This is a genomic window from Yunchengibacter salinarum (genome assembly GCF_037658235.1).
GTDB lineage: Bacteria > Pseudomonadota > Alphaproteobacteria > Sphingomonadales > Kordiimonadaceae > Yunchengibacter > Yunchengibacter salinarum.
Window position 1 is genome coordinate 172,809 of the sequence record NZ_JBBJLN010000006.1, and the last position, 45,941, is coordinate 218,749.

The 45,941-nt window shown below is 62.6% G+C and carries 32 protein-coding genes and 2 pseudogenes (1 of these 34 only partly in view); 16 read left to right on the top strand and 18 right to left on the bottom strand.

Annotated elements, in window-relative coordinates; all coding sequences use genetic code 11:
• From WGH93_RS08525 to WGH93_RS08565, 9 genes are all read right to left on the bottom strand, one after another.
• A protein-coding gene (locus tag WGH93_RS08525) for a glycoside hydrolase family 32 protein (RefSeq protein ID WP_374764456.1) crosses the window boundary here: on the bottom strand, positions 1-1,118 show its 5' portion. 460 nt of this gene lie to the left of the window's left edge; only the first 1,118 of its 1,578 coding nucleotides appear in the window; the start codon lies at positions 1,116-1,118; its stop codon lies beyond the left edge, outside the window.
• Between the two features lie 26 nt (positions 1,119-1,144).
• On the bottom strand, positions 1,145-3,079 hold the full coding sequence (mutL, locus tag WGH93_RS08530) for a DNA mismatch repair endonuclease MutL (RefSeq protein ID WP_374764457.1): 1,935 nt from the start codon (positions 3,077-3,079) through the stop codon (positions 1,145-1,147).
• A complete protein-coding gene (locus WGH93_RS08535; RefSeq protein WP_374764458.1) occupies positions 3,079-3,528 on the bottom strand; it encodes a DUF3035 domain-containing protein in 450 nt (149 codons plus the stop codon). Before WGH93_RS08535 ends, mutL begins: the two co-directional genes overlap by 1 nt.
• Positions 3,518-4,111, bottom strand: coding sequence for a signal peptidase II (lspA, locus tag WGH93_RS08540; protein WP_374764459.1), 594 nt, complete (start codon positions 4,109-4,111; stop codon positions 3,518-3,520). The genes WGH93_RS08535 and lspA overlap by 11 nt, the downstream gene beginning before the upstream one ends.
• Positions 4,098-6,935: an isoleucine--tRNA ligase gene (gene ileS, locus WGH93_RS08545; RefSeq protein WP_374764460.1), complete on the bottom strand. Its 2,838-nt coding sequence runs from the start codon at positions 6,933-6,935 to the stop codon at positions 4,098-4,100. The genes lspA and ileS overlap by 14 nt, the downstream gene beginning before the upstream one ends.
• Positions 6,936-7,143: 208 nt before the next feature.
• Positions 7,144-8,226 (bottom strand): substrate-binding periplasmic protein, encoded by a 1,083-nt coding sequence (locus tag WGH93_RS08550; RefSeq protein ID WP_374764461.1) that lies wholly within the window; start codon positions 8,224-8,226, stop codon positions 7,144-7,146.
• Positions 8,227-8,400: 174 nt separating this feature from the next.
• Positions 8,401-8,943 (bottom strand): response regulator, encoded by a 543-nt coding sequence (locus tag WGH93_RS08555; RefSeq protein WP_374764462.1) that lies wholly within the window; start codon positions 8,941-8,943, stop codon positions 8,401-8,403.
• Positions 8,944-9,052: 109 nt separating this feature from the next.
• On the bottom strand, positions 9,053-9,601 hold the full coding sequence (locus WGH93_RS08560) for a response regulator (RefSeq protein ID WP_374764463.1): 549 nt from the start codon (positions 9,599-9,601) through the stop codon (positions 9,053-9,055).
• Between the two features lie 150 nt (positions 9,602-9,751).
• Positions 9,752-10,786: a bifunctional riboflavin kinase/FAD synthetase gene (locus tag WGH93_RS08565; protein ID WP_374764464.1), complete on the bottom strand. Its 1,035-nt coding sequence runs from the start codon at positions 10,784-10,786 to the stop codon at positions 9,752-9,754.
• Positions 10,787-11,191: 405 nt separating this feature from the next.
• On the opposite strand from WGH93_RS08565, the gene WGH93_RS08570 reads away from it, so the two are divergent.
• Both WGH93_RS08570 and WGH93_RS08575 read left to right on the top strand, forming a co-directional pair.
• On the top strand, positions 11,192-11,578 hold the full coding sequence (locus WGH93_RS08570; RefSeq protein ID WP_374764465.1) for a response regulator: 387 nt from the start codon (positions 11,192-11,194) through the stop codon (positions 11,576-11,578).
• On the top strand, positions 11,578-12,675 hold the full coding sequence (locus WGH93_RS08575) for a protein phosphatase CheZ (protein ID WP_374764466.1): 1,098 nt from the start codon (positions 11,578-11,580) through the stop codon (positions 12,673-12,675). The genes WGH93_RS08570 and WGH93_RS08575 overlap by 1 nt, the downstream gene beginning before the upstream one ends.
• 108 nt (positions 12,676-12,783) lie before the next feature.
• On the opposite strand, the gene WGH93_RS08580 is transcribed toward WGH93_RS08575, so the two are convergent.
• Together WGH93_RS08580 and WGH93_RS08585 are read right to left on the bottom strand one after the other, a co-directional pair.
• Complete coding sequence (locus WGH93_RS08580; RefSeq protein WP_374764467.1) at positions 12,784-13,692, bottom strand: TIGR01459 family HAD-type hydrolase; 909 nt, start codon at positions 13,690-13,692, stop codon at positions 12,784-12,786.
• Positions 13,693-13,800: 108 nt separating this feature from the next.
• Positions 13,801-15,201 carry an EAL domain-containing protein gene (locus tag WGH93_RS08585; RefSeq protein ID WP_374764468.1) on the bottom strand — a complete coding sequence of 467 codons (1,401 nt, stop codon included), beginning with the start codon at positions 15,199-15,201 and terminating at the stop codon, positions 13,801-13,803.
• Positions 15,202-15,411: 210 nt separating this feature from the next.
• Between WGH93_RS08585 and WGH93_RS08590 the strand changes: the two genes are divergently transcribed.
• The 3 genes from WGH93_RS08590 (at position 15,412) to WGH93_RS08600 (ending at position 17,193) form a co-directional block, all read left to right on the top strand.
• Entirely contained in the window at positions 15,412-16,188 is a 777-nt protein-coding gene (locus WGH93_RS08590; RefSeq protein ID WP_374764469.1) for a DUF748 domain-containing protein, read from the top strand.
• Between the two features lie 129 nt (positions 16,189-16,317).
• The gene (locus WGH93_RS08595) at positions 16,318-16,614 is read left to right on the top strand and encodes an SCP2 sterol-binding domain-containing protein (protein WP_374764470.1); all 297 of its coding nucleotides are present in this window, start codon (positions 16,318-16,320) and stop codon (positions 16,612-16,614) included.
• 9 nt (positions 16,615-16,623) lie between these two features.
• The gene (locus WGH93_RS08600; protein ID WP_374764471.1) at positions 16,624-17,193 is read left to right on the top strand and encodes a hypothetical protein; all 570 of its coding nucleotides are present in this window, start codon (positions 16,624-16,626) and stop codon (positions 17,191-17,193) included.
• A 131-nt stretch (positions 17,194-17,324) separates the two neighbouring features.
• On the opposite strand, the gene WGH93_RS08605 is transcribed toward WGH93_RS08600, so the two are convergent.
• Positions 17,325-17,987 (bottom strand): hypothetical protein, encoded by a 663-nt coding sequence (locus WGH93_RS08605; RefSeq protein ID WP_374764472.1) that lies wholly within the window; start codon positions 17,985-17,987, stop codon positions 17,325-17,327.
• A gap of 205 nt (positions 17,988-18,192) precedes the next feature.
• Here WGH93_RS08605 and WGH93_RS08610 point away from each other — a divergent pair, with 205 nt between their 5' ends.
• The 6 genes from WGH93_RS08610 (at position 18,193) to WGH93_RS08635 (ending at position 25,830) form a co-directional block, all read left to right on the top strand.
• Complete coding sequence (locus WGH93_RS08610) at positions 18,193-19,155, top strand: hypothetical protein (protein WP_374764473.1); 963 nt, start codon at positions 18,193-18,195, stop codon at positions 19,153-19,155.
• Positions 19,156-19,285: 130 nt separating this feature from the next.
• Positions 19,286-19,654: a hypothetical protein gene (locus WGH93_RS08615; protein ID WP_374764474.1), complete on the top strand. Its 369-nt coding sequence runs from the start codon at positions 19,286-19,288 to the stop codon at positions 19,652-19,654.
• Positions 19,655-19,912: 258 nt separating this feature from the next.
• Positions 19,913-21,052, top strand: coding sequence for an acyl-CoA dehydrogenase family protein (locus WGH93_RS08620; RefSeq protein ID WP_374764475.1), 1,140 nt, complete (start codon positions 19,913-19,915; stop codon positions 21,050-21,052).
• Between the two features lie 103 nt (positions 21,053-21,155).
• Positions 21,156-21,335 (top strand): hypothetical protein, encoded by a 180-nt coding sequence (locus WGH93_RS08625; RefSeq protein WP_374764476.1) that lies wholly within the window; start codon positions 21,156-21,158, stop codon positions 21,333-21,335.
• A gap of 211 nt (positions 21,336-21,546) precedes the next feature.
• Complete coding sequence (locus tag WGH93_RS08630; RefSeq protein WP_374764477.1) at positions 21,547-24,132, top strand: TonB-dependent receptor plug domain-containing protein; 2,586 nt, start codon at positions 21,547-21,549, stop codon at positions 24,130-24,132.
• Between the two features lie 87 nt (positions 24,133-24,219).
• On the top strand, positions 24,220-25,830 hold the full coding sequence (locus tag WGH93_RS08635; RefSeq protein ID WP_374764478.1) for a SulP family inorganic anion transporter: 1,611 nt from the start codon (positions 24,220-24,222) through the stop codon (positions 25,828-25,830).
• A gap of 246 nt (positions 25,831-26,076) precedes the next feature.
• On the opposite strand, the gene WGH93_RS08640 is transcribed toward WGH93_RS08635, so the two are convergent.
• The 3 genes from WGH93_RS08640 to WGH93_RS08650 all read right to left on the bottom strand — a co-directional run bounded on the left by WGH93_RS08640 (position 26,077) and on the right by WGH93_RS08650 (position 38,260).
• Positions 26,077-26,469: a hypothetical protein gene (locus tag WGH93_RS08640; RefSeq protein WP_374764479.1), complete on the bottom strand. Its 393-nt coding sequence runs from the start codon at positions 26,467-26,469 to the stop codon at positions 26,077-26,079.
• 225 nt (positions 26,470-26,694) lie between these two features.
• The gene (locus WGH93_RS08645) at positions 26,695-34,365 is read right to left on the bottom strand and encodes a beta strand repeat-containing protein (protein ID WP_374764480.1); all 7,671 of its coding nucleotides are present in this window, start codon (positions 34,363-34,365) and stop codon (positions 26,695-26,697) included.
• Between the two features lie 400 nt (positions 34,366-34,765).
• Entirely contained in the window at positions 34,766-38,260 is a 3,495-nt protein-coding gene (locus WGH93_RS08650) for an indolepyruvate ferredoxin oxidoreductase family protein (protein ID WP_374764481.1), read from the bottom strand.
• 145 nt (positions 38,261-38,405) lie between these two features.
• On the opposite strand from WGH93_RS08650, the gene WGH93_RS08655 reads away from it, so the two are divergent.
• Positions 38,406-38,879: an Lrp/AsnC family transcriptional regulator gene (locus tag WGH93_RS08655; RefSeq protein ID WP_374764482.1), complete on the top strand. Its 474-nt coding sequence runs from the start codon at positions 38,406-38,408 to the stop codon at positions 38,877-38,879.
• Positions 38,880-39,129: 250 nt separating this feature from the next.
• On the opposite strand, the pseudogene WGH93_RS08660 reads toward WGH93_RS08655, so the two are convergent.
• A pseudogene (locus tag WGH93_RS08660) lies at positions 39,130-40,438 on the bottom strand (IS3 family transposase).
• Positions 40,439-41,468: 1,030 nt separating this feature from the next.
• On the opposite strand from WGH93_RS08660, the gene WGH93_RS08665 reads away from it, so the two are divergent.
• A protein-coding gene (locus WGH93_RS08665; protein ID WP_374764483.1) for an IS630 family transposase occupies positions 41,469-42,403 on the top strand; the annotation gives its coding sequence in 2 pieces (ribosomal slippage) (positions 41,469-41,808 and positions 41,808-42,403; 936 coding nt in all).
• 40 nt (positions 42,404-42,443) lie between these two features.
• Here WGH93_RS08665 and WGH93_RS08670 read toward each other — a convergent pair.
• On the bottom strand, positions 42,444-42,812 hold the full coding sequence (locus WGH93_RS08670; protein WP_374764489.1) for a type II toxin-antitoxin system death-on-curing family toxin: 369 nt from the start codon (positions 42,810-42,812) through the stop codon (positions 42,444-42,446).
• 17 nt (positions 42,813-42,829) lie between these two features.
• Positions 42,830-43,060 carry a hypothetical protein gene (locus WGH93_RS08675; RefSeq protein WP_374764484.1) on the bottom strand — a complete coding sequence of 77 codons (231 nt, stop codon included), beginning with the start codon at positions 43,058-43,060 and terminating at the stop codon, positions 42,830-42,832.
• 435 nt (positions 43,061-43,495) lie between these two features.
• On the opposite strand from WGH93_RS08675, the gene WGH93_RS08680 reads away from it, so the two are divergent.
• The 3 genes and pseudogenes from WGH93_RS08680 to WGH93_RS08690 all read left to right on the top strand — a co-directional run.
• Positions 43,496-44,611 (top strand): Fic family protein, encoded by a 1,116-nt coding sequence (locus WGH93_RS08680; protein WP_374764485.1) that lies wholly within the window; start codon positions 43,496-43,498, stop codon positions 44,609-44,611.
• A 178-nt stretch (positions 44,612-44,789) separates the two neighbouring features.
• Positions 44,790-45,194 carry a helix-turn-helix domain-containing protein gene (locus WGH93_RS08685; protein WP_374764486.1) on the top strand — a complete coding sequence of 135 codons (405 nt, stop codon included), beginning with the start codon at positions 44,790-44,792 and terminating at the stop codon, positions 45,192-45,194.
• Positions 45,195-45,278: 84 nt separating this feature from the next.
• Positions 45,279-45,821, top strand: a pseudogene (locus WGH93_RS08690) (transposase); the annotation flags it as partial.
• Positions 45,822-45,941: the final 120 nt, after the last annotated feature.

Sequence of the window (45,941 nt, forward strand, 5' to 3'; positions counted from 1 at the left end):
GACCGGGCCTCGCCGCGCCGGTCCCGGCCTTCGGGCAATAGCGGGGTCTGGCGCAATACGGGGATGCCGTCCCGTTCCGTCAGGTCCACCCGGCGGGCCAGGGTCATGGCGCCGCGCCATGGCCGGGTGGGCATGTCCTGCGCATAGCGCCAGTCGGCGAACCAGGCGAGCCAGAGCCGCTTGCCATCGGGCGACGGCGCGCCGGAAAAGCTCTGGGCGGCGTAAAAATCCGCGCCATAATCCACGAAATGGGCCGGGCCGTCCGCATAGGCCGGGTCCGGCGTGAAGCGGGTGCCGTCAAAATCGCCCACAAAGGCCATGCCGCCGGACCCGCCCGCAGGTGCCCCCCGGCCCAGGTCCACCTGTAACACCCAACGGGTTTCCGGCCCGCCATCCACGGGCACCCGGAACAGGTCCGGGCATTCCCATACGCCGCCCGTGGACCCCATCGGCCCGAAATCGGACAGGTGGGTCCAATCCTTCAGATCGGGGGAGCTGTAAAAGGCGATTTTGTGCGCCTTGGCCTTGGCCACCGCCATGACCCAGCGGTCGCTCTCATCGTGCCAGAACACCTTGGGATCGCGGAATTCCCTTGATCCGATATCAAGCACCGGATTGCCCGCATGGCGGGCCCATGTTTCGCCCTTGTCCAGGCTGTAGGCCAGATGCTGGCGCTGTGCCTTCGTCTCGGGGTCATAGGCGGTATAGATCGCCACCAGCGGCGGATTGTCCGCGCTGCCGAAACCGCTGGTGTTGTCATGGTCCACCACCGCCGAGCCGGAAAAGGCCATATGATCGTCCGTCTCCGGCAGGGCGATCGCCTTTTCGTCCCAGTCCAGCAGATTATCGCTGGTGGCGTGGCCCCAACTCATATGGCCCCAGCGGATGCCTTCAGGATTGTGTTGATAGAACAGATGATAGGTGCCGTCCTGCCAGACCAGCCCATTGGGATCGTTCATCCAGTGCCGCGCCGGTGTGAAATGAAAGCCAGGCCGCCAGTGCTGTGTGGCGGGGCCGCTGTCCCGCGCCTTTTCCGGCACCGGATCGGCGGCGGCCACGGATGCCGGGCCGGTAAAGGCAGTGGCGGCGAGCAGCAGGGCGGCACAGGCTTGTTTCATGGCATGATCCTTTCACGGGGAGCCGCTCAGCGGCGGCCAAACAGGCGCTCTATATCGGCCAGTTTCAGTTCCACATAGGTGGGGCGGCCATGATTGCACTGGCCGGAATGGGGCGTGGCCTCCATTTCCCGCAGCAGGGCGTTCATTTCCTCCACAGTCAGCCGCCGCCCGGCGCGCACGCTGCCATGACAGGCAATGGTGCCGCACACATCCTCCAGTTTTTCCTTCAGGCTCAAGGCCTCGTCCAGTTCGGTCAGTTCATCGGCCAGGTCCCGCACCAGTCCCGGCACATCCAGCTTTTGCATCAGGGCCGGGGTTTCGCGCACCACCACGGCCCCCTCGCCGAACGGTTCGATCACCAGCCCAAGTTCCAAAAGTTCCGCCCGCCGCGCCAGAAGCCGCTGGCAGGGGCCGTCCTCCAGTTCCACCACATCGGGCATCAGCAGGGCCTGCCGGGCCACGCCGGTCTCGCTCAGTGCCCGCTTCATGCGCTCATAGACCAGCCGCTCATGGGCGGCGTGCTGATCCACGATGACAATGCCGTCGCGGGTTTGCGCCACCACATAGGTTTCATGAAGCTGACCCCGCGCCACGCCGAGCGGAAAGCTCTCCAGCTCCGATGACCCGACCGCTTCCGCCGCGAAGGTGCGGGCGCTGGGCGCCGTCATGTCCGTGCCCGCCGGGTCCAGGCCAAGCTGGGCGGTGTCCGTCATGCCCCGGCCCGATGCCTGTCCCGGTGCCTGTCCGGGCGCTTGCATGTGCAGCGCCGCCTGTGGGTCCGCCGCCCCGGAAAAGGTGCCCTCAGTGAAGCGGGGCGGCATGGTGGGGCGTTCCCGGCCCGCGCCATAGGGCAGCGCCGGCCCCGACCCTTCCGGGCGCATGGCCCCAAGGGCGGACCCGGCCACGGTGGTGCTGGCCCGATGCCCCGCCGCGGCCAGACCATGGCGCAGGGCGGACACGATCAGCCCGCGCACCAGCCCGCTGTCTCGGAAGCGCACCTCCGCCTTGGCCGGGTGCACGTTCACATCCACGAATTCAGGGGGCACATCCAGAAACAGGGCCAGCACCGGGTGCCGGTCCCGCGCCAGATAATCCTGATAGGCACCGCGCACCGCCCCGGTCAGCAGACGGTCCTTCACCGGGCGGCCATTGACGAACAGATACTGATGCTGGGCATTGCCACGGGAAAAGGTGGGCAGCCCCGCATAGCCGGTCAGCCTCAGCCCCTCCCGTTCCGCATCGATGGGGATGGCATTGTCCTGAAACTGCTGGCCCAGCACCGCCGCCAGCCGGGCCAGGCGCGGGTCCAGCGCCGCATCGCCGGTTGGCGGGGCGCGAAAGCGGCTGCGGCTGCGGCTGCCGTCCCACAGGGAAAAGGCCACCTGCGGATGCGCCATGGCCAGCCGCTTGACCATATCCAGCGCCTGGCCGGTCTCGGTGCGCGCGGTTTTCAGGAATTTAAGCCGGGCGGGGGTGGCATAGAACAGGTCGCGCACTTCCACCCTGGTGCCGGGATTGCAGGCGGCAGGGGCCACATCGCCAATGGCGCCCCCCTCGACCCGAAGCCGGTGGCCATTGTCGCTGTCGGGCTGGCGGCTGGTCAGTGTCACCTTTGCCACGGAGGCGATGGAGGCCAGCGCCTCCCCGCGAAAGCCGAGCCAGTCAATATGCACCAGGTCGCCCTGCGGCAGCTTGCTGGTGGCGTGGCGTTCCACCGCCAGCGGCAGGTCCGACGCCGCCATGCCGCGCCCGTCATCCACAACGCGGATCAGCGTGCGCCCGCCATCTTCCAGGGTCACATCAATGGTGCGGGCGCCCGCATCAATGCTGTTTTCCACCAGTTCCTTCACGGCACTGGCGGGCCGTTCCACCACCTCCCCGGCGGCGATTCGGTCGATCAGATCCCGCGCCAGGCGCCGGAGCGGTGCGGGATCGGGGTGGCGGGCGGCGGGATCGGGCATCAGCGCCCTGTCTCACCCCCGGCCATGATCCGCACATTGTCCGGGCGATACTGCACATCCCCCAGGTCCAGCAGATCCGGCAGCAGCAGGGTTTTCTTCACCACGCGCAGGTCCACCTGCCCCGCATTGGAGCGCACATCCGGCCCGGCGGAGCGCAGTTCGCGCAAAAGCGCCACTTCGCCATCGGACAATTCCTTGCGCTTGTCGAAATCCGCATTGGGGAACAGGGCTTCATAAGCCTGCCGCCCCGGATTGATTTCCTGTGCGCGCGGTTCGCCGGGGCGCGGCGGTGCCAGATCGGCTTCCGGGGGCACCACCAGCGGCGCACGATCCACCACGCTGAATTCGTCCGGCGCGTTCTTGCCGCCACCGCAGGCCGCGATGGTCAGGGCAAGCGCGGCGGCAAGCCCGGCCTTGAGCGCGGGATGTAAGGACTTTTTACTGGTCACGGGAAGCGCCTCCCTTCCGGTTTGAATGCGTGTCCGCCCCGTTGGTACCGGATGACGGACGTTCAGGATTTGTAGGGGTTTTGGCCCGATCCCGCAAGCCATCCACCAACAGCGCCGCCACGCCAAGCGTAATCGCCGCATCCGCCACATTGAACACATAGAAATGATAGTCGAAAGCGTGCAGATGGACAAAATCCACCACCGCGCCGTGAATCACCCGATCCAGCACATTGCCGAGCGCGCCGCCAACCACCGCGCCCAGTGCCAGCGCCTCCACCGGGCGCTGACTGCGCCACAGCCAGCGCAGCAGCCAGATCACCACCAGCAGGGTCAGGCCGATCAGCCCGGCGCGGCCAACCAGATCCCCAAGGGGCAGATTCATGGAGATGCCGCGATTCCAGACCAGAGTGAAGTCGAGAAAGGGCAACAGGGAAAGTCGCCCCCGCGTGGCCAGATCAAGGCCCGCCAGCACGCCCCATTTGACAAGCTGATCCAGCACGAACACGGCCCCCGCAAGGGCCAGCGCCCGGCGGCGCCAGTGTGCGGGCCGGGCCGGGCCGGGCGCGGGGTCAGGCATTGCCATGGGCGCCCACCGCCTGCTGGCAGCGGCTGCACAGGCTGTCTTGAGCCGCCGCCACTTCCGGCAAAACCTGCCAGCAGCGATCGCACTTGGCGCCTTCCGCCCGCGTGGTGACCACGGCCACGCCGGGCACGTCGCCCAGTGTGAAGGCATCCGCCGGGGCATCCGCCTGAACGGCTTCCGCCGCCGAGGTGATGGTCAACTCCGCCAGGTCGAGCCCGCGCAACACATCGATATCCGCGCTGTCGGACACATAAAGCGTCGCCGCCGCCTCAAGACTGGCGCCGATGCGCTTTTCCCGCCGGTCCACTTCCAGCGCGCCGGTAACCACCCGGCGCAGGGTGCGCACCCGGTCCCAGCGGTCGGCGAGGCCGCTGTCCCGCCACGCATCGCCCACCGGGTCGAAGGTCTGGCGGTGAACACTGTCGGCGTCCGCCCCGAATCGGGATTGCCACACGTCTTCGGCGGTGAAGACGAGCACCGGCGCCAGCCATTTGGTCAGCCGGTAGAAGATGGCATCCAGCACGGTGCGCGCCGCGCGGCGACGGAGCGCATCCCCGCCGTCGCAATAGAGGCAGTCCTTGCGGATGTCGAAATAGAAGCTGGACAGGTCGGAAATGCAGAACTGGTACAGCGCCTGAATATAGGGGGTATAGTCATAGCGATCCGCATAACCGCGCAATTCGCCGTCCAGCATGTGCAGACGGTGCAGCATATAGCGTTCCAGCGCGGGCATCTCGGCGACCGCCAGACGCTCGCTTTCCTCAAAGCCCGCCAGATTGCCCAACAGGAAGCGCAGGGTGTTGCGGATCTTGCGGTAGGCATCCACCTGGCCCTTGATGATCTCGTCGCCAATGCGGTGATCTTCCACATAATCCACCGACACCGCCCACAGCCGCAGGATATCGGCACCGAACTGGTCCACCAGCTTCAGGGGGTCCACCACATTGCCCACCGACTTGGACATCTTGCGCCCCTGGGCATCCATGGTGAAACCGTGGGTCACCACCGAGCGATAGGGCGCCCGGCCCCGCGTGCCGCAGGATTCCAGCAGGCTGGACTGGAACCAGCCCCGGTGCTGGTCGGAGCCTTCCAGATACACATCCGCGGGCCAGGACAGATCATCGCGGCCTTCCAGCACGAAAGCGTGGGTGCAGCCGCTGTCGAACCACACGTCCAGAATGTCCCGCACCTTTTCATAGGCGTCCGGGTCATGATCCGGGCCGAGCAGGTCCGCCGCCGGTGTGGCAATCCAGGCATCGGCGCCGCCGGCGCGCACCGCGTCCACGATGCGGGCGTTCACCGCCGGGTCGTTCAACGGTTCACCGGTTTCCCTGTGCACGAACAGCGTGATGGGCACGCCCCAGCTCCGCTGGCGGGAGATCACCCAGTCCGGCCTGTCAGCCACCATGCTTTCAATGCGCTTCTGGCCGCGCGCGGGGAACCAGGCCACATCCTCCCGGATGGCGCTGAGCGCCCGGTCCCGAAGGCCGCCATGATCCATGGAAATGAACCACTGGGCCGTGGCACGGAAAATCAGCGGCGCCTTGGACCGCCAGCTATGGGGATAGCTGTGGACCATCCGGCTTTTTGCCATCAGCGCGCCCGCGTCCGCCAGCAGGTCGCACACCTCGTCCCCCACCTTGTACACATGGCGCCCGGCCAGCAGCGGCAACTGGTCGTGATAGGTGCCGTCCTCCCGCACCGTATAGGGGATTTCCAGATCGAACCGGCGGCCCACGTCATAGTCTTCCTCCCCATGGCCGGGGGCGGTATGGACAAAGCCGGTGCCCGCTTCCGTGGTCACATGATCGCCCGGCAGCAGCGGCACGTCATAGTCATAGCCCTGCCCGCGCCACGGATGGGCCAGCACGCCGCCTTCCAGCGCGGTACCGTCGAAGCGTTCCAGCACCGTATGATCGGCGATGCCCGCCCGCCCGGCAAAGGCGGCGAGCAGATCGCTTGCCACCACCAGTTTGGCACCGGGCGCCACCAGCGCGCCTTCCGTCACGCCGTCCACCCGGATCAGGCTGTAGGCGATATCCGGGCCGTAACAGACCGCGCGGTTGCCCGGCATGGTCCAGGGCGTGGTGGTCCAGATGACAATGCGGGCGTCCCGGTGATCGGCCAGCGCCACCGGCGCCTTGACAAGCTCGAACGCCACGTCGATCTGAGTGGAGGTGTGGTCGTGATATTCCACCTCCGCTTCCGCCAGCGCGGTCTTTTCCACCGGTGACCACATGACCGGCTTCAATTTGCGGTAAATGGCGCCGGATTCGGCGAATTTCAGCAATTCGGCCACGATGGTGGCCTCGGCCTCGTAAGCCATGGTGGTATAGGGATTGTCCCAGTCCCCCAGAACGCCCAGGCGCTTGAACTGTTCCTTTTGCCGCTCGATCCAGTGATCGGCAAAGGCGCGGCATTCCTGGCGGAAGGCCACCGGGTCCACCGCGTCCTTGTCCATTTTCTTCTTGCGGTACTTTTCCTCGATCTTCCATTCGATCGGCAGGCCGTGACAGTCCCAGCCGGGCACATAGGGCGCGTCATAGCCCTGCATCTGCCGGGTGCGCACGATCACATCCTTCAGGATCTTGTTCAGCGCATGGCCCATGTGAATGTCGCCATTGGCATAGGGCGGGCCGTCATGCAGCACGAAGCGGTCACGATCCGCGCTATCCCGGCGCAACTGTCCGTACAGGCCCTGATCCTGCCATTGCTTCAGGAAGCCCGGCTCCCTCTTGGGCAGGCCCGCGCGCATGGGAAAATCCGTGCGCGGCAGGAATAATGTGTCCTTGTAGTCGGGTTTGGCGTCGGCATCAGAGGCCATGAGGCTCACTCCGCGAAAAAGGCCCGCGCCACCGGATCGAACCGCACCGGGCGCGCCTGTCCTTGCTGTCAAAAGAGGGCACCCGCGCTCACTGGTTCAGCGCGCGGCCCGTACCGGCCAGCCTTCTAGCAGGGAGCCCGGCGGCTGTCGAGACACTGGCGAGACACTGGCGAGATACCGGCCTGATACTGGCGGCACGCTTTCCGCGCTATTCCAGCCGACCGCGCAGACTTTGGGGATGTTCCAGCATGATGCTCTGTTCGTCGTCCGGTTCACGCGCAACGGAAAAACCCGCGCTGGCCTGGCGCGCCATCACGGAACGGGCCTGCCCTTCGGGATAAATCTCAAGGTGGCGGGCAAGCAGGCGCCCATAACGCCCGCTGTCATTCAGCCGCTTCAACCCGGCCTCAAACAGCGCTCTGGCCTTGCGACCGCGAGGGCTGTCCGCGAACAGCACATGGCTGGTGCCTTCAAAGTTCGCCTCCGGCGGCAGATGGAAAGGCACAATATCCCGCACGCGCTTGTCGGCCATACCGCGCTTTGAAAGCTGATCCAGCGTATAAAAGCCCAGCAGGTCGGTGGCGTGCACGAAATCCACCCTCTGGCGCAGCAGCAGGCGGAAACAACTGCGCATGGTGGCGGGCCGTTCCAGTTTCAGCACATCCCGCTCCACCAGGGAACCTATGCCGCCCGGCACGGTCCAGCCAAGGGGCAGGCACAGGCGCCGCGCCTCCCCGTCGCCCGCCACCAGGTCGGACAGGGAATCGGCACCGGCCACCCGCGCGCGGCGGGCAAACAGGGCCCAACTGTTCTGGAAGAAGGAGCGGGAAACCAGAAAGCGCTTCGCCCGATCCGGGTCCTGCCCCCAGGCATAGGTAGCCACGCCCTTGCCCTGTTCCACCAGTCGGGTCGCCCGCTTCCAGGGAACGGAGCGGATCACCACCTCCACATCACTGGCGGCAAAGGCGGAGCGCACAATATCGGTATAAACGCCGCCACGGGGCATGGACCGCGCGATATAGGGCGGAAAATCCATATTGGTGTAGAGCACCACCGGCCCGTCAATGGACGGCATATCGGACGAGGCGTCGGCAGAGGTTTTTGACGGGGCTGCCAGCGGCTCATCCGCCGAGACGGGAACAGGAAAGACCCCGGCCAGAAACACCGCCAGCACCAAAGCGACGATCAAGAACAGGGTGAGACCCGGCGCAAAAAACCGCCCGGATCGCGGCACGCCCGGCTTTCCGCCTGCGCCGCACGCATACAGGCAAGCCGCATTTGTGCCAGTCATGATGCCTCTCCCGGCCCGATCACTCAAAACCATATGCACGACCGGCCCACCCGACCGACCAAAGCAGGCGCGAATTTTACCCAAGGTGAAAACACAAACAACCGACCCTGCAATAAATTTTTAGTGATCTTGCGCCGCGCTTGTCGAAACGGGCACTCATGCCCCCACAATGCCCTACTCCCCCCCGTTCAGCAGGAGCTGGCGCAGGCGACTGGGGGGAATCTGCTCCGGCGGGTCGCTGCGGCGCTCCTCTGTTTCGGCGCTCTCATCCTTGCGGCGGCGGCAGGGCCCCACATAACTCTGCGCCAGAATGAAGGGGCGCAGCCCTTTCCAGCAGGCCGTCACATGGCGCACCACATCGCCGCCCGACAGGGGCTGGACACACACATGGTTCACGCCCGCATTGATGGCGGCCATCACATCTTCCCGCCGGGGGGAGCGAAACGCCATCAGGATCGGCGCATAGCCGATGGGCGGGTCCTGCATTCTGAGAAAGCGGGCAAATTCCACGCCGCCACTGTCGGGAAACACGTCTTCCATGAAGACCATGTTGAAATTGCGGGAAGCCATTTGTTCCCGCGCCTCCTTGTGATTCGCCGCAACAATGGGCTGTGGTGTCCCGGCGGCCTTCAGCGCCTCCTTGACGCCGTCCGCCACCTGAAGGCCATCCATGGCCACCAGAACCCGCAACCGCTTGAAAAGCGCGCTTTCGTCCATGGGCTCTCCGAAATACTATCGGGGTCACGTCGCACCGCGGCCCTTTCCCTGTGGCCCAGTTTACCAAACCCGTTCCCACTTGTATATGCAAGCCCTGAATCCCGCGGAATCAAAGGGTTCTGGCGTAGCGGGCAAGGGCGGCGCGCACCCGATCCGGGGAAATCAGACCCTGCTGATGACGGCGCCTCTCCCGTTCCTCCGGCCCTTCATTGTGCCAGCGGCGGCACGGGCCGAAATAGGCATCACAGTTCACGAAGGGCGCCATGTTGGTCCAGGTCTGTCGAATGTGGGTCAAGGCGTCATTGGCCGAAAGGGGCATCCCCACGACCCGGTTCACCCCGGCATTGCGGGCGGCCATCACCTTGTCCCGTGTGGGGCTGTGAAGCGCCATGATGATCGGCACATAGGCCATCACGCCCTGGCCCCGGCGCACCCGGTGAACCAGCTCCAGCCCCATTTCGCCGTCCAGCCTGTCTTCCACCACCAGAAAGGTGATCTTTTCATCCACCAGAACACGACGGGCCTGTGAAAAGCCGGAAACGGAGACCGCGTATTCAGCACCGCCGCGGCGGGCGGCATCCCGAAGGCTTTCCGCTGTGGAGGTGTTTTCCAGTGCAAACAGTGCCCTGATATCCGCAATAGGGTTGGTGGCCAACATGGCGATACTCCCGTTCTGACGCCCATATGCCTTTTATTACCAGGGGCCGGGCACCAGTAATCAATACATGGATACAATTATGTCTATTACCGGGCCGGGCACATCAGCAAAGTCGCCCCATCACCGAATTGTCAGCTTGCGCACCGGGCCTCAAAGCTGGCGGGCGCAGGGGTGCGGATGGGGGAACAGCGACAGATAGCTGTCCAGCGTGGGCGGGGTCAGATGCGAACGGGCGTTTTCCGGCTCGGCCAGCACGATGCTGGCCACCCGGCAGTCACGGGTGATCTGCGCCTTCAGCGAGTCCAGGCCGTCAAAGGTCTGCTCGCCGCGCAGAAACGACACCAGTTCCACCCGCACATGATGGTCGTAAAGATCCCGATGGCATTCAAACAGGTGGGCTTCAAGCAGCACATCCCGCTTGTCGAACGTGGGACGGCGCCCGATATTGGCCACGCCGCCAAATATCCGCGACAGACCGTCCACATGCACGCGCACCGCATAAACACCAAGTCGCGGCAACAGGGAATCGGCCAGTTCCACATTGGCGGTGGGGAAGCCGATGGTGCGGCCACGCCGGTCGCCGCTGACCACCTTGCCATTGATCGACCACCAGTGCCCCAGCAGGGCCGCCGCCTTGCGCGCCTCGCCGCGGGCAAGGGCTGTGCGCACCAGGGTGGATGAATAGACCTCGCCCGCATAGCCTTCCAGCCCCACCGTCACAGGCCGTATGACGCTCAGGCCGAAGCCTTCCATCTCGCCCATCCAGGCCAGCACATCCGTGCCCCCGCCCCGGCCCCGGCCAAAACGGTAGTCATAGCCCACGAACACATGCAGCGCGCCCAGCGCGTTCAACAGGATCTGATGCACGAAATCCTGCGCGGACGTGGCCGCCAGCGTCTCGTCGAACGGCAGGATCAGCAACTGATCCACACCGAAGGATTCCAGCAGTTGAACCCGCTCCCGGAACGGGGTGAGCCGGAAAGGCTCACTGTCGGGCTTGAAATAGCGCACGGGGTGGGGTTCGGTCACCACCACGGTCAGGGGCACGCGCATGTCACGGGCTAGCCTGCCCGCTTCGCCGATCACCACCTGATGGCCACGGTGCAGACCATCGAAGTTGCCCAGCGCCACCACACTGCCCCGCGCGGTGGCCGGTATCTCACCGGGATGCCTGAACAGTTCCATAAATCGCCCTCTCCCGGCGCCATCCGGATCGCGGTCGATCCCTTGTCATCCTGGTTCCGGCTCATACACCATTGCGCGCGGCGCTCCAAACCCTTCCCGGCACACAAAGGGAATTATGCCCCGGCCCGCACAGGCTTAACACTTTGTTTATGACCCGCACCTACACTGTGGCTTCTTCCCGCCAGGGGATCGCTGCGGGGCAGGACGAACCGGTCATGGGCTTAAAATGATTGCACTCTGATAATCAGGGATTATAGGGTGTGACCAGGATTGCTCTAGCGACGGTCGCCGCCGCAGTTACGGGGCTGAACTGACCGGGACTTAAACAAACGCGCAAGGCCGACGGCGTGGGGCCACCCGCCAGACGGTGACACTGACTGATTTATTGCTGAGGGTATTGGACATATGGCCGTTGACATGAATATGCCGGTTCTGATCGTCGACGATTACAAGACCATGCTTCGGATCGTTCGGAACCTGTTGAAACAACTGGGCTTCAACAATGTGGATGAAGCCACCGATGGCGCCCAGGCGCTGGAAAAGGCCCGCACCAAGTCCTATGGGCTGATCATATCCGACTGGAACATGGAGCCGATGACCGGCTATGAGTTCCTGAAGGAAGTGCGGGCCGACAACCAGCTCAAGGATACGCCCTTCATCATGGTCACGGCGGAATCCAAGACAGACAATGTGATCGCCGCCAAGAAAGCGGGCGTAAACAACTATATCGTCAAGCCGTTCAACGCTGCGACTCTGAAGCAGAAAATGACCGCTGTTCTAGGGGAATTCTAATGCTCTCCGACGAGCTACCAAAGCAGATAGAGCTGCTGGTAGACAATCTGCGCAAGCAAAACAGCGCCAATTTCTCTCTGACGGACGTGGCCTCGGTGACCGAAGTGCTGATCGGCACCATGCAGGCTTATTTCAAGTCGGTGGATACCAGTATCTACCGGGAATGTCGCTCGCTCAGCGACTATATCTCCAATGCGCGGGAAGAGATCGCCGCGCTCCAGCCGGGGGACGAGGGAAACTCCCGCATCCCCCGCGCCGGAATGGAGCTGGATGCCATTGTTCAGCAAACGGAAGAAGCCACCAACACCATCATGGAATGCGCCGAAGAGATGATGGCGCTGGACCCGGACGACCACGAAGCCTATCAGGCCGCCGTCCAGGACAATGTGATGAAGATATTCGAAGCCTGCTCCTTCCAGGACATCACCGGGCAGCGCATTTCGAAGGTGGTGGAAACCCTGTCCCATATCGAACAACGGGTTCTCGGCCTGCGCAGTCTGCTCGGCATCACCGATGAGGATATCGAGCGCGCCCACTCCCAGAATGACGAAGTGGATGAGGACAAGGCGCTGCTGTCCGGCCCGGCGCTCGAAGGCGAAGGCATCGACCAGAGCGCGGTGGACGACCTGATCGGCACTGGTGCGGATAAGGGCGGCGGAGACAAAAGCAAGGAAGACAAGGCCGCGGCCCCGGCGCCGGAACCACCAAAAGCGGAAAAACCTGCCCCGAAGCCAGCGGCGAAACCTGCGGAAAAACCGAAGCCACAGGCCGCCGAGCCGGCAAAGCCGGAACCGCCGAAGAAAGTCTCCCCCAAGCAGCTCGATTCCATGTTTAAGGAAGACTTCGACCCCACCGCGACCGGAAGCGGGAAAGACTCAGGGGATGAGGGCGACAGCGCTGCGACGCAATCGGACCAGTCCGCCCCCGCCGACGCCGACAAGGCCGACAAAGCCGACAAGGACACCACCCAAAAGGACGAGGCCAAGAAGGACGAGTCCAAAAAGGCGGCGCCCAAGGGTGGCGGCAAGGACGATGACGGGGATCTGCCAGCGGGGGAAGACATCTCGCAGGACGATATTGACGCCCTGTTCGGGTAAGCCCCGCCCAACTGGCCCATACACTGCCCCACACACAGCCCTGCCCGCGCCCGCCTTCCCCGCAAAAGGGAGCGCCACGCTTGGGGCCGCCTCAGGCGGCCATGCCCCTCACCAGCGCAACCGATGAATCATGCCGTCCGGCCTGACGGTGGCATCGGGGAAATGGCACGCAAAAGCCGCGCCGTCCAGAAAGGCGCGCTTTGCCCGCCCGGTCTGATCGAACAGATCAAGGGGGCGCACATCATCCCGGTGCAGACCGCCACAGACCATCAGGCTGCGCATCCCCGCCGCGCGCGCGCCCGCCACGTCGGTTCTCAGGCTGTCCCCCACCATCAGGACGCGGCCCGGCGCCAGCCCGGTCAGCCCGGCGGCATCCAGGCAGGCCATCAGGGCTTCCGGGCGCGGCTTCCCGAACCAGAGCGTGGTTCCGCCCATTTCTTCATACAGATCCCCCACCGCCCCGGCGCACAGGATCAGGCGATCCCCTTCATGCACAAGTCGATCCGGGTTGGTGCACAGCAGCGGTACGCCCCGCGCACAGGCATCGGCCAGATGGCTGCGGTGGTCCTCCAGCGGCATGGCATCCAGATCGGTGGCGAGAATCACCTCCGCCGCCTCCATGCTGGACACTTGCTGAATCGGCAGGCCGTCAATGGTGTCCTGATCGCTGTCCGGCCCCATGTGATACAGCCGCGCGCCATGATAGCGTTCCCGTACCACATCACGGGCCAGCGCCCCGGACGACAGCACCAGATCGGCCAGCGACGGGTTCAGCCCCATGGCCAGAAGATGATCCCGCACCTGCCAGCGCGGGCGCGGCGCATTGGTCAGAAACACGGTGGCGATATTGCGCGCACGGGCGGCCTCCAGCGCTTCGGCGGCGCCGGAGGTCAGGCGAATGCCGTCATGCAACACGCCCCAAAGGTCAGAGATGACCAGATCGGTATTGTCCAGGGCGGATTGCAGGCTGTCGTGCAGTGCAATGGCGCCTTCCGGCGGGTCTGAAGTTTCGGGCATGATACACTATCCGGCAATGACGGGCGGCGGGTGCCGCCCCGACTGTTGAAAAAGAACTATCCTGCAAAAAGGGGGTGGAACGGAACCGGTGGGGGCACAGGCCCCCGATCACAGGCCGCGCCCAAGCACCTTGTTCACGGCCCGCGGTTCGCTGAAGAAGTAGCCCTGCGCCAGTTCCACCTCACCGTCAAGCACCTGCTTGAGATGCGCGTCGGTCTCCAGCCGGGCGGCGATCAGTTCCATGCCATGGCCGCGCAAATGGCCTTTCAGCATGGGAATCTCGCCCGGATTATAGGCGCTAAGCAAGGCATCCACATCGGGCTTGATGAAGCGGAACCCCTGACGCCCCAGCGCCGCGGCATCCAGATCCATATCGCGCACGCCATCCATGGAGAAATCGAACCCCTTGCGGGACATGCGGCGAATCTGCTCGCGGATGTCATCGCCCAGCGCGGCATAATCGGCCTGCGAAATTTCAAAGGCCAGCCGACCGACAAATTCATCATTGGCGATCATGAAATCCACGAACTGGGGGAAAAATTCCTTATCGGTCAGGGAATAGCGCGACAGATTGCAGAAAAAACGGGCCTTCACCTGCCGCTTGCCCAGCTTGCGCACAAGTTGAATGATTCGGAACAACAGCAGATTGTCCAGCGTTCCCACCAGGCCGCTTTCCTCCGCCACCGCCATATACTGGCGCGGCAGGGTGATGAAGCCGTCCGCGTCCCGGATGCGGGAAAAACATTCATAGTGCTTGTCGCGCCGCCCCGGCAGTTCCACAATGGGTTGCAGATACAGGTCGATGCGGTTTTCGCTGAGCGAACTCTTGATCACGGACAGCAGCTTTTCCGGGTCCCGGATCAGGCGGATGGGGGGCATCCCTTCGGGCCGCACCAGGGGCGGCGTCGCCTGGCTGTCCCCGTGTTCGATCTCGCTGTCCAGATACTCGTCCTCCCGGTCCCGCACCGGCCCGGTGCTTTCGGCTTCGTCATCCTGCACCATGGCCGCTTCCTCAGGCGTCAGGGACAATGGTTCGTCACCGGCATCCTCAGCCGACGGCTCTTGCGCCGCCGGGGCACCCCCCGCCCCCATGGCAGGGGGAGCCGCGGGGGCCGCCGCCTCCCGCTCGGCCAGTTCGGCTTCCTTGCGGCTCACCTGATCCAGCAGCGTTTCCAGCATTTTCAATTCCGCCTTCACATGATCGGAATGGGCCAGCCCCTGCTCCTCCATGCGGGCGGTGTGGCGCCGGGTCCGCTCCAGTTCGCCGCGCAGGGCGCGCACCCGTTCTTCCAGCCGGTCCAGCCGACTTTCCTGATCATGCCCCCGCTGCCGCTCCGCCACCATCAGGGTCAGCCAGACCTGCGCCAGCCAGGTAGCGAGGAAAATCACCGCCCCGCCCAGCGCCGCGAAATAGGGGTCCGCCCCGCCGAGGCGCGGTGTCAACACGGCCACCGCCAGCCCCACAAGGGCGTAACTGATAATCAACAGGAATTGCACCAAAGGCGCCATGCTCTACCCCCGAACTGCCTGTATCCGCGCTCCCGGTACGCGGGACGCACCCCCGCCGGGACCATGTGAAGCCCCATGCTTGCACAAGCGGGAAGAAAGGTTAAGCCCGGCTTTTGTTCAGTCGCTCGCGGGTGTATGATGCTGGCACGGAACCCTTGCCCGCCGCGGCGCCGCACGGCCCCATGCGGGCAAAGCATCACATGGGGGAACATGATGAAAATTCTGGTACGCCTCGGCCTCGGCCTGGTGGCCGTTCTGGTCATCCTGGTGGGGATCGCCTTTTACCAACTGGACAGCATCGTCGCCAAAGGCATCAATGAATATGGCGACGATGTGGTCAAGACGGACATGGGCGTGGAAAGCGTTTCCATCAGCCCCTTCAGCGGCACGGCGGACCTGAAAGGGTTCTATATCAACCAGCCGCAAGGCTTCGGGGACAGCGCCATGATCGCGGTGGACCGCTTTTCCACCGCGCTGCGCCCGCGCACCGTGTTCAGCGACCATATCATCTTTGACAGCATGACCGTGGCAACGCCGCAGCTTTCCCTGCTGCGCCAGGGCGGGGAAACCAATTTCCAGGCTTTCCAGAAAGCCCTGGGCCCGACGGATGAAAGCGAGCCCGCCACCATCACGCTGACCATCAAGACCCTGACCATAGAGACCCCGAAACTGGATGTGAAACTGGATGCGCCCGTGGCGGTGGACAAGACGGTAACGCTGGAAAGCTTCACCCTCACCGATCTGGGCACGGACGAAAAGGGCCTCGCCCCGCGGGAGATTGCCCGGCACGTCATGGATGCTCTGCAACCCCAGATCGCGCGGGCCCTGGTGGAAATGGGCGTGCGCGACAAGGTTGAAGGCAAACTGAAGGACGAGGTGAAGGGCCTGCGCGAAAAGATGGAAGGCAAGCTGGAAGGGGCCATCGGCAAGCTCAAGAACAAGGGCCGCCTGCCCGGCAGCGAAAAAGACGACGGCGGCGGCAATTAAGCGATTGACCGCCGGGCCTGCCTTCGGCCTATGCTGTGGCCGACCCGACCCACCGGTCGGGACGACCAAAAGGCGGGCCTGGGCGCCAGCCATCATGACCACATGGACACCAGCGAGGGAGGCTGAGGCATGACACTTGACGAAATCACCAATGAAATGAAGGAAAAAGTCGGTGATCATTCGCCGCTCAGCGCCGTGATCACGTTCGATTTCGGCGATGACGGCGTGATACGGATCGACGGCAAATCCAGCCCCACCGTGGTGGACAATGAAGACAGCGAGGCGGACTGCCGGGTCAAGGTCACGCTGGAGGATTTCAAACAGATCGCCAGCGGCGACCTGAACCCGCAAATGGCCTTCATGTCCGGCAAGATCAAGGTGGAAGGCGACATGAGCCTCGCCATGCAGCTTAACAGCCTGCTTTAAGGGGCGGCCATGCTGGATCGCCTCAGGTCAGTTATCATCTGGCTCTCCTTCGGTGTCCTGTTACTGGGCGCCGCGGGCTATCTGTTCGTGCTGATGGGCAAGGGGGACAGCCTGGTGGACGATTCCGCCGGCACCCTGGCACCGGTGGACTTCAAAACGCTCAGCCGCAGCGACGAGGTGACCGGGTTCCTGATGTGCCCGGCGGACCTGTGCCGCAATGCCCTGGCGGAAGCGGATGCGCCGCTGCTTGGCGCAACGCCCCGCGTGGTGCGGCTGGCGGTGGCCGACTATGCGGACCAGAGCCCCGTCGTCTCCCTGCGCGCCATGGACCCGGCAAAAGGGCGCTTCACCTATCTGGAAAAAATGCCCGGTGCCTCCCACCCCGCCGTGATGGAACTGTGGGTTCGCCCGCTTGACCCGAACAATGACCAACCGGATGCGAGCACACTGGGCAAAGCGACCATGCTGGTGGTGTACAGCTATGACCCGCTGGGCAAGGAAAGCCGGGCGGACGCCCGCGACCGGGCCATGCGCTGGGTGGAGTCCATCAAGGAAACCATTGAAACGGGCCGCCGCTGACGGGACCGCCCCGCTTCCACCGGCCAGCATCCACTGACAAGCGTCCACTAGCGCACCAGATCAGGCGCGGTCTTGAATAAGGTAACGGTCTCGGAAAAGCCAAGGGGCCGGGATCAGGCAGACAACCGGGATCAGGCAGCGGACAGGGCCGGGCTTTCCTGCGCCGCCAGCATGGTCGCGCGGGTGGCCGCCACATCGGGATTGTCCGCATTCGCCTCCAGGCGCGCCGTACCGCGCGCCGCATCAACTGTGTTGCCGCCCTGAGGCGCGCCGGTGCCGCCATCAGCCGCGCCGCGTGCGGTCATCCCACCAAGGCCCGCCATATTGGATCGCCGGGCCAGGTTGACCGCCTTTACACTGTCCGCCGCGGCGGCATAGCCTTCAAGGGCGCGCTCCACCTGATCGGGCGCCGGATTGCTGGCGCGCACCATGGCTTCCTGTGTCTGCACCTCCGCCAGTGTGAAAAGCGCCGCACCGTTCAGCCGGAACAGGCCCGCCGCCACAGCGCCGTTTTCCGCCGATCCGGCAACCTGCCCGCCCTCGTCCCGCGTGCCGCGCTGGGGCGCGCCTGCACCGCGCTGAAACCCCTGCCCGCCGGTGACGCCGCGCGCCGCGGGCTGAAACGCGCCTGGCGCGGCAAACCCGGAACCTGCGGGCATGTGTCGTGTGAAACGGCTTTGCGTGGTGGGGTCCATGGCGCGCACGCCCGCCCCCGCACGCCCGTCCGCCCTGGCATGGTCTCGTAGCGGCGCAGCACCCGCACCCTGTATGGCAGCCTGAGTGGTCACTTCCACACCCGTTCATTTCACCCGGTACCAGTCTAACCAGAATCAGACGCGCCGTCCACGCCTGACGAACGGTGACGGGGTTATGTGCTTTGGGGCTGGTAAAGCGGGGTACCCCTGTGCTAGGCCGTGCAACGAATGAGAAGGCGCCCTGCGTCATGCGTGACCATGGCCGCCCGGTGGGTGCCGGCGGCCCAGATCGGACAGTAATCCCATGGATAACAACACTCTGGCCATTTATGTGCACGAACTTCGCAATCAGTGCCTGCACACCAAGATTTCCTTCGACCTGTTCAATCAGGCCCTGTCCAACCAGGCATCCGCCGGAATCCTGTATGGCGGCCAGATGGCGCTTTTGCAGGCCAGCCTGATCGGCGGCCTGCTCTGGCCGACGCGGGCACGCGCCCGCAAGCGCGGCGAAACCCTGCGCAAATACATGAACCTGCCGGAAAAGCACCCGCTCAATGACCGGCGCCTGATCGAAGTGTTCGAGCGCAATGACGAAAAGACCGAAGAATGGATCGCCGAGACCAAGGGCAAGCAGACCGTTTTCGATTTTGTCGGCGATCCCGCTGCCATCGCGCAGGAAGAACTGACGGAACGCAATTTCTTCCGCGCCTATGATCCGCAGCGCAAAACCTATTATTATCGCGGCACCGGCTATAATATGGATGGCATCGCCAAGGCGGTCAGCGACCTGTCCGGGCGCACCTTCCAGCTTTATCGCCAGCTTTTCCCCGAACAGGCCAAGCGGGAAGAAGAAGCCGCGCGCCAGCAACAGGCGCAACAGCAGGCCCAGCAGGCCGGGCAACAGACCAGTCAGGCGCCCGCCGCCAACGACCCGGCAGCCGCCGCCTTTGCCGGGGACAATCCCGCGGCAGCGGATTTCGGTGCTCCGCTGGGCGCGGAACTGGCCAGCGACCCCGTGAGCCAGGACCCGGTGCAACCGCCGGAAGGCGCACCGGCACCGGTTGATCTGGGCGGCGATGACAGCGCGGCGACGGCTGAGGCGACAACCCCTGAGACAGCACCCCCTGAGGCGGCAACCTCTGAGACCGCAAAGAAGGCCACGGCCAAGACCGGTGCCAAATCCGCTGCGAAGTCTTCTGGCAAGGCGGCGGGCAAAACTGCCGCCAAATCCACGGGGAAAGCCGGCGCCAAGGCGGACAAGAGCTGACCTGCCAGGGCGAACAAGGCCGCCGGCACGGTCTTGAACCCCCGCCGGTGGCGCTTTATATTTGGCCCACTGCCCGGCACCGTAGCAGGCCGGGTTACAGGATGTGATCGCAGCGAAGGACAGCCCGACCATGATTGCACAGCCCAAGGCACTTCTGCTCGCCCTGCTCGCCGGGGGGCTTGCCCTGTCGGCCAGCCCGGCTGAGGCCCGCGTATGCGGGGAACCGCCGCTGGACGGCCCGGTCATTCCCGATGGCGCCAAGGCGGATGTGGACGCCATGCAACAGGCGCGGGATGAGTTGCTCAGCTATTCCGAAAGCGTGGATGCCTATCTTTCCTGCATGGATGAACGCAGCAGCGACCTGTTACCCTATCTGAGCAAGGAACAGCAGAACCGCTGGCGGGAGGATCTGAACCGCCTGCACGAGACACGGCGCGATCTTCAGATCAGCTTCAATGAGGAAATCCGCGAATATCGCCGCCTGCAACAAAAGAAATAGGCCGCGGGCAGATCCATCCCATTTGAGAAAACCCGGCCCTGGCCGGGTTTTTTTGTGCCCCGATGGCGGTGCGCAAAAGGGGTGCAACGGGGCGGGCCCCGGGCGGGCGACAGGCGGGGAACCTGCACGGGGACTGGCGGGGCGCGCACCGCATCACTGGACTATCGGGTCCAGAAATGTTGACCCCGGCATCTCCACCCCTCATCATCGGCCCGGAGGGACACCCCCGCCGGGGGCGCCAAGGGAGGAATCGGGACCATGCTGGCCAAACGCCCCGTCTATGACGAGGAACATCACATATTCCGCGACAGCGTGCGGAAATTCTTTCAAAGCGAAGCAACGCCCCATCGGGACGCCTGGTCGAAAGCGGGCCAGGTACCGCGCGGTTTCTGGAACAAGATGGGTCAGGCGGGCCTGCTCTGCCCGCAACTGCCGGAAGAATGGGGCGGCGTGGGCGGTGACTATCGCCTGAACTGCGTCATCAACGAGGAACAGGCCTATAACCGGGCGGGCGGCGCGGCCATTGCCGTTCATTCCGACATTGTGGCCCCCTATATCCTGCATTATGGCAGCGAAACGCAGAAAAAGGCCCTGCTGCCCCGCATGGTCAGCGGTGAGATGGTGGGCGCCATCGCCATGACGGAACCCGGCACGGGCAGCGACCTGCAAGCCATCCGCACCACGGCGCGGGAGGACGGCGACGATTTCATCCTCAACGGGGCCAAAACCTTCATTTCCAACGGTCAGAATTGCGATTTCGTCATTGTGGTGGCGAAAACCGAGCCGGAAGGCGGCGCCAAAGGCACCAGCCTTATCGTGGTGGAAGCGGATCGCAACGGCTTCCGCCGCGGGCGCAATCTGGACAAGATCGGTATGCATTCCAGCGACACTTCCGAGCTGTTCTTCGACGATGTGCGCGTGCCGAAGGACAATCTGCTCGGCCAGAAAAACGCGGGCTTCATGTATCTGATGCAGGAACTGCCGCAGGAACGGCTGTCCATCGCGGTGATCGCCATGGCGGGCGCACAGCGCGCCTTCGACATCACCCTGGCCTATTGCAAGGAACGCGAAGCCTTTGGCCGCCCGATCGCCAAATTCCAGAACACGCGCTTCAAACTGGCGGAAATGAAAACGGAAATCGATGTGGGCTGGGCCTATACGGATCAATGCATCAGCCGCCTGATCGCGGGCGATCTGGATGCCGTGGGCGGCGCCGAGGCGAAGCTGTTTTGCAGCGAACTTCAGGGCCGGGTCGCCGATAGCTGCCTGCAACTGCACGGCGGCTATGGCTTCATGAGCGAATACGAGATCGCCCATCATTTCACCGATGCCCGCGTGCAGCGCATCTATGGCGGCACGTCGGAGATCATGAAGGAACTGATTGGCCGTTCCCTGTAGGCGGGATTCCCAGGTCTTGCACCGGGGGGATTGAACGGGCACAACATCGCCGTCAACACCCGCCCGCTCCGGCAACGGCACGGGCCATCAGGGAGGCTTTGAAATGGCACGACAAAAGGTCACGCTTCAGGCCGGTTTTGGTCGCGGTACGTTTTATTGGGTCACGGAAGTGGACGCGGAGTCCGAAGACGAAGCCGTGATGGCCGCGGAAAACCTGTTCATGGCGGAACTGGAAAAAGGCCATGAATGGGAGTTCGAGGACTTCGTGGTCGAACCCGCCTGACAGCCCCGCCGCCGCGCCAGCTACACCACCGGCCCCGATGGCGCGCCGTCGGGGCTTTTTCTGTGTCCGGCGGGCAACAGGTACGCCGGGAAGCTCCTTGCCCCGCTGGAAAAACGATAAAAAAATTTCCAATTCAGGGGCAAATAAGTCAGATCATTATTCCATGCGAATGACACTGCGTCACGATTTCGAAGACATCAGGAGACTCCCCATGCCACGATTGATCCATTTGAAACATGCCACCGCCCTGACCGCGGGGATTCTGGCCTCGGCCCATGCGGGTCTTATGGGGTCCGCCGCCACGGCCCAGGATAGCGAGCTGGACACGGCCTCGGACATGGTGATGGAAACCGTTGTGGTCACCGGCACCCGCCGCACCGACCGCACCCTGCTGGAATCGCCGGTGCCGGTGGATGTGCTGTCCAATTCGGACCTGACCAATCAGGGCTTCACCGAAACCAATCAGGTGCTGAACCGGCTGGTGCCCAGCTTCAACTTCCCGCAGCCCAGCATCACGGACGGCACGGACCATGTGCGCCCGGCCACCCTGCGCGGCCTGTCGCCGGATCACACCCTGGTGCTGATCAATGGCAAGCGCCGCCATCAGAGCGCGCTGCTGAATGTGAACGGCTCCGTTGGCCGGGGCTCCAGCGCGGTGGACATGAACATGATCCCCACCACCGCCATTCAGCGCATTGAAGTGCTGCGCGACGGGGCCGCCGCCCAATACGGGTCTGACGCCATCGCCGGCGTGATCAATGTGCGCCTGCTGGAACGGCGGGAGGGCGGCACGATCACCGCCACCTATGGTCAGCACGCCACCACGCTTGACGGTGTGTCGGATATCAATGGCGTGGTCACGGACGCGGACGGCCTGCCGGTGCTGGACGATCGCGGCAATATCCAGTTGGACACCACCGGCAAGGACCGCACCGCCAATGATGGCGAGACCCTGACCATTGCGGGCAATATCGGCTTTGGCCTGGGGGATGAGGGCTTTATCAGCTTTGCCGCCGAATATCGGGACCGCAACCCCACCAATCGCGCCGGGTTCGACCCCAGGGTGCAGTTCGGGCTGAACGACGACGGCAGCTTTGTCAATCCGGGCGGCGAAGTGGGCTTTGACCGGCTCAATCACCGCTTCGGCAACAGCGCGGTGGAAGACCTGAGCGTCTTCATGAACGCCGCCGCGCCGATCACCGACACGCTGGAATTCTATGCCTTTGGCAGCCTCGGCGTGCGGGACGGTGAAAGCGCGGGCTTCTTCCGCCGCGCCAGCGACAGCCGCAATGTGCCGGAAATCAACCCGCAGGGCTTTCTGCCCCTCATCACGTCGGAAGTGAACGACTATTCGCTCGCCGCCGGTGTGCGGGGGGATGTGGGCGGCTGGAACAGCGATCTCAGCCTGGTCTGGGGGCAGGATGAATTCCGCTTCGGGGTCGAAAACAGCCTCAACACCTCGCTCGGCCCCACCAGCCCCACGGAATTTGACGCGGGCGGCACCGAATTCCGCCAGATCGTCGCCAATCTTGACCTTCAGCGCACCTTCGACATGGCCGGGCTCGCCACGCCGCTGTCGGTGGCCTTCGGCTTCGAGCTGCGCGACGAGCAATATGAAGTGAAAGCGGGGGAGCCCGCCTCCTTCGTGCAGGGGGATTTCCCCGGCGCACCGGGCAGCCAGGTGTTCCCCGGCTTCCAGCCCTCCAATGAAGTGACCGGCAACCGGGACAGCGTGGCCGCCTATGTGGAGCTGGATGCCGATATCGTGGACGGCTGGAACGTTTCCGTCGCGGGCCGCTTCGAGGATTATTCCGACTTCGGCTCCACCCTCAACGGCAAGCTGGCCAGCCGCTATGCCGTCACTGACTGGGCCGCCCTGCGCGGTGCCATCGCCACCGGCTTCAGGGCACCCGGCCTGCAACAGCAGTTCTTCACCGCCACATCCACCAACTTCATTGACGGCATCCCCAACGAGGTGGGCACATTTGCCGTGGGCAGCGATGTGGCCCAGACGCTGGGGGCCAGCGAACTGGACAATGAAGAAAGCCTGAGCCTGTCCGCCGGGCTGGTGCTCACCCCCGTGGAGGGCCTGTCCGTCACGATCGATTATTACAATATTGATCTGGACGACCGGGTGGTGCTGACGGAGAACCTGCCCTCAAGCGTGGTGGTGCCAATTCTGCAAGCCAATGGCATTGAAGGCGTGCAACGCGCGCGCTTCTTCATCAACGGCATCGACACCACCACCGAAGGGCTGGATATCGTCGCCAATTATCAGACCGAACTGGGCGAGGCGGGCAATCTGACGCTCACCGCGGGCTTCAACGCCAATGACACCACCATCGACCGGGTGATCGCCGCACCGGGGCCGCTGGCCATTGCGGGCATCACGGGGGAAGACCTGTTCAGCCGCCGGGAGCAGCTCCGCTTCGAGGAAGGCCAGCCGGAGACCAAGCTCAACCTGCGCGCCAACTGGCAGTGGGAAGCACTGGGCATCACCCTGGCCACCACGCGCTATGGCAAGGCGCTGGACCCCGGCAGCACCGCCGTGACGGATGAACTCCTGTCCGCCAAATGGATCACCGATCTGGATGTGCGCTATGATGTGAGCGAGAACGTCACCCTGTCCGTGGGCGCCAACAATGTGTTCGATGTGTTCCCGGACACCTCCCCCACCGGCGCACGGCCCGACGGGGGGAACTTCTCCACCTTCAACGAGATTTTCCCCTTCTCCAACTTCTCGCCCTTCGGCTTTAACGGACGATACCTTTATGCCCGTGTGCGCGTGGACTGGTAAGACTTCTTATTGCATCGCAGCATAAAAGCTGTACAAGAGCGGGCTTCATGAAAGGCCCGCTCTTTTTGTGTGAAAGGAAGTTCCCCCGTGTCCCGATCCCTGCTTGCCGCGCTCGTTGATCGCCTGCCCCTTGGCGGTGACACAAATCCCGACCGAATCCGCTTCACCCCGGATCGGATCAAGACGGAACTGCTGTCGGGGCTGACCGTGGCGCTGGCGCTGGTGCCGGAAGCGGTGGCCTTTTCCTTCGTGGCGGGCGTGCATCCGCTGGTGGGGCTCTATGCCGCCTTCATCGTGGGGCTGGTCACCGCCATTCTGGGCGGCCAGCCGGGCATGATTTCCGGCGCCACCGGGGCGCTGGCGGTGGTGATGGTATCGCTGGTGGCCACCCACGGCGTGGAATATCTGTTTGCCACCGTGGTGCTGATGGGCCTGATACAGATCGCCGCCGGTGTGTTCCGGCTGGGCAAGTTCATCAGGCTGGTGCCGCACCCGGTCATGCTGGGCTTTGTCAACGGCCTGGCCATCGTGATCTTCCTCGCCCAGCTCAGTCAGTTTCAGGTGCCGGACGGCGGCGGCGGCGCACAGTGGATGGGCGGCGGACAACTGGCCACAATGCTGGGGCTGGTGGTGCTGACCATGGGAATCATCTGGCTGACCCCGCGCCTGACCAAAGTGGTGCCAGCGCCGCTGGTGGGCATCCTTGTGGTGGCCGCCGTGGTGATTGGCTTCGGCATCAATGTGCCGCGCGTGGGGGATCTGGCCTCCATCAAGGGTGGGCTGCCGCTGCTGCACATTCCCGAAGTGCCGCTTAATCTGGAAACCCTGACCATCATCGCCCCTTATGCCGTTATTCTGGCGGCCATCGGGCTGATCGAAAGCCTGCTCACGCTCAATCTGGTGGCGGAAACCACCGGCAAGAAGGGCGGCGCCTCGCGGGAATGCGTGGCGCAGGGGCTGGCCAATGGCGTTACCGGCTTTTTCGGCGGCATGGGCGGTTGCGCCATGATCGGGCAAAGCATCATCAATGTGGAATCCGGTGGCCGAACGCGCCTGTCCGGCATTGCCGCAGCCCTGTTTCTGCTGACCTTCGTGGTGGTGGGGTCCGGCCTGATCGAGCAGATTCCGCTGGCCGCGCTGGTGGGCGTGATGTTCATGGTGGTGCTGGGCACCTTTGCCTGGCGCTCGCTGCTGATTCTGCGCCGCATCCCCGCCACCGATGCCCTGGTGATGATCCTGGTCACGGTGGTGACCGTGCTGACCGACCTGGCCATTGCCGTGGTGGTGGGTGTGATCGTCTCGGCCCTGACCTATAGCTGGAACAATGCCCGCCGCATCCATGCCCGCACCCGGTTTCTGGACGACGGCAGCAAGGTCTATGAAATCGACGGGCCGTTGTTTTTCGGGTCCACCGAAGGCTTTGCCGAGGTGTTCACACCGGATGCGGACCCGGATCGGGTGATCGTGGACTTCGAGACCAGCCGCGTGGTGGACCAAAGCGCGCTTCAGGCGATCGAGGACCTGGCCGCCAAATATGAAAGCCGGGGCAAGACCCTGCAACTGCGCCACCTGACACATGACTGCCACCGCCTGCTGAACCGGGCGGGCCAACTGATGGTGGACGCGGATGACGACCCGGATTATGGCCTGGCCGTGGATTATGACGTGCGCGTGGGCCAATTGGGCAGCGGCCACTAACAGCCACCCCCACCAACGCCGCTTCTACCGGTGCTGCTCACGGCAGCGCCGGAGGCCACAAGCTTGGCCCGCCGGGAGTCCGGCGCCCCCGCGGAGCGCACGCGACAGCGTGCCTGCGTGAGCGAAAAGGAGCCCCTACCGGTGCTGCTCACGGCAGCGCCGGAGGCCACGACCGTGGCCCGCCGGTAGTCCGGCGCCCATTTGGAGCCGGGCGCGGAGCGCCAAGGCGTGAAATCAAACCGAGTCTTAAAACCGCTCGTGGGTAAGGTCCTGAAGTCGCCCGGCAAGGTCATTGCCTTTGGAACTGCGCGTCAGGTTGGTCTTGTCGATCAGGCCAAGCGCGCCGGTAAGCAGGTTGCGGTTGATTTCGCTGTCCCGCCACGCGCTGCGCTGGGCCGGCGAAAAACTGCGCGGATGATGGCCGAGCAGGCGCTGTGTTTCGGCGAAATGCCTGTCATCGCGGGCATCGGCCACGCGGGTCATGGCCAGTTCCGCAATGGGCTGCCCCGGCCCGTAGGCTTTCTGCACCAGGGCAGCGGCATCATCACTGTCATTGGCCTGGGCACTGATGGGGGCGATACTCAAAACAGCGCCGATCGTTGCGGCAATCGGCATAAGGCGTTTGGTGAAATGGATCATGATATCGCTCCTCTTGTTTCGAGAAACAATATGCCCGTCAAACGCGATGGTGGAAAATCAAGCCCGGTCCCCTTGTCGTGACCGCCCTGTGACGTCAGAGACGTGACACAGCATAGGCCGTTGGCCGACAAACGCCCGACCGGCCCTGAAAGTCACCAGCCCTGAAAACACATCTGCCGGGAGCAACCGCCCCCGGCAGACAAACGCTTCACGATCTGGCACGCATCAGATCACGATGGTCAGATCATCGATCTCGTCCTCGCCAATGCCGTTCAGTTGGATGAACTGGCCATCGCCCAGGTCGATGCGGGCGCCCAGGAAGCCATTGCTGTCAAAGGCATTCTCCGTGGCCTGGCGCACCGCCTCAACGCTGTCAAAGCCGTTCGTCAGGAAGCGCAGGTCGAGCACGTCCTCGTCGGCATCGAAGTCGGTGATCACATCCCGCCCCGGCGTGCCGCCGAAGATGAACTGATCGGCCCCGTTGCCGCCGGTGAGGGTGTCATTGCCCGGACCGCCCCAGAGCGTATCCGCCCCGTTGCCGCCATCGACCACGTCATCCCCGGCACCGTTAAAGATCACATCGGCACCGGTTCCGGCATTCAGGGTGTCATTCCCCGCGCCGCCATAGATCACGTCGTCATTATCCCCGGCATCCACATTGTCGTCACCGCGACCGGCCCCGATCACGTCATCCCCGGCGCCGCCGGTGAGGGTGTCGTTGCCATCGCCGTCACGGCCCGCGAACACGGCATCATTGCCCGCGCCCAGGTCCACGCGGTCATTGCCGCGACCGGTAACCACAAGATCGTCACCATCCCCAAGGCGGGCATCGTCATCCCCGTCCCCAAGGCGGATACGGTCCCCGCGAAGACTGCCGACCACCGTGTCGTTGCCGGTATTTTCCACCAGGTCCACAATGCGGTCATCCCCAAAGACCGGGGCATCCACACTGTCATCCAGGCCATCGCCCGTGTCGCTACCGGCCCCCGTGTTGCTACCCGTGTCGCCACCGGCACCACCGGCACCGGTATTGCCGCCGCCCGTGTTGCCGCCGCCGGAGCCGCCGCCGGAGCCACCACCCGTATCGGGCGTGGACGGCTGCGGCACATTGAAGGTGAGCGTATTGCCACTAACCGCAAAGGCACTGCCATCACTGACCGCAAAGCCGAGTGTCAGGCTGCCCCCCGGTTCGGCGGAACCGGTGTTCAACACCAGATTCCCCGCCGCGATTTCGGCGGCATCCACCACGGTGCCCGGCACCACAACGGCCCCGGAAAGTTCCAATCCGGCTGGCACCGTATCGATCCGAACCGACCGCAGGCTGTCGCCCTCATCACCGTCGTTGAAGCCGAAATCACCCAGCGAAAGCTTCAGCGTGGTGTCGCTGGAAATGGTGACCGCGCTATCGGTGCCCGTGGGTGATACATTGGTCTCGAACACCAGATTGTCGTTCAGCGCGGACAGGGCGGAAATATTGGCCCCCACCAGACGCAGGCTTTCATCCTGGCCCAGATCGATCACCAGATCGCCGCCGGTCTCCGTGGCTGCGTTCTGTACCGCCGTAAGATCGGTCAGGCCGTTTGCCGTGTTGGACAGGTCGATCACGTCCTCGCTTGCCACAAAGTCCGTGATCACGGCACTGGATGCGGCATCCGCCACGAAGGTATCGCCCCCTTCGCCGCCGGTGAGCGTGTCCGTACCGTCCCCGCCCGTCAGCGTATCGGCGCCGAACAGACCTTCCAGGGAATCGCGCCCGGCGCCGCCGGTCAGGGTGTCATCCCCGCCGCCGCCGGTCAGGGTGTCATCCCCGTCCGTGCCGGTTTCGGCCCGGCCCGGCTCGATGATCCCTGTCTCGGCCTCGGAAACCGCCGTGGAAAGGTTGCCGCCGGTGAAGCTGGTGGCCGCTCCGGCGCTGTCACCACTGGCCAGCGAGTTGGAGGCATCGCCCTGGGCCACATTGCTAACCTTGCCGATATTGAGCAGGGCATCGGCCCCGTCGGACTGGCTCGCCGCATTGCGGGTTTCCGCATTGACGCCGGAGATCACAGCCGCCGCGTCGTCGGATGCGGCGCTGGTGTCCGTGCCGCTATTGGTGCCCGTGGTTTCCACCACCCGCTTGGCCGTGGCACTGTCGGACAGGTCCACCGTCTGGCTGCTGTTGGCGGCGGTACTCACCTCGCCCGCAATGGCCTTGAAGGCTTCCGTCTGGGTGTCGCCGGCCCCGCCCGCGCCGGTGGCGGTGGACGCCGCCAGCTTGGCGGTGTTGAGCACTTCCGTACCCGCACTGAAGACGGCCTCACCATCCTCGTCGCCCTGAAGGGCCGCGGTAATCGGATCGAAGCTGGTCAGGGCCAGATCCGGGTTCAGGTTGAGCGCGGACTTCACCAGAGTCTCCGCCTCGCTGACCGTTACGCCGTCCTGCGCCGCCAATTCCACGATCAGGGTGGTGACCGGTGTGATAACGCTGGAGCCTGCCGGTGCCTTCAACACATCGGTAAAGGCGATATTGGTGGTCAGGTCCGTGGCGGCGGTGAGCGGATTGCCCTGATCATCCACCGGATGGCCGGGCAGGTCGTCCGCCACGGTGGTCAGATCCCCCACCATGAAGAGGTCGCCGCTGGCCGCACTGGGCATTTCAAACCGGCCCGCTTCATCCGAGAAGGTGAACACATCCGTACCCTCGTCGAACTGGCCGTTGCCATTGGCATCGGCAAAGACAAAGGCATTGGCGATGAAGCCATCCTGCGCCGAGTTGGCGGGCAGGTCGGTGACCGTCACATTGACGGACACGGTTTCCGCCGGGCCGTTTGCCGGGTCCACGGTGATGCCGAGCGCCACGGAGGGTTCGGTCTCGAAGTCCAGCGCGCGGCCATCCACCAGCTTGATATTGCCGCTGGCGTCCACTTCAAAGCGGTTGTCATCCAGCGTGATGGCATCCCCCGAAGCGGGCGCTTCACCGCCAATGGTGATGGTGCCCACATCGGCGCCCAGATCCCGTTCCTCCACATCCTGAAGGGCGACGGAAATACCGCCTTCGCCCTGAATGGTCACGGTGACCGTGCCGGTGCTGGTCTGAAGGCCGTCAGACACCGTGTAGTTGAAGGTATCCGTGGCCGTTTCGCCCACGCTCAGCCCGTTGAAGGCGCCGTTGGGATCATAGATCACGGCCCCCGTATCCGGGTCGACGCTGGCGGTGCCGCTGGTGCCCTCCAGGTCGAGAGACACGACGCTGAGCGGCTGGCCTTCCGGGTCGCTGTCATTGGCCGTCACATCGATGGATACGGTACCGCTTTCCGAGACGGAATCCGCGTCATCCGTGGCCGTGGGGGCCTGATTGTCGCTGTCGAGCTGGAACACACCATCGGCAAAGGCGATCTGCTCCACGTCGATCAACACGTCCGTGTCGCCGCGATCGTCGGTGACGGTAACGCTGTCGCCTTCAAAGGCAATGGTGAAAGCGCCGGAGTTCTGGGCGAAGACCGCCGTGTCATTACCAACGCCGCCATTGAGGGTATCCGCCCCGCGGCCACCGATCAGGCGATCGTCAAACGACCCGCCAAACAGGCTGTCATCGCCGGTGCCGCCCGTCAGCGTATCGTCATTGGCGCCGCCGCGAAGCGTGTCAGCCCCACTGCCGCCATCAAGACGGTCATTATCCAAACCACCATCAATGAGGTCATTCCCGGCATCGCCAAAGGCCAGGTCATTGCCGTCGCCGAGGCCGATCGTGTCATCGCCCGCGGCCCCGAACACCTGGTTCGCGCCCCCGTCGCCGATCACATCGTCGCCGTGCCGGGTACCCTGCACGTTTTCCACATTGATCAGGGTATCTGTGGTGCCGAAGCCATCGTCGGCGGTGCCATTGGCAAGCGACACGGTTACGCCGCCCGGCGCACCGGTGAAGGCCACCGTATCGCCGTTCACATCCGTGCCGCCGTCCAGCCTATCATTGCCGGCATCACCGCGCATGAAGTCGTCCCCGGCACCACCGGAGATGCTGTCATTGCCATCACCGCCAAAGGCGCTGTCAAAGGCACCGTCACCGGCGTCGATGAGATCATCCCCGCCATTGCCGGAGAGATTGTCGCTCCCCGCGCCGCCGGACAGGGTGTCATCCAGGCTGCCGCCGCTCAGCAGATCATCATCAGCGGTGCCCGCGAGGCTTTCACCCATGGGGGCCGCTTCCGGGGCGTCGGGCAGGACCAGATCGTCTTCCGACAGATCCGCCGCCGCAACGCCGCGAAGGGTGAGAGACTGGCCATTGCCATAATCCACCACCAGATCGCCATTGAAATCGCTGGATGCGGCCAGCAGACCGGCCAGATCGGTGAAGGGCACCGGCGCATCCCGCAGGTCCAGCGTGTCCTCGCCGGGCGTGAAGTCCATGATCACGTCATTGGCGAGGATGTTGTGAAGCTCGAAGCGATCACGACCCGCCCCGCCGGTCATGGTGTCGGCACCAAAGGCGGAGCCGTCGAACTCATCATCGCCGATGATGGTCTCGTTCCCGGCGCCGCCGACGATCACGTCATGGCCCGCGCCGCCTTCCAGTTCCGCAAAGGCGGACGGATTGTTGTTTGCACTCGCATCCAGTGTGTCGTCGCCGGCACCACCATTGGCAAACAGAACCTGATCCACATTGCCGGCGATAATCGCGTCATTGCCCGAACCGCCGAACAGATTGTCGCTGCCGCCCTGACCATAAAGGGTATCGTCACCGCCCTGGCCAAAGGCGAAGTCATCCCCGTTGGAGCCGACAAAATTGTCATTGCCGTCGGTGGCGGCCATGTTTTTGCCAAGGCGGAAATCCGCCGCCGACAGGTCTTCGAGCAGAACGCCTTGCAGGGTCAGGGAATTGCCATTGCCATAGTCAATGACCACATCGCCCCCCGCCTGGCTCATAAAGCCCTGAAGCTGCTCAAAGGTGAAGAAGGGCACGGATGCACTGGTCAGATCGACCCCATCCCCGCCCGGCGTGAAGTCCGTGATCACGTCATTGCCGTCGGTGGAATTGATCCTGAAGGTGTCGAAGCCGCCATTACCGGTGAGCGTATCGCTGCCCGCACCAAAGCCAGTGCCAATGTAATCGTCGTCGATAACGTCATGGCACGCGCCGCCGATCAACAGGTCATCACCGTCCCCACCATTCAGGTTCACACGGGTGGCGGAACCGGACGCATCCAGCGTGTCGTTTCCGGAATCACCGAACGCCGATTCACTCAAATCATCGGTATTGCCGGGCAGGATCAGGTCATTGCCGACCCCGCCACTCAGGTTATCCCTACCGCCTTCGCCCAGCAGGGTGTCATCCCCGGCACCGCCCTCAATGTCATCGTCGCCATTGCTGCCGATCAGCCGATCATTGCCCCCATTGCCTCGGATGTCGTCATCCGCGAGGCTGCCGGTCAGGGTCTCCCCGTCATCATTGCCGATCACCAGATTCTTGCCGAACCGGAAGTCCGCCTCGCTCAGATTGGACAGGGCCACATTCTTCAGGGTCAGGGTTTCGCCATTGCCATAGTCAATGACAATATCATTGCCTGTTTGGGTGGCCGCGTTCAGCAGTTCCTGCAGGTTGAAGAAGGGGGCATTTGCATCCGTGAAGTCGATCCGATCCGCGCCAGGCGTGAAATCCGTGATCACATCGCTTGCCAGAATGCTCGCAAGCTGGAAAGTGTCGTCGCCGCCAAGCCCCGTGAGCGTGTCGGCCCCGACGCCGCCATCGAGGGCCTCGTCCCGAATAAAGTCGCTTTGGGCGCTGCCGAGGATACGGTCGCTGCCGTCCCCGCCGGACAGGAAACCGCCTTCGGTGGCAAGGGAGCCATCGACGGTATCATTGCCGTCACCGCCGAACGCACTGGCCCGGCCCCGACCTGTGATCAACAGGTCATTGCCGCGCCCGCCGCTCAGGTGATCGTCTCCCTCTTCGCCGGAGAGCGTGTCATTGCCCCCGTCACCCCGAAGATCATCCGCGCCGGAACCGCCAAAGAGCGCATCATCGCCCTCACGGCCATAAAGGTCGTCTTCCCCGTCCAGCCCGCGCAGAATATCATTGCCGTCAGCACCGCGAATGGTGTCGTCGCCATTGCTGCCGGTCAGTGTGTCATCGCGACTGGTGCCATCAAGATCAAGGCCCAGAGACACATCGCCTTCCCTCAAATCGGCCAGCGCCACGCCTTTCAGGGTCAGGGTTTGGCCATGGCCGAAATCGACCACCGTGTCGCCATTGCTCTCGCTGGAAATAGCCTTCAGCCCGTCCAGGGTGAACACACCGAGATTGGCACTGACATGGGTCAGGTCCAGCGTGTCCAGGCCCGGCGTGAAATCAGTGATCACGTCGCTGGAGGCGATGTTGTTGATCAGGAACACGTCCGCATCGCCGCCCCCGGTGAGCGTATCATCGCCGTTATGAACCTGGGTCCGGTATTCCGCCTGGTCGCCGCTCAGGGTGTCGCGCCCCTGGCCCCCGATGATCACATCATCGCCGCCGTCGCCGTCCAGGCGGTTTCTGGTTACGGAATTGCTGGCATCCAGCGTGTCATTGCCAAGGCCGCCATCGGCTTCTTCCCGGAAGCTGTCCGTGTCATTGTTGCCCGGCAAGAGCAGATCATTGCCGTCCCCGCCTTGCAGGAAGTCCCGCCCGGCACCGCCGCGAAGGGTGTCATCACCGCCGGAACCGAACAGATTGTCGTCGCCCGGCGTGCCGGTCACAGCCTCATTGTCGCCATTGCCGTTGAAATCCAGGCCCAGCCCGTCGAAATCATCTTCGGAAAGTTCGTCAATGGTCACGCCGCGCAGGGTCAGGCTACCGCCCGCCGCATGGGCGATGACCACATCATCTCCAACTTGCGTCATGGTCTCCCGCAGGGCGTCAAAGGTGTAAACGCCCGTCAGGATGTTATTGAAATCAATTTCGTCCGTGCCAGGCGTGAAATCCGTGATCACATCATGGCCGAAAGGGGAGAAGATGCGGAAGTGCGCGTCTCCGCCGCCGCCCGTGAGCGTATCGTCACCGGATTGCGCCTCGGTGGCCTTATAGGGGTCGTCATCAATGGTGGAATGCCCCCCATCTCCGCCGATGATCACATCATCCCCGGCGCCGCCCGCCAACTGGCTGTTGGCGTGGTCGATGGCGTTTCCGGCCGTGATGGTGTCATTGCCGTCACCACCGGCCGCGAACTCGAAGCTGTCATGATTGCCGGTGTCGATCCGGTCATTGCCCGCGCCGGCGAAAATTTCATCGCCGCCGGAGCCGCCGCGCAGGTCATCATTGCCGCCGGAGCCACTGATCGTATCGTCGCCGCCAAGACCCATAATGGTGTCCTGGCCCTCGCCCCCCACAAGGCTGTCGTCCCCTACGGTGCCTTCGATCACCTGATCCTGATTGCCGCCCTGGAAGCTGGTGTCGAAAATGAAATCATCGGCGCGCAGGTCATCGGCATTCACATCCTGAAGGGTCAAGGTGTGCGAACGGCCCTGATCGTCCGTGCCAAGATGAATGACCACGTTCGTGCCATCCTGCTCGGCGTTGCCCAGAAGGCCGTCAAGATCCACAAAGGGCACATCGGTTTCACCGAAATCCACACGGTCCTGGCCCGGCGTGAAATCGGTGATGGTGTCACTGCCGCCCCCGTCGCGCACCAGGAACACATCAAAGCCCGCATCACCGGTCAGCCGGTCGGCGCCCGCGCCGCCATCAAGCGTGTCATCCCCGTCACCACCGGAAAGGGTATCGCTATTGCCGCCCCCGAACAGCAGATCGTGGCCGCCACCCCCGTTGATGACATCATGATTTCCGCCGCCTGAGAGGGTGTCGTTGCCCCCGGCGCCGTCAATGCTGTCAAAACCCAGTGTCCCGAAAAGCTGATCGTCCGATGCCGTGCCGATGATATCCATGAAAGCCCCCTGCGGATAGAGTCGTCGCTACAATCTTAAAGCGCGAAAAACGCGAAAGTCGTATATTCGTTCAGGGGGTCTATATTGCAATCAAAACCGAAGGGTATTTTATGAAATATATTTAAGTTACTGTTTTAAATAATTTTTTCTGAAATGAAATTTTTGTTATCGCCACAAAGGATTGATTATTCACGCGCAGATGAAATAGTTAATATATAATTATACAATTTTTAATTTAATATCACTTTATACAGATTTTATTTCCGGTCGCATGATGGCGCCGCGAAGCACAGTGGGCCGCCCACCCCAAAGGCGCGCGGTCAGGGCCCCACAGCGGCACGGGGCAGCCCGCCTGCCCTGCCCTGTGCCATGGAAGATAACCGGCTCAAGGTGGGCGCGGTCATTCCGCCGCGCGGGCGGGGGCGGGGTCCGGGTTTTTGAAGGCGGCGAGTTTTTCTTCCATTTCCGGCAGGGTCCGGGCGACGCTTTCCTCCTTCACCGGGCCGAAGCCGCGAATCTGGTCGGGGAAGCTGGCCAGGTCCACAGCCGCATCCCGGTTGCCCGCCGTCAGGTTTTCAAGAATGGCGGCCACCACCGCTTCATAGCGGCGGATCAATGCCCGCTCCATGCGGCGTTCCTGTGTATAGCCGAACAGGTCCAGCTTCGTGCCGCGCAGGCGGCGCATGGCGGCGAGGGGCCGGAACAGCAGCCGCACCCACGGACCAAAGGCGCGCTTTTTCGGGCGGCCCTGGGCATCCTTGGCGCGGGACAGCAGCGGCGGCGCCATATGGTGCCGGATGGTATAGTCGCCGGTGAAGGTATCCGCGATGGCCTTGCGGAAATGGTCGCTCAGATGCAGGCGGGCCACTTCATATTCATCCTTATAGGCCATCAGCTTGAAATAATAACGGGCGACGGCCTGTGTCAGCTTGCGGTCATGGAAGCCAAGCGCGGCTTCTCGTGAGCGCACCTGCTCCACCAGCACGCGATAGGTTTCGGCATAATCCCGGTCCTGATAATCGGTCAGAAAATCGGCGCGCCGGTTCACCATGGCGTCCAGGTCTTCCGCGTCGCTGACCGTCTCCGGCGCGCCGAAAGCAGCCTCATACACGGCTTCCGGGTCCACAAAGGCCAGCCGGCCCAGCGCAAAGGCGGTGCGGTTCCTGTCCACCGCCACGCCGTTCAGCTCAATGGCCCGATCCAGGCTTTCCAGCCCCACCGGCAGCAGGCCCGCCTGCGTGGCATAGCCCATCATCATCATATTGGCGAAGACGGTATCGCCCATCAGCGCTTCCGCCAGCCGGTTGGCGGCGATCACATTCATGCCCTCCGCCCCGGTGGCGCGCTTCAATTTTTCAAGGCGCAGATCCTTGTGCATGTCCGCGTCCCGGTCCTGCACATAATCGGCGGTGGGGATTTCCGTGCCATTGACCACCAGCTTCGTGCGGCCCGGCCGCATCACATTGAGCGCCTTCTGCTCGCTCGCCACCACCAGGTCGCAGGCGATCACCGCATCCGCCTGGCCCGTATCGGTGCGCACCTGGGTGAGCGCATCGGGGCTTTCGCCCACCCGCACATAGGTCAGCACCGCGCCGCCCTTCTGGGCAAAGCCCATAAAGTCCAGCACGCTGGCGCCCTTGCCTTCCAGATGGGCGGCCATGGTGATCACCTGCCCCACCGTGACCACGCCGGTTCCGCCCACACCCGCCACCAGCATGTCATAAAGTCTGGAAACGCCCGGCACATCAGGCACGGGCAGGTCATCGAAGCGGGCGGAAAGGCGCTCGATCGCGCTTTGGTCGGAGCCTTTCTTCAACGCGCCGCCCTCCACGGTCACGAAGCTGGGGCAAAAACCCTTCAGGCAGCTATAATCCTTGTTGCAGCTCGACTGGTCGATCTGGCGCTTGCGGCCGAACGGGGTTTCCTTCGGCACCACGGACAGGCAGTTGGACTGCACCGAGCAGTCGCCGCAGCCCTCGCACACCAGATCATTGATGAAGACCCGTTTCGCCGGATCGGGATAGGTGCCGCGCTTGCGCCGACGGCGCTTTTCCGCCGCGCAGGCCTGATCGTAAATCAAGACGGTCACGCCCGGAATGTCCCGCAGTTCCCGCTGCACATCGTCCAGTTCGTCCCGGTGATGGATGGTGACGCCGCGCGGGAAGTGGAAGCCATTGTTATATTTTTCCGGCTCGTCCGACAGCACGGCGATACGGTCCACCCCCTCGGCGCGCACCTGATTGGCGATGCCGTCCACGGTGATCTGGCCGTCCACGGGCTGGCCGCCGGTCATGGCCACCGCATCATTGAACAGGATTTTGTAGGTGATGTTGGTGCCCGCGGCGATGGCCTGGCGTATGGCCATGCTGCCGGAGTGGAAATAGGTGCCCTCGCCCAGATTCTGGAACACATGGCCCTTGCCGGTGAAGGTGGACTTGCCCAGCCAGTTGACACCCTCGCCCCCCATCTGGATCAGGCTGTCCGTATCCCAGTTCATCCAGCTTGCCATGAAGTGGCAGCCGATCCCGGCGAGCGCGTGGCTGCCTTCCGGCACATGGGTGGAGGTGTTGTGCGGGCAGCCGGAGCAGAAATAGGGCAGCCGCTTCACGCCGCCGATCTCGGCCTCCGGGTGCAGGTCGGCGTCCAGCTTTTCCAAAAGCTCGCGGAAGCTGCCCTCCCCCAGCAGGCGTTCCAGCCGCCGGGCGATAAGGGGGGCCAGAAGGCTGGGGCTCAACTCCCCGGTCCAGGGGATCAACGGCTCGCCCGCCTCGTCATATTTGCCGATCACGCGGCCCGGCTTGTCGCCGGGCAGGTCGTACAGGAATTCCTTGATCTGGCTCTCGATGATGCCGCGCTTTTCCTCCACGACAACCACTTCCTGCTTGCCCTCCAGAAAGCGCAGCATCCCCGCCGTTTCCAGCGGCCAGACCATGCCCACCTTGTAAATGTCGATGCCCAGTTCCCGGCAACGGGCCGCATCCAGCCCCAGATAGGTGAGCGCGGCCATCAGGTCCAGATGGCCCTTGCCGGTGGTGACGATACCGAAGCGGGCCTCGTCCAGCCCGTACACGGTGCGATCGATCGGGTTGGCGCGGGCGAATGCACGCACGGCTTCCACCTTGTGCACCAGGCGCGCTTCGATCTGCGGCCCCGGCAGGTCCGGCCAGCGATAGTGCAGGCCATCCGGCGGCGGGGTGAAATCGTCCGGCGTGGTAAAGGCGGGCAGGTCCGGCACGTCCACGGTCATGCCGCTTTCCACGGTTTCCGAAATGGCCTTAAACCCCACCCAGGTCCCGGAAAAGCGGCTGAGGGCGAAGCCGTACAGCCCGAACTCCAGATATTCCTGCACATTGGCCGGGTTCAGCACCGGCATGAACCAGGCCATGAAGGCCACGTCCGACTGGTGCGACATGGAGGAGGAGACGCAGCCATGATCATCCCCCGCCACCACCAGCACGCCGCCATGGGGGCTGGAGCCATAGGCATTGCCGTGCTTCAGCGCGTCGCCGGAGCGGTCCACCCCCGGCCCCTTGCCATACCAGATGGAAAAGACGCCCTGTACCTCCCGGTTCGGGGCCGTTTCCACCTGCTGGGTGCCGAGAATGGCGGTGGCGGCCAGATCCTCATTGATGGCGGGCTGGAAGGTGATGTCATAATCATCCAGCAGACGCCCCGCCCGCCATAGCTGCTGGTCATAGCCGCCAAGCGGCGACCCGCGATAGCCGGAAATGAAGCCCGCCGTGTTCAGGCCGCGGGCCTTGTCGGCGGCCCGCTGCATCAGCGGCAGGCGCGCCAGCGCCTGCGTGCCGGTCAGAAAGACCCGCTTGCGGTCCAGGTTGAACCGGTCCTCAAGCCTATAATCCAGCAGCCCGGTTCCATCGCGGCGGTCGGTCATGGTGCACCCTCCTTCAATCCTCTGGCCAGTCTATCCCGAATGGCGGGAAAAGGGTGTGCATTCCAACACGCTTGGCGGTGGATATATGAATGATCCTTCCATATAATAATGAAATTCGATGGAAATTGATCACAAGGGGCCGGTGATGACAGAGACCATCCACAATCTGGACGACACGGATCGCCGCCTGCTCGCCTGCCTTCAGGAAAACGGGCGGCTTACCAATCAGGAACTGGCGGAAGCGGCCAACACATCCCCCGCCACCTGTTCCCGCCGCCTGAAGGCGCTGGAACAGGCCGGCGTGATCCGCCGCCATACCGTGCTGCTGGACCGGGAAAAACTCGGCGTGTCGCTCTGCGCCATCGTGCAGATCAGCCTGATCCGCCACGGCGCGGTGGACGTGGCCGCCGTGGAAGACGCCATCTGCGCCCACCCGCAGGTGCAGGAATGCTATGCCGCCAGCGGCGACGCCGACATCATCATGCGCGTGGTGGCCCACGATATCGCCAGCTATAACCGCTTCCTGGAAGATGTGTTGTTTCCCATGGAAGGCGTTTCGCAGGTGCGCAGCAATATCGTCCTCAGGGAGTTGAAATACGAGGTGGCATTGCCTGTGTGAGCAGCCCCACCTCCAGGTTCAGGGCGCATGGCCGACAACAACATTTAGGATCGCGGCAAAGGGCGGCGAAGAAATTTTGAGCCAGCTAATAGACGCGATCCCTCGGCAAGCACAAAAACAACAGGGCTGAAGAAAGCATCTGTCAGAGCACAGATTGGGACGGCCCACCTGACGGGCAAGCACCCGACCGCCTCTCCGTACTACCTTTTTTTGTACCGGGGCACGGTTCTGAGACAACGCGTTGCGCTGGTTAGGCCGCCATTTTAACCCCCGTGGCGGCTTCGGGTTCAAGGGCTTTTTGCTCGGCCCTGATCTGATCGGGTGTTTTGTACCCGTAACGCTGCCGTAGCCATGAGGCATTGTATTCGGCCGCAAAGCTGGCCAGCGCCTGCCGCAAGTCTTCGACGGTCTCGAAGTATTGCACCCAGAGCAGCTGCTCCTTGAGGGTGCGGATGGCGCGTTCGGCCACGCCGTTGCCCTCGGGCTGCCGGACGAAGGCCGGTGAACTGACGATGCCGAAGCATTCGATCTCGCGTCGGAAGTCGTGCGCCATGTAGTTCGAGCCGTGGTCGTGGCGCAGGATCAGGCCCTTGGCCACGTTCGGCCCCACGCCGCCGAAGTGGCGGGTGACGCCTTGCCGGACCGGCTCCAGGGCCTCCCACCGGCTTGCGCTTGATGAGGCATGGGTGTCGATGAACTCACCCGAGCAATGATCGACCGCGATGAACACATAGGCGCGCCCCTCACCAGTGGTGACCGTCTGGGTCATATCGGTCCCCCAGACCTCATCGACCCTGTCGGTTGGGCATCGCGCTGGACAGGGCGCTGCGGTGCGAGCAGGTTGTTCTCGTTCATGACACGCCGGACCCGGCGCGCGGCTGTGCGCACGCCCTTGGCCCGCAGTCGCGCCCAGACTTTACGGTAGCCCTCGCCGGAAAACGGCGAGGCGGCGATGACCGCCTCAATGTGGATCAGCAACTCGGCGTCATTACACGCGCCCTGCGGCCCCCGCCGCTTCGGAGCACGACCCACATTGGCGGCCTCGACGCCATCTGTCGCAGCACGATGCCGGTAGACTGTCGCCCGGGGCACACCCCAGATCCTGCAGACGCGGGACATGCCAAAGCGGCGGTGCGTGGAGATCGAATGCGCCCGGCTCATCTCTTCGACCTCCGCCGGGCCAAAGGGCGGCCGCCCTCCAGCTTGTCGATCCTGGCGTAGAGCAACTCGTTGTCCATGGTGATCTCTCCCACCTTGGCCTTGAGCCGCGCGATCTCGTCATCACGCCCGTCGCGTTCGCGCTCCTTGAGCGCGCTTTCCGCCCCCATCAGGACCTTGTCGCGCCACTTTGTCAGGCGGTGGACGGGAACGTTCTCCTCCCGAGAGACCGCCTCCAGACTCTCCCCGCGAAGCAACCGTTGCACCACCGCCAGCTTCCGCTTCGCAGAAAACCGCTTGATGCCACCGGCCACGGCCTCGCCGTCGCCAGCGTGATGAGCGCGCGACGACGAGGCCGTGGCCTCCGTCCCGCCAGGTGTCGAGCTGTTCTTGTCGTCCATATCCTATTCTCCTTCGCTCGGAAAATAGCGCTGCGAACTGTCTCAAGAAACCGTGCCCCAACCCAGTACTACCTTTTTTCAACAGGAGCACAGCAAGGCGGCTTGACCGCTGAGCTATCCATTCGCAGGTCGGCGGGGTGGTCGGCCGGTCGAGGCCAAAACCTGAAAATTTTAGTGGCGCTCTAAAGGTTTGACATCGCCATAAAAGATTAGTTCAGGTTTTTCGTAAAATTATTTTTGTAATATTATTTCTAGAAATATAGTTAACGTATATAATGTAAGATTTTGACAAGATTTCCAAAAAAGTGTATTTATGATATTTTGTTTAAAATTACACAACTTTAAAAGTTAAATATATTGATCAATATTATTATAAAGTGTTTTGACGTCAATGTGACGTCAATGTGACGTCAATGTGACGTCTAATAGACGTCACATTGACATAGATTTTATCAAATTTATTTAAAATTAGAATGAATTGTATTTTTTCACACTTCACACGCAGGCATTTTGACGAAAAAAAGCTGGAAATTTTTTTGCATTTATGACTTTATTTCAACAAAAAATAGCATATAAAAATCAGTGATACTAAAAATAAAATTTTATAAGCCTGAAGCCTAAACTCATAGGTTTATCATACTGAAAGTATTTTTTTGCTATTTTTTGATGTGTTTTTGCCCTTGGGGCTGAAGCGTGTCCACTTTCGAGAAAGCGCTTTCAAATTTTCAAACCCTGAAGCGTGTTAAGGTAAAGAAACGAAATGACCATAATTTTCGCCAATTACCCTGAAGCGTCCGTGGGACCATTAGATGCAAAAACCCTGAAGCGTCCGCCCCCATTTGGTCCATATGCACCGTTAATAAAACGAGCCCTATAAAAAGTAAGTTTTTCTAATCTTTAAGGTCGGGCAGCCGTGCGCGCTTGAAAAACGCCGATCTAGAGCACATTTCTCTGAATTTGAATCGCTTTAAGGGATTCCCATTGGTGCCGACCCGTGATTCTGTATGTTGAGGCAAATCGGGAGGCAGATATGGGACGGTGGTACGGCTTGGACCTTCGGCAGCGTGTGATTGCGGCGATTGATGGAGGTATGTCGGCCCGAGCGGCTGCCATGCGGTTTTCAGTGGCGCCGTCTACGGCGATCCGTTGGCACGCTCAATGGCGCAGCCGAGGCTCGGTGGCGCCGGCGCCGCAGGGTCAGCCCCGTGGGTCCCGTCTGGACGCCCATGCAGTCTTCCTGTTCGGCTTGATCGAGGGGCGCAAGGACATCACGCTGTACGAAATGGTCGAAGCGCTGGAAGCCGACCGCGATCTCCGGGTAGCCCGGTCCACCTTGTGGAAATTTCTGAACCGGCACGGCTGGACATTTAAAAAAAGACCGCGCACGCGAGCGAGCAGCAGCGCCCTGACGTCCTTAGTCGGCGCCAGGCCTGGTTCGACGCGCAACCGGATTTGGACCCGGAGCGGCTGATCTTCATCGACGAGACCGGCGCATCAACAAAGATGGCCCGCCTGCGCGGGCGAGCGCCGAAGGGAGAGCGGTGCCGCGCATCGGTCCCGCACGGCCATTGGAAAACAACCACCTTCACGGTTGGCCTTCGGCTCGGCGGCTTGGACGCGCCCATGCTCCTGGACGGTCCGATGAACGGACCCGCCTTCCTCGCTTATGTGCGCCAGGTGCTCGTGCCAACGCTCAAGCCCGACGATGTGGTGGTGATGGATAACCTGCCAGCTCACAAGGTCTTTAGCGTGCGCCAGGCCATCGAAGAGGCAGGGGCAAGACTTCTTTATCTTCCGCCCTATTCGCCCGACTTCAATCCCATCGAACTCGCCTTCTCGAAGCTCAAGGCCCTCCTGCGAAAGGCAACCGCACGAACTGTCGACGAGCTTTGGGATACAGTCGCTGACTGCCTCGGCGCCTTCACGCCAGATGAATGCATCAACTACTTCGCCGCCGCAGGATAGGATCTGGATTAAAGTGAATCTGCTCTAGGCTCAGGTCAGTCTAAGCCGTGTTTTCCCGAAGCCACTCTTCAAGGCGATCGAACGTAAATTCACGAGCCTCCAGGCGACCGATAATAAAACGGAAGATATCGTCAGGCGCAGCCGTGATGCGAAGGCCGTTGATCGCCAGGAAGGTGTAGGTGACGGCAAAGGCCGTGCGCTTGTTTCCGTCCACGAAGGGGTGGTTCTGCGCCATGCTCTCCCAAAGCGCGGCAGCCTGTGCAATTTCATCCTCATAGTAGCCGGTCTGCGGACGAAAAAGAGCCGCTTCCAGCAACCCCATATCCCGTATGCCGTCGCTACCGCCATAGCGGGAGATCTGATCGGCGTGGATGCTGAGAACCTCGATGAGGGTCAGATGATCTGTCATGCCCGTCATCATGCCCGTCATTCAGCCAGCTTCTTGTAAAGGGAGGCATAGCTGTCATGGCTGGCCTGGTAAGCGGTCATGACATGGGGGCGGGGCCGAGCCTGTTTACGCTTCTCAATCAGGTCTTCGAGCGCTTCCCCAACAAGAGCCTGGAGCTGCCGCCCTTCGCTTTCGGCGATATCGCGTACGGTGGCCAATACCTCGGCATCCACCTGGGTTGCGAACTTCTCTCGGGTCTTGCCGGTCATAACGATCCTCCCATTTCCAGGCCCGCTCGATTGCGGGGCGTCATTGTGTATCATGATATATCATGAAACGTCAAGTTACCGCTGGCAAAGAGGCTTGCGGAAAAGGAGGGATAGTCAGTGGCAACCCCCTAAGGGGAGGGCTCTTTACGTGCCCGATCAAAACCCGGTCAAGAAAGGGTGGGGCGATAAGCGTATGTTTTCGGATTGCTTTTTCTGATCATGCTTTTGATGTGCGATGAGTGACCAAAAATGGATCAAGAACCGTTTTGCCCATCTGAAAACCCCCTTTTACGGGTCCTGAGCCTTAAAGCAATAAGGCCTTCTCTCAGTTGCGGCCTGCGGTGAATAACGCCGCTATTCACCGCAAAATTTGCGATGAAAAGTTTGCGCCTGCGGCGATTAGGAGGCATAATCACCGTAGGAGGTGCGGCGAATATGCTCTTTATTCACGAGAATCCAGATTGGCCAGAGTTAACCTGGGACAGCAATGAACTGTCATCTGGACTTGCTGCGTTGCGCTATCGTGAAGGGCAACTGGTAGGCCGAATGCAGGGCCTTGGCTTTGACCTCAGACAGGAAGCGAGCCTCAAGGCGTTGACCGATGATGTGGTCAAATCGTCAGCGATTGAAGGCGAAAACCTCAATCCTGACGAGGTCCGATCGTCAATCGCGCGCCGCCTCGGCCTCGACGTCGGAGGCCTCGTTACATCAAGCAGGGACGTGGAAGGTATCGTAGAGATGATGCTCGATGCGACCCAAAAGTTTGCAGAGCCGCTGACATACGAACGCCTGTTCGACTGGCACGCCGCCCTGTTCCCCACAGGCCGCAGCGGAATGCAGAAGATAACCGTCGGAAACTGGCGTCCAGAAGAGACTGGTGCGATGCAAGTCGTCTCTGGACCTTACGGGCGGGAGAAGGTTCATTTCGAAGCCCCCGCCGCCGAAAGGCTGCAAACCGAAATGGACAGGTTTCTGAAGTGGTTCAACACGCCCTCACCAACTGACCCGCTATTGCGAGCCGGAATCGCTCATTTCTGGTTTGTGACGATTCACCCATTTGAGGATGGGAATGGTCGGATTGCGCGCGCAATCGCGGACATGTCGCTTGCGCGCGCAGATGGGAGCCAAGAGCGATTCTACAGTATGACGGCCCAGATCGAGGATGAGCGGAAAGACTATTATGATCGGCTCGAAGCGCAGCAGCGAAACGGACTTGATATCACGCCTTGGCTAATCTGGTTTCTTGATTGCTTGGGCCGTGCCTTTGACAGAGCCGAAGAAACTTTAGAGGCGGTACTCTACAAAGCCAAGCTCTGGGATAAGGCCAAACGTCATCCTGTAAATGAGCGGCAAAGGCTCGTCATCAATCGGATGCTTGAAGATGGCTGGCAAGGCCACATGAGCACGTCCAAGTACGCCAAGCTTGCGAAGTGCTCAAATGACACCGCCTTGCGCGACATTCGCGCGCTAATCGAAACGGGCGTTCTGCTGCAGAATTCAGGCGGGGGACGAAGCACGAGCTACAGACTGGCTGGAACCGCCGAGCTTTAGCCTGAATTCACTGATGGCCTTCAGTGAAGCGCTGCTCGCTTCCTCGCGCTCGACCTTGAACGCCTGCTCCGAGAAGGAGCGACCGCTAAAAAGCGAGGTGCGAATCAGCTTTTAAAGCTCATATCTAGCCGCTAATACGCTATAATAGCCGATATAAGAAATTTTAAGGAGAGGTGACGTGAAGCAGAAAATCACCTACAGCACACGCCAGGCCGTTGGGCAGATCGGCAAGGATTTGAACGTGGCACGGCGCAAGAGGCGCCTGAGCCAAAGAGATATGGCCGCCAAAATGGGCGTGTCGATTAGCACCGTCCGACGCCTGGAAGCTGGCGACACCGGGATCTCGATTGGCGTGCTGGGCATGGCCTTCCTGGCCTTGGGCGAAATCCGACGCTTCCGGGATGTTGTCGCTCCGAACCGGGATGAGGTCGGCCTCATGAGCGACGAGCACCACTTGCCTCAAAGGGTTCGCAGGAAGAAAAGGCGACCGCCTTCTTCCAGTTCAGAGGAGGGGGAGGTGAAGCCTGGAAGCCGACCGGTGCCACCCAACAAAGAAAAGGGCGAGATTGGCATGGGGTTTTAAAGGTGGAGCTTTCATAACACTGAGAGTGTCCGATCTTTTGTGTATCTGTGATCTGGTCCATGTTTCCTGAAAGGAGCAAGGACGATGACAATTTCCAAGGACCTGCTGGACGATCTTTTGAAGGGCTGCGATCGGCCTGAGGATCTGCTTGGCGATGCCGGGCTGATGAAGGAGCTCAAGATCAAGCTGATGGAGCGGATGCTGGGCGCCGAGCTGACCGCGCATCTTGGCTATGAGGATGGCAAGGATGCGCCGGCGGAGCAGGCCAACCGGCGCAACGGATCGTCTTCCAAGGAACTGAAGGGCCAGGACGGGGCGCTGCCAATCTCCGTGCCGCGTGACCGCGACGGCAGTTTCGAGCCTGAACTGGTCAAGAAAGGTCAGACCCGGATCGATGGGATCGACGACAAGATTGTCGGCCTTTATGCCGCTGGCCTGACGGTCCGTGACATCCGTGCGCACCTTGAAGATGTCTATGGCTTGCAAGTGTCGCCCGATCTGATCAGCCGCGTTACAGATGCCGTTCTGGATGAGGTCCGCGAATGGCAGAGCCGTGCGCTGGACCGGATGTATCCTATCGTGATCTTCGATGCGCTGCGGGTGAAAATCCGGGATGCCGACAGCCGGAGGGACTATCCTGAATTTTGTGCTCTGGCGTGGTAACGGTTCTGAAAAGGAGACCACGAATGAGCATCGACAAAGACCTTTTGGACAAGCTGATGGAAGGCCGGTCAGCCGGCGATCTGT

Coding starts and splice junctions, on each gene's coding strand:
- WGH93_RS08650 (WP_374764481.1), bottom strand. CDS start 38,260: ATGACCGACCGCCGCGATGGAACCGGGCTGCTGGATTATAGGCTTGAG.
- WGH93_RS08555 (WP_374764462.1), bottom strand. CDS start 8,943: ATGGACGAAAGCGCGCTTTTCAAGCGGTTGCGGGTTCTGGTGGCCATG.
- WGH93_RS08620 (WP_374764475.1), top strand. CDS start 19,913: ATGCTGGCCAAACGCCCCGTCTATGACGAGGAACATCACATATTCCGC.
- WGH93_RS08585 (WP_374764468.1), bottom strand. CDS start 15,201: ATGGCGCCTTTGGTGCAATTCCTGTTGATTATCAGTTACGCCCTTGTG.
- WGH93_RS08615 (WP_374764474.1), top strand. CDS start 19,286: ATGATTGCACAGCCCAAGGCACTTCTGCTCGCCCTGCTCGCCGGGGGG.
- lspA (WP_374764459.1), bottom strand. CDS start 4,111: ATGGCAATGCCTGACCCCGCGCCCGGCCCGGCCCGGCCCGCACACTGG.
- WGH93_RS08625 (WP_374764476.1), top strand. CDS start 21,156: ATGGCACGACAAAAGGTCACGCTTCAGGCCGGTTTTGGTCGCGGTACG.
- WGH93_RS08550 (WP_374764461.1), bottom strand. CDS start 8,226: ATGACTGGCACAAATGCGGCTTGCCTGTATGCGTGCGGCGCAGGCGGA.
- WGH93_RS08560 (WP_374764463.1), bottom strand. CDS start 9,601: ATGTTGGCCACCAACCCTATTGCGGATATCAGGGCACTGTTTGCACTG.
- mutL (WP_374764457.1), bottom strand. CDS start 3,079: ATGCCCGATCCCGCCGCCCGCCACCCCGATCCCGCACCGCTCCGGCGC.
- WGH93_RS08675 (WP_374764484.1), bottom strand. CDS start 43,060: ATGACCGGCAAGACCCGAGAGAAGTTCGCAACCCAGGTGGATGCCGAG.
- WGH93_RS08670 (WP_374764489.1), bottom strand. CDS start 42,812: ATGACAGATCATCTGACCCTCATCGAGGTTCTCAGCATCCACGCCGAT.
- WGH93_RS08640 (WP_374764479.1), bottom strand. CDS start 26,469: ATGATCCATTTCACCAAACGCCTTATGCCGATTGCCGCAACGATCGGC.
- WGH93_RS08570 (WP_374764465.1), top strand. CDS start 11,192: ATGGCCGTTGACATGAATATGCCGGTTCTGATCGTCGACGATTACAAG.
- WGH93_RS08575 (WP_374764466.1), top strand. CDS start 11,578: ATGCTCTCCGACGAGCTACCAAAGCAGATAGAGCTGCTGGTAGACAAT.
- WGH93_RS08590 (WP_374764469.1), top strand. CDS start 15,412: ATGATGAAAATTCTGGTACGCCTCGGCCTCGGCCTGGTGGCCGTTCTG.
- WGH93_RS08680 (WP_374764485.1), top strand. CDS start 43,496: ATGCTCTTTATTCACGAGAATCCAGATTGGCCAGAGTTAACCTGGGAC.
- WGH93_RS08600 (WP_374764471.1), top strand. CDS start 16,624: ATGCTGGATCGCCTCAGGTCAGTTATCATCTGGCTCTCCTTCGGTGTC.
- WGH93_RS08580 (WP_374764467.1), bottom strand. CDS start 13,692: ATGCCCGAAACTTCAGACCCGCCGGAAGGCGCCATTGCACTGCACGAC.
- ileS (WP_374764460.1), bottom strand. CDS start 6,935: ATGGCCTCTGATGCCGACGCCAAACCCGACTACAAGGACACATTATTC.
- WGH93_RS08655 (WP_374764482.1), top strand. CDS start 38,406: ATGACAGAGACCATCCACAATCTGGACGACACGGATCGCCGCCTGCTC.
- WGH93_RS08565 (WP_374764464.1), bottom strand. CDS start 10,786: ATGGAACTGTTCAGGCATCCCGGTGAGATACCGGCCACCGCGCGGGGC.
- WGH93_RS08595 (WP_374764470.1), top strand. CDS start 16,318: ATGACACTTGACGAAATCACCAATGAAATGAAGGAAAAAGTCGGTGAT.
- WGH93_RS08610 (WP_374764473.1), top strand. CDS start 18,193: ATGGATAACAACACTCTGGCCATTTATGTGCACGAACTTCGCAATCAG.
- WGH93_RS08645 (WP_374764480.1), bottom strand. CDS start 34,365: ATGGATATCATCGGCACGGCATCGGACGATCAGCTTTTCGGGACACTG.
- WGH93_RS08630 (WP_374764477.1), top strand. CDS start 21,547: ATGCCACGATTGATCCATTTGAAACATGCCACCGCCCTGACCGCGGGG.